Origin of the sequence: Acinetobacter sp. CIP 102529 (genome assembly GCF_000368325.1) — a bacterium.
GTDB classification, from domain to species: domain Bacteria; phylum Pseudomonadota; class Gammaproteobacteria; order Pseudomonadales; family Moraxellaceae; genus Acinetobacter; species Acinetobacter parvus.
In genome coordinates this window covers 115,344-173,014 of record NZ_KB849353.1, presented here as the reverse complement: position 1 = coordinate 173,014, position 57,671 = coordinate 115,344, and the positions used below count along the sequence as shown (strand labels likewise).

Here is a 57,671-nt window from a genome sequence, read left to right as displayed (position 1 = left end):
TGGACTGGTGGATAGTCATTAACTGCACCCCAGCTTCACTGGAAAGCTTATGTTCCAGCTCCCATTCACGGTCACTTGGTGAATTGAGCTGCTTTAAATACCAGTGATAGAGGTTTTGTGCCCCCTGCACATGCTCGCTGTGCTGACTCAGGATATCAGTGAGATGGCGCAGATTGACCACTGCCCGTTCATTGTCCTTGCTCTGGGTGGCAACCAGTTGCTGCCAAATTTCAAATTGATTTAAACAACGTTGCCATGCCGATAAAAAGCCCTGATTCAGCCACATCTCACGGATGTCATCGAATTGCTGGATATAATGGCTCAGACCCTCTGGACTTTGTTCTAAGGCCAATAATCGAGCCAGATCAAAGCCAAATAAACGGCTGAGTAAAGCCCGTTTGAGCTTGGCTTCATCATAAGGATCAAGCAACGCCGTGAGTAAAGCGCCTATATCCTGTGCAATCTTTGAGTCAAACACACTGCGCTTTGAGGGACGATTCACACGAATTCCCAAGTATTCCAGTGCATATTGAACCTCGTCCAGTTGTCGGTGGCTACGGGAAAGCACCGCAATATCATCTTCACAAATGGCTTTGCGTATCTCACCATCCAGGCATAGCTGCTGCAAATGCGCCTGATTCAATAAGCTTTGAATTTTCCAGGCCACTTGAGTCGCTTGCTCATTGCCCTCTTGCAGTTGCAGCCAGCGCAACGGTGCTAGATTGAACTGTTCCTTGTCAATCAGGGCAGGATGTGGACGTGAACCAGCCTGAATTGGGTCATAGATCACCTGCTCGCCAAAATCCATTTGCCGCTGAAACAGCACATCCACCACTTCAACCAGTTCTTTGACCGAACGGTGGTTGTGGATCAGCTTATATTCACGCCCCTGCTTCGCCATAATATCCTGATAGGCATTCAGGAATGTCAGCATGTCGCCGCCACGGAAGCCATAAATCGCCTGTTTACGGTCACCCACCATAATCATGCAGCCCTTTTGGTAACGCTGTGGATGCCGCCAGATGCTCGCCAGCATATCATCCTGATCCTGATTGGTATCCTGAAACTCATCGACCAGAATTAAGGGATAACGTGCCTGTACAAATACCGCAAAATGTTGTCCCTGTTCGCCCTTTAAGGCATCTGACAGGGTTTTGATCTGCTGGGCAAAAGTGGTTTCACCTTTTTGTTGCAACACTTGAGGCAAACGCTTTTTGACTTGCTGACAAAGATGAAACTGTAAATAGGTATTGAATTGATCTAAATCATTTTGAATTTTAAGTTTCATCTCCCAAATATCTTTTAATAACTGAATCAAAGGATGCTGGTAAAAACAGTCCTGAATACTTTGATCACATTTATTAAAAATACTGCTTCGAGCTCGTCCTTTAGAATCTAAAAATAAAACATCGACGTCTTTGAACGCGTTTTGATCAAAATAGATATTTATGCCCTGCTCTTGAATTTGCTGAGCCAGCCGAACTAAGCCTGTTTGAAAAATGAAATGAAAACGATCTTTTGCAAAAGCCTTTTTATTAATAAATTTATAATATGCGCCATTGAGTAGATAATAATCCTGTAATTCTTGTAAGTACTGCGAAGAAGTTACTGCGAACTGATGCAAGCATGATTCAAACGCAACGGTGCTAAACACAGGCAAATCTACTTGTTTCAAATGTGCTGAACTAAAATTCAAACTTTCTTCAACCACTTTAATATACTGATCTACGCTCTTTAGTTGCTGACTCATATATAAAAAATCAATCACCTGTTGTGGCTGCGACTGAATCCATTCGCGTAACACATCATGAATCAGTTGGCGGGTATAGCTCTTGGCATCCTCAGTGATTTGGGCACGTTCAATCTTGCCACTTTCAAAGGCAAACTCGCGCAACAGCTTCTGGCTAAAGCTGTCCAGTGTCCCGACAAACAGCTCGTCCAGTTGGTCAATCACAAGTTTTAGCCGTTCACAGGCATAGGCGATACGTGGCGCAAAGGTTTTTAACACATGCTGTTTCAGTGGATCAGTTTCCTGCTCCGCCTGCATGTGAATATCAGTTTCCAGTACGCTGCGTAACGGTTCCAGATACTGCTGAATCTCCACCAGACGCAAACGGATACGGCTTTTTAGCTCGGCGGCGGCAGCACGGGTAAACGTGGTGGCAATGACCTGATTCGGCAGGTATTTTTCCAGAAAAATCCGCACCATCAAACTGGATAAGGTATAGGTTTTGCCTGTTCCAGCCGAGGCCTCAATCAGGTGCAGCCCCTCAAACTGAATATCCCGAATCGGTTGATAAGACACTGGATATTTTGAGTTCATGTCTTACTCCACACGTAAAAATTCAAAAATAGGCTGGTATAAGGCATGGGAATAATGATCACAGGCATAGTGCAACAATGCACTTGCATCCTGTTCCTGCAAAAGGAACTGCCAGTCACGATGCAATTTACACGCTTCATTTTGAGCCATATCAAAACCAGAAAAATCACCTGTATCATTCCAATCTTTTAAAACCTGTTTTTGGCTGTCTTCAACCAGAACCCATCGAGACTCCTGCTCAACCCATTGGTGGGAATTGCCTTTTTCCATTGGCTTTAAGATCAAGGCTGCGGGTAACACCACAGGCTGTTGCTGCGCCTCTTGCCATAGTTGCAACCAGTGCTTTAAATAGTGTTTCGCCTGTTCGGAACCCAGCCCCTCACAAATCACGGTTTGGTCACTAAATACCACGATACGGCGTTTTTCTGTAGCGGAGTCATCGTTCAGCACGGCCAGCCACAACAAATACTCCAGCCAGACCTTAACAAAACGTTTAGCCCGCGCACTCGACGCTTCCAGACTAACCCAGTCCTGTACATTCTGTTTTGGCGTGACACAAACCATTTGTAGTTGTTTTGAGATACGCCAGACCCGTTGTGTGGTGAGTGTCGGGGCTGCCGCATACTGCTGTAAACGTTCAAGCAAGCGCTGTTGCTCTAAGCGGCTTTGCTGCCATGCACTGTGCTGTACCTTTCCAACAGGGAGTTGATCCTGCAAGATGCCAGCCGAGGTCTGCTCATCCTGCTGCTGTAGAAAATGGCGAATAGCATATTTCCCCAAACCATCCAGCAATAACGGTTCAGTTTGATCCACCAGTTCGGTTGCCGTTAAATTTTCCACCCCCAGGGTTTTTAAATACAAACGCGCGGGGAACGCCACATCCTGAATCCATTGCTGGCTATTTAGAATCAGCATCTCATCATGTTCAACAGGATAACGGGTATTCACCCATGCCTGCCGCTCTCCTTTGACCTGCTGAATCTGTGAAGCGACCTTAAACCATTGATCTTGGAAGCGCACAGGTCGATCCGAAACAAAGCCGAGTGGATCGAATGGTTGTAGACGATGTAAATGATACAGCGGATAAAGCTGTGGTGGGATTTGTAATGCCTCCAATCCAGCTAAATCCGCTTCTGATAAAGGAGGCCTATCTTCACTGCTAGTCGGTTTTACAATCAACGCCAAATGATCTCGAAAAGCCTGCAAAATAGTGGAGGGTTCACGCACCTCCCCATCATTGACATCAAAGCCATTATAAAACAGCCAGAGTTGCTCCTCCGCCAAAAGCACTGCATCCAGAAAGGCCCCCTGATCATCTTCCAGACGAGAACGGTCACCCAATTGCTGACGTAATGCATCCATTAAGTCAAAGGGAATATGCGCATCCCGATTGGGAAACTTGCCTGTATCCATATTAAGCAGCACAATCAGACGATAAGGAATCGGGCGAATCTGTCCAATCTGACTAAAGGTAATTTGCCCTGTTGGTTCAACCTGTGCTGACTGGCTTTGCAGCGTCCGTTGAATTTCCTCAATGATATACGGCAACGGCAGAGTAATCTGGCGCAAATGGGTTTCAGCATCATCATAATAACTCGCCAGAGTCAGCATACGCTCCTGCTTTTGCACAATCTCACGCACGGCCTTTAGGGCAACAATATCGGCTTGCTCAAACTCCTGAATATCATCCTTGAGCTTTTTCAGCCAGTCCTCAACAGGTGACTGCTGCCCCAACTCATGCGCAATCAGCCAATTGCGTCGGATAGATAAATCCTGATAAATCTGGATCAAGATTCCAATCAGCTCAAAATCATCTGGCTGCACCTGTGCATAGCTCAGTATATCCTGCACCAACACATGCGCTGGCACAGCAATTCCCAATGCCAGACGATCCAGCGCAAATTTAAAGCTATAACGATAGTCCTGATCGTTGGCACTCAGGCTCTGTTTTAAATGTTCAGCGTCCAGACCACGCTTAAAGCCTGCATCACTCAACAAGTCCAGCATCCGTTGTGCCTGGGTATAGTCCAGGCCATAACGCTGCTGTGTCGCAGACAGATTGAGCCAGTCGGCAAAATCATCATGGGCAAAGCGTCCCTGTGTAAGCTGCAAACGCCCCAGCACCGCACGCCATGCATTCAGGGCATCCAGTGAAGCCACGCCTGCAATCTTGACGGGCAGAAACACTTCATGCTCATTGGGAACAGCAGGGAATACACTACGAATCAAAGGCTCAAGCTCAGCCAGATTGGGTGCAAGCACCAGCACATCACTAGGACGGCGAGCAACGGAATCTGGCTGCGATAACCAATGGGTCAACTGCTCCTTGAGTACCTCAAGCTGACGCAAACTGGAATGGCAGACATGCAACTGAATCGACTCATCATTCGATGCAAGCTCATATTGCCCTGCCTGAGGTTCTGCCAGATAAAAAATATCGGACTGGACTTTACCCAGTAAGGTTTCTGGAAAATAATCAACAAAGAGATCTTCCCAAATTCCTTCTTCCCCTCCTGCAAGTTGTGACAATAAAGAGAAATGATCACGTGCCTGTTTGCCCAAACGTGTCAGTAAGGGATGTCGTGATTCACGACTTAAGGCATTAAATTCTAAATTAAATTGCTCAAAAAAGTTCTGGATTTCCGCATCACTCGCATTAGGATTTTTGGCAATAAAACGTTCCTTAACACCCAAATCATAACGCTGTTTCCACAGTGGATCGACACTGTCCGCCCAATATTCCTGCGAGGGGTTGTAGTGCAGGATCAACACATCCAGATACTGCCCCAGACGGCGCAGGAATTGCAGTTGGCTGGGTGGCAAGTCCAGCAGGGTAAACACAATCACCTGATCTGGCAGCTGTGCCAATGCACGCTGGCGGGTCTGTGGATTGTCCAGAACCCGCCAGAAATCGGCATCAATACTTTGCATCTCCACAAAGTCGGCATGAAAATAGTTTTGCCATAGCCAGCGCTGCCAAGCTTCTAGTTGCTGGGTCTGGTTGAGACTAAATGCAGACACCTGCTGGTCAGTTTGCGAGATTAGCCGTTCAATATCCAGCGGATGATCTTGCCCCCATGCCGACAGCCAGTTGCCCGAACAGCGGCAAACGCCCGTACATCCCCGTTGACAATCACCACGATACAGCATGTAGTTGTTAAAAAGTTGCGATACCTGTTCAGCCACCCAATACAACATGCCCTGTTTTTTAAGCTGTTTTTCTGTGCCCTGCTGCAACTGGTCGGCGCTGTCGTAAATCCGTTGCACAATTGAATACAGCGGATGTTCCAGCGCAAGGCTATTTTGCTCAGCCTGAATAAAGGGCTGGAGCGCCTGATAAATTCGCCATTTCAGGATCAGGCGTGGAATATTGGCCTTACGGACTTGTTCTTTATTCTCCAACACTTGTTGATAGGCATACCACTGGAAACCACGAATTCTTTGATGGAATTGATAGTTGGCCGTCATACCCTGCTGTTCAGCAATTTTCTGGGTCAGCCACTGCTCCTGGGCAGGACTCGGCACAATAAAATGCTGGGTTTTAAACACCTGAAACGGGGAGGCACTGGGTTGGGTAATGGATGCCATCACACCTTGCAATAACACATCAAGGCGTTGACTCTGAATAACATGAATACCCATCCGTTAATACAACCTCATCAATAAACGACTATTTTGATACATAAAAATAAGTAGATAATCATCACTATACAAGCTTGTGGAACTATGTCACGTTAAACACAGCATGAAATAAAAAATTTTTGAAATTCACCATTTAATGCGCTTGAATATACGACCAAGAGATAGACTTTAGGTATAACTTTATGAAAATTGAAAAAATTCCTGATTCAATTGACCCAGGCTTAAATCTGGAACAAATCCGTGATGAATGTCTGGCGCGTACCAAGAAGACCGCCTACTGCTCTGCTGGCGCGGCCATTGTCCCCATTCCATTTTTCGATGTGGTGGTTGATTTAGGCATGCTCACGCAGATCATTCCTGATATTAATGCACGTTTTGGCCTGGCACCTGAACATATTAGCGTTTATGACCCAGAGACCAAGAAAGTTCACTGGGATGAACTGCGTAAACGTGGCTTCGAGTTGTCAGGTTTTGTGGTGGCACGTACCGCAATGAAAAAAACATTTAATGGTTTTTTCACCAAGATTGCCACCAAACAGGTGACTAAATTCATTCCTCTGGGTGGGCAACTGGTGGCGGCCAGCCTTGGCTATTTTATGATGCGTAAAATCACCGAGGCACATATTCAGGACTGCTACACACTTGCAAAACGGATTCAGCAAAAAAGCCGTAGTACGATTGTAGCTTAAAACATGAACATGACTGATCAGCCGACTATCAGTGATTCAGTCATTTCATCGAGTGTGTTAAATCGGCACAATCTTCAGCCTGAGCTTGTGTCATCACTCTTTTGCCTTGAATAATGGTTATTCTTTCTGCTGTTAATTCTCCATTTTCCCATATACATGAAATACTTGTCTTGCCCTCATCAGAGGGATGAACACCATAAATCATATACAGATAAAAGCCGATAAAGAATATAAAGCTCAATAACAAAGCAAGTATTAAAATGAAAAATATCTTAAACAGGCTCTTCCACATCATTGCCTACCCATCAGCAGCATCTTATTCATCCGCTTTTAATTGTTTCAATATGGCTTTTAACACCTCAATCCGTGCCGTATTTTTATCATCCGTCGCAATCACATGCCATGGCGCATAGTCGGTGGAGGTACGCTCAAACATATCCGCAGCGGCTTCAAGGTAGTCATCCCATTTATCACTGTTACGCCAATCCTCCTCGGTAATCTTAAAGCGCTTATGTGGGGTTTGTTCACGCTCCTTGAAACGGACGGCCTGTTCGTCCTTGCTAATCGCCAGCCAGATTTTGACAATCACCGTCTGGCTATCCACAAGGTTCTGTTCAAAACGGTTAATCTCATCATAGGCACGTTGCCATTCAACCACTGTCGCAAAACCCTCAACACGTTCCACCAGCACACGCCCATACCAGGTCCGATCAAAAATCGTGATCTTGCCGCCATCATTCAATCGTGTCCAAAACCGCCATAAATAAGGACGGCGTAATTCATAACGTTCAGGTGCAGCAATACTATGGATTTCATATTCACGTGGATCTAATTTTTTAACAATTCTTTTTATCGCTCCCCCTTTACCTGCAGCATCCATACCTTCAAAAGCAACAATCACTTTTCGTTCGTTGTAACGTAATGCATCAGCTACTTTTTTGGTTAATTTGTTCAATTTTTCTTTGTAGTCATCTTTATCTAAGCTTTGTTTTGAAGGTTCTAATAGTGCTGTGGGAATCTGTGCTTGTTGCCATTTTTCCGTGACTTTAGTTTGATGGTCAGGAAGTTCCTGAAGCGTTTGCAAAACATATTGTGCAAAGCACTGGTCGCGGTACTTTTCATCCTCGCCATTAATGATAAACCAGTCATCGGTGAACCTGTGGCTGAGGTTCTGCAAGGTATCGTATTGTTTTTTATTGCGCCAATCTAAACCATGTAATTTATGCCAATGTTGTTCGGACGCATCAATTTGGTCTAAGCGTTTTTGTAAAGACTTCCATGACAGGTCGAACCAGACCTTAACCACATGCACATGGTTATGTTGCAAATCATGTTCAAACGCACGCATTTGCTCAACATAGCCATCAAACAACGCCTCATTTAATGGCTTGGACACATGCATTGCCGTTGCCAGCAAGTCACTGTACCAGTTGCCAAACATCACCACGATCTGACCTTCGGCAGGAATAAAACGCGTATAAGACTGCCAAAAAGTTTGATAGGTCGTTAATAACCGTGGTGCATCTGCTTTAACTCTTAAATAGCGTGGATCTAACCATTCACGTAATTGCTTAACCGCCTCACCTTTCCCTGCTAATTCAATCCCACTTACTAAAATCAGAACACTTTTTGCATTTTTTTTATCTTGGCTATCTTTTAAGGCATATTGTGCTTCAATCAAATCTAAAGACAACGCATCTTCATCACGTAATTCAAATTTTGGTTGTTGTATACTCATATTCGGCTCTAAATGGCTCATTATTAAGAATAAGTATAATGAAATCTATTTCACTGCATGCAAAACCCTTGTACAGTTTCTGTAGAACTCAATCCGTGTATCAACATAGTGACCGATTGTTGGACATTTAGGGTTTATGCTGTCATGGTTCTCAGTTATGATGCGCCCTATGATTTTCTGGTTTTATTTTATTTGAGTTCGAATATGTCAAAACTCGCTGCATTTGATCATCTTTTATTACAATACCAAACTCTGAATTACCACCAAAATACAGCACTTAAGCAACGTCTGCATGAAGTACAAGCGTGGATGAAAGCACGCATCGCAGAAACCCATAAAGAATTTTTTGCTCTGCCTGAAAATCAACTGATGGCACAGTATTTTCTCAATCGTTTGTATGGCGGTCCTGATTTTGAGGCAATTGCACAGCAAATCGAACGCCTGTTGAAATATGCACATAAAGCAGAGAGCTTACTCCCTGAAAATGCAATTAAAACAGGAACAAAATCGGTCAGTCTTGCTGTACTTGCCACTCAACTCGATGAACAAGTCGCAGAACAACTACTCAAAGATTATCCTTTGGAAACACCACTAACTGATGAAATCATGCGCCAGACCTTAGTCAAACTCGATCAAGGCGATGTACGTTATGAACAATTACAATTACTTGACGAGCTTGGTCTCACATTAGATAAGTATATGCGCTCTACGATGATGTATGCGGCTTTTAAAATGTGTAAAGGCATTGCAACCAAATATCAATTTGAACCTATGTACGATTTTATCCAAGAAGGTTTTGCTGCAATGAAGCCTATGAAGTCTGCTGCAACGTTTATCAAAACATTTACCGCAAAAGAACGCGAGATCATTGAGAAAGTCCATTCAGGGCATCCAGATCCTTTCCGCAGTTAAATGCTGGACTATTCCAATCCCTCTACCAAGAGGGATTTTTTTCATCTTCACATAAAAAATTAAAACACTTTTTGGAAAGTGACTTTCTGTATATTATTCATAACAATGATATGCTAGACCCTGTAAAAAAATACAAAATCTGTCATGATGCATGCTGATTCGTGCCGCTAGAGCGAAAGTTTAGGAGAAAACAATGTCTAACGAAAACCAACAGCCCACCCCAGAAGTTGAGCAAAACCCAGGTTCAGACAAAGTCAGTCCTTTCCTCAGCACACCGCTTCCGCAGGGAGCGCCACAGGGTCAACAGCAATCTTTACAACAGGATTTGACCTCAGCACCAACAGGTTCCGTACCGAAATACAACCTGCCGCGTGGTGCCAATACAGGTAATGTTGGCGCAACCACCCATTTTGGCTATCAAACTGTCAGCAGCGATGAAAAAGCACAGAAAGTGGCGGAAGTGTTCCATTCCGTCGCCAGCAAATACGACATCATGAATGACCTGATGTCATTCGGTATCCATCGTATTTGGAAACGTTTTGCGATTAATATGTCAGGTGTTCGCCGTGGACAGCATGTACTGGATATCGCGGGTGGTACAGGCGATCTGGCAAAAGTATTTAGCCGTGAAGTCGGTCCACAAGGTCATGTCGTACTCTCAGACATCAATGAATCCATGCTCAATGTTGGGCGTGACCGCCTGATTGATGCAGGCTGTACCAATGTGGATTTTGTGCTTGCCAATGCTGAAACATTAGAACCCTTTGCAGACAATAGTTTTGACCTCGTCACCATCAGTTTTGGTTTACGTAACGTGACCGATAAGGATGCAGCACTTGCAGCCATGTACCGTGTACTTAAGCCAGGTGGCCGCTTACTGATCCTCGAATTTTCCAAACCTGTGTTTGAGCCATTTTCAAAGCTCTACGATCTTTATTCATTCACTGCATTACCAATCATGGGCAAACTGGTTGCCAATGACTCTGAAAGTTATAAATATCTTGCAGAATCTATTCGTATGCATCCAGACCAACGTACCCTCAAAGGCATGATGGAAAATGCAGGCTTCCAAAGCTGTGACTACCACAACCTGACAGGTGGTATTGTTGCCGTTCACCGTGGATTCAAACTTTAAGGCTTAAGATATGTGGTCGATTCTAGCACTGGGTGCAGTCGAACGTATCATTCATCAGGTGATTGATCTGGATGCGATTACCCGTATTCAGCTCAATCAGTTACAAGGTCAATTGTTGCGGGTTGTGATTGATAGCCCACAACTCTCAGTTGATGTTTTTTTTGATGAAAATAAAGTTCGTCTAGAGCCCACCGTAACGGGACATAGTCAAAAGTCTTCTATTTTTGAACATGAGAAGCGATCAAGCTTCGCAAGGTTTGATCCTCAATACAAAATCACCGATGCAACCGCAACATTACAGGTTGAAAATGTTGTTGAGTTAATTAAATTATTGCTGAGTGATATGGATCAGATTGGTAATATTCCCCTACAAGGTGATTACCATCTATTACAAGATATTCAAAGAATTATGCAGCAAGCTGAGCCTGATCTCGCTGCGCATTTATCGCCCTGGATTGGCCCACAACTGGCACATGAGTTGGCTAAGATTCAACTTGCACCCAAACAACTCAAGCGTTCATTACAAAGTCATTTGTTCTTTATTGAAGATGCCCTAAAAGAAGATAGCGGCTTATTTGCCCCACGCTGGCAAATGGATGACCTGAATCGGGAGACCCGCCAGCTCAATCAGGAAGTAGACCGTCTGGAAGCCAGATTTCAGCAATTACAGGCCCAATTGAAACCCCTCCTAACCTCCCCTCAAAAAGGGGAGGAATTATTGAACCCCACACAAAACTAGGTAAGATTTTATATGATTCCGCATGTTAGACGGTTATTTGAACTTTGGCGTATTGCAGCACATTATCGCCTTGACACCTTGTTCCCTGCGGAAGAATTACCAGTTAAAGCCCGCCATGCCCTCAACATTATCAAAACCCATCCTGCGGCTTGGTCAAGCCGTGAAAAAAAGAATCCGCTTAAACTCAAGCAAGCACTGGAAGAGATGGGGCCTTTGGCAATTAAGCTGGGTCAACTCCTCTCTACCCGTCGCGACCTGATTCCACCAGAACTCTTATCGCAACTGGTGCTGTTACAAGACCGTGTAAAGCCCTATGACACCCAGTTGGCCAAACAGCGGATTCAAGAATCTCTCAAGGCCGATGTTGGCACCTTGTTTGCCCGTTTTGATGAACAGCCACTTGCCGCTGCCTCGATTGCACAGGTGCATACTGCCGCATTGCATGATGGTCGTGAGGTGGTGATAAAAGTCACCCGTCCTGATATTCACAACCAGATTCTTCGGGACTTTGAAATTCTGGCATGGCTGGGGAATTGGCTGGAAAACCGTCTGGAAGCTGCCCGTGCCCTGCACCTGTCCGAGATTATTCAGGACTACCGTCAGATCATTTTAAATGAGCTTGACCTGAGTCTAGAAGCGGACAATACCCGCCGAATGCGTCATTACTTTACAGGCTCCAGCATGATGTATGTACCTGAAGTCTATATGGACAGTAAAGACGTGATGGTGGCTGAACGCATCACGGGTGTGCCTATTTCAGATATCGCGACCTTTGATCGTTTGGGTATGGATCGTGCAGATTTGGCTGAAAAAGGTTTGACCATTTTCTTTACCCAAGTATTTCGAGACAACTTTTTCCATGCGGACATGCACCCTGGCAATGTCTTTGTTGAAACCATTAACCCAAGCAATCCACGCTTTATTGCGCTGGACTGTGCCATTATGGGTGAGCTGTCCAAGTCTGATCAAATGACCGTTGCACGAATGTTACTGGCCGTGATGAACAGCAACTTTATGCAGTTGATTCAGATTGTACATCAGGCAGGCTGGATTCCACCAGGAACCGATCAGGATGCACTGGCGCGTGAAATGCGCCGCACTGTTGGCCCGATGGTATCCAAGCCGATGGATCAACTGGATTTTGCAGGCATCCTGATTCAGGTGATGGATATTGCACGGCGTTTCCATCTGGAAATTCCACCACAACTCATGTTGCTTTTAAAAACGCTGGTTCATGTTGAGGGTCTGGGCACTGACCTTTACCCACAACTGGATATCTGGAAACTGGCAAAACCGATTCTCACTGAATGGGTCAAGGCCAATATGAATCCCGTGAAAAATTTCAAGGAAATTGGTCAGCAAATTCCTGATTTATTATTGGGCGCACAGGACTTACCGAGCCTGTTGATTGACAGTCTCAATGGCTTGAAGAATCAATCTGCCTGGCATGACAAACAGCTTAAAGAAATTCAGCAGATGCGTTTGCAAATGCAGCAGCAACAACGTCGTAGCTGGATATTTGGCAGCACCATGTTGATTTTGCTGACCATTGCCATTATTACCCCGTGGTTTGTCTCGATTGTCTTAATTGTATTGAGTAGCTTGTTGGCGCTGTGGCGTATTATGAAATAAGCTACACCTGCCTATAAACAAGGGACTTTTTAGCTTCAAGTGTGATGGGGTGTTATTGGCTTCTCATCATTGCCACTCAATCAATATAAAGATTCAATTAACAGCACTTTTATCGTTATGCTTTAAATGTTCATATCAAATCACCAATATTCTAATCTGTCTCAATTGAATAAATAATTTATACATCCCAATCCAGCTCATGACAACCAAATTTAGTATCTGATTTTATTAATAATATTATTTCTATCAACTCTAGTTTTAAACTGTTTCCAAGAAAACCCTATCCCCCGTTGTGTTGGATATCCAAACCACTTCTCCTGTTTCCAATGCCGCCTCATTTATTGGTAGGTTTTTGGTAGGTGGGAAAAAATTTTAAGCCTTGCATACTGAGCCTACAGTGATGAGATCACTGAATAACAAACAATGGAATATGGAAGAAGGAATCGCTCCATGGCTTTTAAAAATATTGCAGATCAAACTAACGGTTTTTACATCCCTTGTGTATCTCTCTTTGGACCAGGCTGTGCAAAAGAAATCGGTGCGAAAGCACAGAATCTTGGTGCAAAAAAAGCACTGATCGTAACTGATCAAGGCTTATTTAAATTTGGTGTCGCAGACACCATTGCACAATATTTAAAAGATGCAGGCGTAGACAGCCACATTTTTCCAGGCGCTGAACCAAATCCAACTGACATCAATGTGCATCATGGTGTAGAAGCCTATAACGACAATAGCTGTGATTTTATTGTCTCTTTAGGTGGTGGCTCATCACACGATTGTGCAAAAGGGATTGGACTCGTCACGGCTGGCGGTGGTCATATCCGTGACTATGAAGGTATTGATAAAAGTACAGTACCAATGACCCCACTTATTGCGATTAATACGACTGCGGGTACTGCATCAGAAATGACCCGTTTCTGTATTATTACCAATACCGATACCCACGTAAAAATGGCAATTGTTGACTGGCGCTGCACCCCACTGATTGCAATTGATGACCCTAAACTCATGGTTGCAAAGCCAGCAGGTTTAACCGCTGCAACGGGAATGGATGCACTTACACATGCAGTTGAAGCTTATGTATCGACTGCAGCAAACCCAATCACCGATGCCTGTGCAGAAAAAGCGATTACCATGATTAGTCAATGGTTACGTCCTGCTGTTGCCAATGGCGAAAATATTGAAGCACGTGATGCCATGAGTTATGCACAGTACTTGGCAGGTATGGCATTTAACAATGCATCTCTAGGTTATGTTCATGCGATGGCACATCAATTAGGTGGTTTCTATAATCTGCCGCATGGTGTATGTAATGCGGTACTGTTACCCCATGTCTGTGAATTCAACTTAATTGCCTGTCAGGATCGTTATGCAAAAATTGCAGAATTGATGGGTGTAAATACTGACGGATTTACTGAAACTGAAGCGGCTTTTGCAGCGATTGACGCCATTCGGGAATTATCATCCTCAATCGGTATCCCATCTGGTTTGAATGAACTCGGTGTGAAAACTGAAGACCTTGCAATTATGGCAGAGAATGCTCAAAAAGATGCATGTATGCTGACCAACCCACGTAAAGCGACCCATGCCCAGGTTGTGGAGATATTTAAAGCTGCACTCTAATCGTTCTGTTAAAAGTAAGTCACAGCCTCAGAGAACTGGCTTACTTTTTGTGGGAATAGCAAACTGGTGATATTCCCACTTTTTTATCCCTATAAAAACTGTGATCACAGTACACAACAATTGAATTAATACACTGATATATTTAATTTTTTAATAAAACTAAAATTAGAATTTCAAAGATAATTTTTCGCAGACTACTAAAAATGAGCTTTAAAACATATCTTTAAACTTATTCAAAGATAAATACGCAGGATGATCTGAAGGCAATAACTCCATCAGGCGTTCAACCGCATCTATTGCTTCGGGGAAATGAGCAACATGCTTCAATAACAAATCCGTTTCTGTGGTTTTAAAGATTGCATCACTTAAACGCGACTCCAGACAATCCCGCCATGCGCATAAAAAAGGGCTTTCCGTCTTAGCCAAAAATACCCCTTTGTATACCTGTAACGCAGAAGCCACATATCCAGAATCAAGCGCCTGTTCAGCTAAAAGAAAATCAGCCTCCACATCGGCCAATAAACGATAAGGCCGTGAACCTAGCATCCCACCCAGAATATCCCTGAGTTGTGACATTTCAGCTTTTAATGTGCCAATGCTGACTTTACGCTCACCATATAGGGCTTGATGTAATTTTTCTAAATTTAATCCATTTGGACAAAGCACCAAAATTGCCAAAATCTCAATTTGACGTGGTGTAAGAACCAATGACTTACCATTAAAGAAGATTTGTGGGGTTGAAAAAGCACGGATATATAAATGTTGTCTTTGCTGATCAATAAGTGCGGTTTGAATGATGGAGGCACAACGCTCTGCCGCCAAAACCCCTAAACTGTTGTGTTTTTTCCACGTGGTTGATAAATCGACCACACCCAATACCTGTTTGGAATAAGGGTCGATAATTGGAGCTGCATAACAGACCCAGTCATGGATGGACTCCATATAGTGTTCATTGGAAAATACACAACTGGATTGTTGGGTTTTTAGCGATAGAGCCAAAGCATTGGTTCCAACCACCTCCTCTGCCCATTGTCCACCTGCAATGAAATGTACCTTTTCAGCCGCACTTTGCATCTGCGTACTGCAAGCAGTCCAAATAATTGTACTCCCCACATCGCCAACCGCAATCACCATAGATGATTGTGCCGCAATATGACTGAGATCATTTGAACAAGCCTCTAATGCTAAATCTAAATTTGTTTTAACTTTCTGATGACGTGCCAATAAAGGTGCAGCCAAGCGCTCTTTTGGAATAGCACAAGATGCTGAGCGTTGCCAAGAACTGGCAATACTTTGTCCTAACATTTCAGCACTTTGCGGCGACAAACTATTGTGTCGCTTAAGTTGATCAATTGATGTTCGTTGTTGTAATAGGTCTCGTTTTGTAAACATTTGTACATCCCTCACGTCTGAGCATGGTTTCCAACCTTTCTCCAACCTTCCCAGTTATATCCTAATCAAATAGCGTACAAAAGTACCTTATACCAAAGCTATAGATGCTTAATAGATCAATTATAAGTAAAGGAATATATATATGCGTTATGTCGATCCTAATCAACCTGATTCAAAGGTTCAATTCAAAGCTCAATACGAGAACTTTATTGGCGGTCAATGGGTAGCACCTATTAAAGGAGAATATTTCGATAATGTCTCTCCTGTCGATGGCAAAGTATTTACAAAAATACCGCGTTCGTCAGCTGAAGATATCGAACTCGCATTAGATGCAGCACACAAAGCCAAAGCTGAGTGGAATAAAAGCTCTCCGACAGTGCGTTCAAATATCTTGCTCAAAATTGCTGATCGCATGGAAGCAAACCTTGAAATGCTTGCGGTTGCGGAAACTTGGGATAATGGCAAGCCAGTTCGTGAAACATTGGCAGCTGACATTCCACTGGCAATTGATCATTTCCGTTATTTTGCAGGTTGTATCCGTGCACAAGAAGGTGGCATTTCAGAAATCGATGAAGATACAATTGCTTACCATTTCCACGAACCTTTAGGTGTCGTTGGACAAATTATTCCATGGAACTTCCCAATTCTCATGGCTGCATGGAAACTTGCTCCTGCACTAGCAGCAGGTAACTGTGTCGTATTAAAACCAGCAGAACAAACACCTGTAAGCATTCTACTTGTTTTAGAATTAATCCAAGATATTCTACCTGCTGGTGTATTAAACGTTGTGAATGGCTATGGTGTCGAAGTAGGCCGTCCACTTGCCACTAATCCTCGTATTGCCAAAATTGCATTTACAGGTTCAACCCAAGTTGGACAGTTGATCATGCAATATGCAACTGAGAATATTATTCCAGTCACTTTAGAACTTGGTGGAAAATCTCCAAATATCTTCTTTGAAGATGTTATGGATCAAGAAGATGATTTTCTTGATAAAGCACTTGAAGGCTTTGCAATGTTCGCACTCAATCAAGGCGAGATTTGTACTTGTCCCTCTCGCGCATTAGTTCAAGAAAGTATTGCGGATAAGTTCTTAGAAAAAGCCATTGAGCGTGTGAAACGTATCAAAGTTGGACATCCACTTGATACTGAAACAATGGTTGGTGCACAAGCTTCGCAAGAACAACAGGAAAAAATCCTACGTTGTATTAACATGGGTCGAGAAGAAGGTGCTGAACTTCTTACGGGTGGTGGTGCTAGACAAGAAGTGGGGGAAGGTTTCTATATCGAACCAACTGTCTTCAAAGGACACAACGCGATGCAGATCTTCCAAGAAGAAATTTTTGGACCAGTTCTATCTGTAACAACGTTCAAAGATTTTGATGAAGCCATCAAAATCGCAAATGACACCATCTATGGTTTAGGTGCTGGGGTTTGGGCTCGTTCTGCACATACTTCATACCGCGCTGGTCGAGCAGTTGAAGCAGGCCGTGTTTGGACAAACTGTTATCACATCTATCCTGCCCATGCTGCATTTGGTGGCTATAAAAAATCAGGCGTTGGTCGTGAAAACCACAGAATGATGTTAGATCACTATCAACAAACCAAGAATTTATTGGTGAGTTATTCAACTAAACCTGCTGGATTCTTCTAAACACGGCATCCATGTCATTCTTTTTGAAAAGGGCGAATGTATATGACATTTGCCCTTTTTATTTATTCACTCGACCACGATCCACCTACGTTGCAATGATGTTTTCAAACTCATTGTAATTAGGCGGCACATACAATTTTAGCAAGGCATCCTTTCTGATTTAATAAAAAGACTAAATCAACCACTCATATCATCTGAGTGTCTTGCGTATGCCAAAATAAAAACAAACACACATAGCCAACCCTAGCCACAAACGCTAAACTAGCTGCTTTGCCCACAACGGATTTCACGCATGTCAAACTGGTTAGATGAAGTTAAATTTGATTCCAATGGTCTTGTTCCTGCCATTGCACAACATCATCAAACAGGTCGCGTGTTAATGGTTGCATGGATGAACCGTGAGGCATTACAACTGACTGCTGAAAAAAATCAGGCGGTGTATTACTCACGTTCACGCCAGAAACTCTGGCATAAGGGCGAAGAATCAGGACACTTTCAAACCGTGCATGAAATCCGTCTCGATTGCGATGCCGATGTCATCATCCTACAAATTGAACAACATGGTGGCATTGCCTGCCATACAGGTCGGGAGTCTTGTTTTTATCGTAAACTCACGCCACAAGGCTGGGAAATTGTTGATGCACAGTTGAAAGACCCAACTGCCATTTATGGCGCATCTGCCAAAGCAGAAACGCATGACCATACGCATAGCGAACAGGTGGATGTACTCAGTCATTTGGGTCGCCTGATGCAGGAACGCAAACAGGCTGAAGCAGACAGTTCCTATGTAGCCAGCCTGTATAAAAAAGGCATCAATAAAATTCTGGAAAAAGTCGGTGAGGAGAGCGTGGAAAGTATCATCGCGGCCAAAGATTATGCGGCGCATGCTTCACTGGAAAATAAACACGACCTGATCTATGAAGTTGCAGATTTATGGTTCCACAGTATCGTCATGCTCGGTTACTTTGATCTTGACCCACACGTTGTTCTGGATGAACTCGCGCGTCGCCAAGGTCTTTCTGGTTTGGTTGAAAAAGCCAACCGTAGTAAAGAGGCGTAACCCATTCCTGTGTCGAGTATCGAAAAACCCAAAGCCACCTATGAGCAAGCGGTTGCCATAGATAACGCCCGTTTAGGGCAATCCTTTAAAGTGATTGCGTATGCTGGCACAGGTAAAACCACGACGTTGCAAATGATCAGTGACGCCATGCCCGAACGGCGTGGTATGTATTTGGCTTTTAACAAGGCCATTGCATCGGAAGCACAAAGTAAATTTCACGGCAATGTAAATTGTCGTACCTTTCACTCGCTGGCTTTCCGCAGTGTACCGCGTGGTGTGACTGATAAATTACGACTACCTCGCTTAAGCCCAAGTTTTATCGCAAAAGAATATCGTCTGGAACCCATTACCCTGCGGCGATTAATGGGCGGACGTTATGAAAAATATGTGTTGATGCCAAGCCGCTTGGCGAGTTTAGTTGCTAATGCGGTCAGCTATTTCTGCTCGACCAGCTCACAATACCCTGCACCTCGTCATATTCAAGCACCAAGCTGGTTGCATCAAGATGATATTGAATCGTTACAACAGCACTTATATCCAGCAGTTGAACGCCGTTGGTTAGAGTCAATTGATCAAAACCATCAGGCAGGGATTGGTCACGATATTTACCTCAAACTTTGGGCATTGTCTGAACCCAACATTCCCGCCGATTATGTGCTGTTTGATGAGGCTCAGGATGCTGATCCGTTGATGCTCGGCATTTTACTGCGCCAGAAAAGCACACAAGTGATTTATGTGGGTGATGCACATCAGCAAATCTATGCTTGGCGTGGCGCAATCAACGCCATGCAGCAAATGCCGTTGCCCGAAAGTCGTCTCACCACCTCATTCCGTTTTGGTGACGCTATCGCCGATGTTGCCAATAGTCTGCTTGGTGCATTAAACGAAACTGTTCCGTTATTGGGCAATCCAAATGCTAAATCGAGTGTGGTGAATAAACCGCATACCAAAATGCGCGATGCAATTTTGTGTCGTACCAATGCGCGTGCAATGGAATTACTGCTTTCAGGCTTGCTGCATGGTGATAAGGTCAGCCTGCAAGCCGACCATCAAAAACTCAGTCGATTTGTCGATGCAGCGAGTTTGTTAAAACAGGGCAAACGCATTACCGATGTGCCTGAACTGGCGTGGTTTAATTCATGGCATGATGTGCATGAATACTGTGAAACCAATGATGGCAGTGACATCAAGCCTTTGGTCAAGCTGGTGGATGAACATGGCACTGAACCACTGAAAAAGGCATTGGCGAAAATTACCCCGATTGAACAGGCAGACTATGTGATCTCAACCGCGCATAAGGCCAAGGGCCTGGAATGGAATCGGGTGCATATTGAAGATGATTACCAGTTCAAGATTAACGGACTGGAACATAAAATTACAGATGAGGAATTAAGACTACTTTACGTCGCCTGTACGCGTGCTAAAGTAAGTTTAAATATCCATCATCTTTATGACCTGATACAACAATTAAAGCTAAAACAAAGCGCTCCCTCAAGTCTTCGCCAGTCCGTAGGTTAAAGCGCTCGTGACTGAGGTGAACTTATGCAACTTGAATCGGTTCTATTTAAGCATGTTGGCAGGTTTCGGGACTTAAACATTGAGTTTCAACCTGAACAATATCCGATTACCCTGATTCTGGGTGACCAGTCCACAGGTAAAACCACCATTCTAAAAAATATCTATCAGGCTCTGACCTGGTTTTCGGCACGCTATAAGGATATTCGTACTGCTGGTGTTGTGATTGCGGATCAGGACATTATGCTGACTCGGCTACAGGCCAAAATCCAGATTCAGGTACACATGAGTGAGGAACTCAATCATGGCTTGACTGAAAGTAGCGCTGCACAGGCAGCCGACACACAACGCTGTAGCTGGAAACTCTACAAAACCTTTAACAGTCAGGGGGTGGGAATTAGTCAGGTTGAAAGCCAGCAGCTTGACCAGATGGTGAGCCTGTACCAAAAGATGAATCAACAGGACCCCTTGCTGGGTTTGCCAATGATTGCCTACTATCCTGCGGAACGTTTTGTACACGAAGTGAATCTACAGAGTAAAAATGTGCCAGGCACCTTGCAGGACATTTCAGCCTATGATTTAACACCCATTCCCTACACCACCTTTGCACGTTTTTTTGAATGGTTGCGGGAAATCAGCGATGTCGAGAATGCGCACTCGGCCCATATTGTCAGACGCCTGATGGGTAACGATTTTAACCAGCAGAATCAGTCCGAAATATTACAAGAACTGCAACTGGAACTGGTCAAGCACCCCAAACAGCTCTCGGCACCCAACCTGCATGCCCTGAAAACCAGCCTGAATACCGTTTTTCCCAAGCTGCAAGACCTTTACATTCAGTATGTTCCCAAGCTGCAACTGATGGTGCGTTATGAAGATCGGGTGATGCCATTTCAGCAACTGTCTGCATCAGAAAAAACCTGGATTGCGCTGGTGGGTGATATTAGCCGCCGATTATGCCTGCTCAATCAACATAGCTTTGATCCATGCCTGGAGGGCGAGGGCATCCTGCTGATTGACCACGTGGATATGCAGTTGGACCAGAATGCATGTGCCGAAATTCTTGAGCGCTTGCATGAGGCATTTCCCCGCCTGCAAATCATTGTGACAGGCAACCGTGATGAATTGCTTGAACATGGGCTGCATTATCAGTGCCTAAAACTGGATCAGCACGGTATTTACCCAATTCAGCTGGAGGCATCACAACAGCAGCTTTCCACCTTATATCAGGATTTGGTGCAGTCTGGACCAGAGAATGAGACCCAACCCCCACCACTCCTGCCCTCTGAACCGACATTAACCAAAATGGATGCATTATTCCACCAGATACAGGCACTGAATCCACAGGAAAAGTCTGATTTATTGAATTTGCTCAAGATTGATGACACACCACAACAAAGCCCACTTTGAAATACGGTTCAATGCAGTATTGAAAATAATCCATCAACATGATATGTAACTTCATGTAATAACATCAGATTTTTATTGATATTTTATAGTAAAATAAATCTCATTTTTTATTTTCAAGTTGTGCAATACAACTTGTGATTGTCCCTGTTCACTTGATTGGGTTTCTGGATTTGAAGTTTTGGTATTCTCCTTGAGTGCCTGTGAATCCTGAAAGAAAGTTCATCCTTAGGTCTCCCGACCTAAATCATCAATATGGATACCAGTGTGCTACCGATTATTATCTTATTACCGCTCATACTCGGCACCACCCTTGTCTCACAACTGCAACGTATTTCACGGGGCGTGACGGCACTTGGGGCGATTGGCATCAGCCTGAGTTGTTTTATTTTACTTCTGACCCAGGCAGAAACGGTTCTTCAGGGCAATACTCTGCTGCAAAGCTGGGATTGGCTGCCACAACTGGGCATCAACCTGAGTTTTCGTCTGGATGCGCTCGGTTTATTGTTTGGCCTGCTGATTAGCGGTATCGGTACGCTCATTTATATTTATGCCTATTTCTACCTCAGTCCCAAAAACTCACTGAGTAAACTGTATTTGTTGCTGATGCTGTTTATGGCAGCCATGCTGGGCATCTCGCTTTCGAACAACCTGATCATCCTATTGGTGTTTTGGGAGCTGACCAGTATCTCCTCTTTCCTGCTGGTTGGTTATTGGAGCCAGTACGATGCCGCACAGCGTGGTGCGCGCATGGCCCTAACCCTTACAGGTATGGGCGGCCTTGCCATGCTGGGGGGCTTTGTACTGCTTGGGCAGATCACGGGAACCTATGAAATTGATCAACTGGTGCTGATGAAAGATACCATTCAACAGCATCACCTGTTTGTACCGACCCTATTACTGATTTTACTGGGTGCATTTACCAAAAGTGCACAGTTTCCATTCCACTTTTGGCTACCCAATGCAATGGCTGCACCCACCCCAGTTTCAGCCTATCTGCACTCTGCAACGATGGTAAAAGCGGGGATTTTCCTGCTGGCACGTTTAGCCCCAATTTTTATTGGTGCCGCGATGTACCACAACATTGTCACCTTTGTCGGTCTGTTTACGCTGTGTATGGCAGCAGGTTTTGCCATTTTTAAAGAAGATTTAAAAGGCTTATTGGCATACTCCACCATCAGCCATTTGGGCCTGATTGTGTGCCTGCTTGGGATGGGCTCCCCGCTTGCGGTTGCGGCGGCCATTTTCCACATTATCAACCATGCCACCTTTAAGGCGGCACTCTTTATGATTGCAGGGATTATCGACCACGAAACAGGTACACGGGATTTACGCAAGCTTAGTGGGATTTGGGCACTGCTTCCATTTACGGGAACCTTGACCATGATCACCGCCGCCTCCATGGCGGGCGTGCCATTGACCAATGGCTTTATTTCCAAAGAGATGTTCTTTACTGAGTTATTGGCAAACCTCTCTGGCCCAGTGATGGTGATCTCGGCCATTGTGGCAACCCTGGCGGGAATATTTGCGGTCAGCTATTCGATTCGTTTGGTACATGGCGTGTTTTTTGATGGTGTGGTAGGTAAAAACGTTCCAAACAAGAATGCCCATGAACCAGCACTTGGTATGCGACTGCCTGCAATTATCCTTGCGACTTTATGTATTCTGGTGGGTATTTTCCCTGCCCTGCTTGCGGGTGCAATGGTCAACAGTGTCACCCGTGCCAGCCTGATGCAGCCAAATTTTGAGGGGGTCCACCTCGCCATCTGGCATGGTTTTAATGCTCCTTTAGTCATGAGCCTGATTGCACTGGTTGGTGGAACGCTGTTCTATTTTGCCCTAGCCAAACAGGGGCGACTGCGTAAAATCGACCTTGATCCCTCGTTTGGACGCTTTCAGGGCCGAATTTTATTTGATTTATTCCTAAAACATTTGTTGCTCAACAGCCGTAAGATTAAGCAGGCGACTGAAAATGGCTCCTTGCAAAGCTACCTGCTCTGGATTGTGCTGTTTAGCATTGTCATGGTTGGCTTGCCACTGTTCAACCAAGGCTTAACCACAGGTACACGCGAACTGACCCATGCACCGTGGGTAGCAATTGTACTGTGGCTCACTCTGTTCTCTGGTTGCTGGATGATGCTCTGGTTCCACCATGAGCGCATCAAGGCCGTGCTGATTAGTGGGGCAGTGGGTCTGGTGGTCACCATGGTATTCATTACCCTGTCAGCGCCAGACCTTGCCCTGACCCAAATTACGGTTGATATCGTGACCACTGTGTTGCTGCTGATGAGTCTATCCTTGCTGCCACAGCTCACTCCTTATGAATCCAGTCGTTCACGGCGCTGGCGCGATGCCAGTCTGGCCATTGCAGGTGGTTTGGGAATTGGCTGGATTAGCTGGCTGATTTTAACCCGTGACCACAATTCAATTTCATGGTTCTTTATGCAACAGTCGATTCCTCTGGGTGGCGGCTCGAATGTGGTCAACGTCATCCTTGTCGATTTCCGTGGTTTCGATACTTTCGGTGAAATTATCGTTTTGGGCATTGCTGCCATTGGTGCACTCTGTTTGATGGATGGTATGCGTGCGCATGGCACCACCATGACCCAGGGACTCACCTATCGCTTTAATCCCTCACCCTTAATGTTACGTATTACGGCATCATGGATACTGCCGCTTGCACTGGTGGTCAGCACCTATATTTTCATGCGTGGACACAACTATCCAGGTGGTGGTTTTATCGCGGGACTGATTACCGCGATGGCACTGATCATTCAATATATTGTGTTGGGTCAGGAACAGGCTGAACGTATGATTGGAGCTCGGTCTGGTCGTCTCTATGAAATCTGGATTGGTTCAGGATTGACCATTGCAGGATTGACAGGTATTGCGGCATGGTTCTGGTCACGTCCATTCCTGACCAGCGCGCACATTTATGTGGAACCCCCCTTACTGGGCAAAATGCATCTTGCCTCAGCAGTCGGATTTGATACAGGCGTATATATCACGGTCGTCGGGGCGACCATGTTATTGATCTCGGTACTGGGAGACTCACGTCACTCCAGCATGTCTGGCCCTATTCCCAATGGAGACAAATAAATGATCAGCCTTGAATTTTTATTGGCTTCGGCAATTGGTCTACTCACCGCCACAGGGATTTACCTCATCCTGCGTGCCAGAACCTTTCCCGTGGTGCTTGGCCTTGCCATGATCGGCTATGCCGTGAACCTGTTCCTATTTGCGATGGGACGTTTACAGGTCAATGCTCCCGCCATTTTGACGGAAACCACCAAGGTCACCGACCCATTGCCACAGGCACTGGTTTTGACTGCAATCGTGATTGGGTTTGCCACCACGGCGTTTGTTGTGCAACTGGCACTGCGCAGCCGTTATGAATCGGGAAATGACCATGTCGACTCCAAGGAAGAGCCGACCCTGACCTATGACCCACGTGAGGATGAGCCATAATGTTTGATTTGAATACTTTCTGGCAGACTCACACTCCAATCATCAGTATCCTGATTCCAGCATTGACCAGCTTTATGCTATTGCTACTGGGTAACCCTGGGGCAGGTTCATTAAAACAGGACTGGCGACAACCCTGGCGGCGTAGCATCAGCCTGACTTCAGCAATTCTCGGTCTGCTGACCGCCATCAGTTACCTGATGATTGCCAGTACAGGACAGATTAGTGTTTACCAGCTCAGCGAATGGTCTGCCCCGTTTGGTATTGTACTGGTACTGGATCGCTTATCGGCATTTATGCTGGTGCTGACCTATGCACTGGCCATTCCCGTAATCTGGTATGCCAGCGACAACTGGGACACCCGCGGACGCTATTTCCATACCATGTTCCACTTCCTGCTCATGGGAGTCTGTGGCGCATTCCTGACAGGTGACCTGTTTAACCTGTTTGTATTCTTTGAAATCCTGTTAATGGCCTCCTATGTACTGTTACTACATGGTCAGGGTCGTCCAAGATTCCAGTTGGGTATCCATTACGTCACCATCAACCTACTGGCATCCGCCCTGTTCCTGATTGGTCTGGGCATGATTTATGGCAGTGTTGGCAGCCTAAATATGGTAGATGTGGGTCGTATCCTGCCTACACTGGACGATGACCAGCACAAGCTGGCAATTGCAGGTGGCCTACTGCTGTTTGTAGTGTTTGGCATCAAGGCCGCAATGCTGCCTGTCGGATTCTGGCTGCCAAAGACCTATGCGGTTGCCAGCACACCTGTTGCCGCCATATTTACCATTATGACCAAGGTTGGGATTTATGCGATTTTACGTGTTAATGGCACAGTGTTTGACGATGCCATGGCACAAAGCATTTTTAAAAACACACTATTGTTGATTGGCCTGATCACTTCGATTTATGGGGTGATTGGTGCAATTGGTGCGGAACGGCTACGTCGTTTTGTTGGCTTCATGGTGCTGTCATCTGTGGGTACATTGCTGATCGCTATTGCCATGTTCAACACACAGGCATGGTCAGCGGGTCTGTATTATCTGGTGCATAGTACCCTGATTGCCGCTGCATTCTATCTGTTCTGTGGCTGGATTACCGCCCAACGCGGCATGTTCAAGGATCATCTGAAAGTTGCACCCAAAATCAAGAATGAAAAGGCAGCGGCACTGACCTATTTCCTGATAGCAATGATGATCGCAGGTTTACCACCATTTAGTGGCTTTCTCGGTAAGGTCTTTATTTTACAGGCCACCGCTGAAACGGCGTATCAGGGCTGGATTATCGCCATTATCCTGATCGTTAGCCTACTGAGTATTCTTGGATTGACCCGTGTGGGTTTCATTCTGTTCTGGCGTGCCAGTCCACCTGAAATTGACCCGAATGAAGCAGCCTATCAAACTTATCAGGGATTGCCAGCCTATGCACCCAACCGTAATGACACAGCCATTTATATCATTTTGGCAGGGCTGATGGCTTATGTCGTGTTTGCATCACCAATCCAGACCTATACCGTATTGACTGCACAGCAAATCCAGAACCATGCGCTCTATAATCAGGCTATCTTAAAAACGGATGCACAGGGTCGCGTGATTAGCGTACAACCTTATGATCCAACCTACCTGCCTGAAACTAAATATGGCGGCGAAGTTGAAGACCACAATGCCGTGCTGATTCCCGATGTTATTTCCAAAGCAACCCTACAGGGTGAGCATATCTCGGAATACAAGCAGCGCCAGATTGCTCAACAAACACTGGATATGCCGACAGTTCCAAATTCAACCCAGTTAAAGCCAATGGAGGAACACTGACATGCAAAAAATAAGCTTGCTCGACCGTTGGTTCCCCCACCCCTTTGTGTCATTTCTGGTGTTTTTGAGTTGGCTGATGCTATCGCACAGTGTGGACCCGACTGACATTTTAATGGCGCTGTTACTGGCTATTGTCATTCCCCGTCTGGTACGTCCCTTTATTGCCAGAACCCCCCACATTCACTGGCTGCCTGCGATCAGATTGGCGTTTGTGGTGCTGTGGGATATCATCGTTTCAAATTTTCGTATTGCCAAACTGGTGCTGGGTCCACTGGATCATCTGCACCCGAAATGGTATCGCGTGCCACTGGAAACGGAACATGAACAGATCAACACCTTGCTGGCGATGATCATTACCACTACTCCTGGAACTGTTTCAGCAGGGATTGATCAGGAACGGGGGGATATCCTCGTTCACGCACTCAGCACAGATGATACCGAGCTGGATATTCAGGATATTAAAAAGCGCTATGAAATGCCTTTGATTGAAATCTTTGATGTAAAGCTGAACAAGGGAGCAAGTAAATGACGATTTTACCGTATGCACTGGGTATTGGTCTAATTGCCATTACCCTCTCCATGTTCCTTTGCCTCATCCGCCTGATTATTGGCCCGTCTGTGATTGACCGTCTGCTCGCATTGGATACACTGTTCCTCAATGCCACCTGTTTGGTTGTGGTGCTGGGTATTTACTGGGTCAGCAACAATATGTTTGAGGGCGCCCTATTGGTTGCAATGCTTGGCTTTGTATCCACAGCCGCACTTGCCCGTTACTTCACCACTGGACATGTGATTGATTAAGGAGAGTGGTTATGCAAATAATTTTTGAGATTATCATTTCGTTCTTTTTGATCTTTGGTGCATTTTTCATGCTCGTAGGTTCCATCGGAATGATTCGCTTACCCGACTTATTTATGCGTCTGCATGCACCGACTAAATCAAGTACGCTAGGCTTAGGAAGTTTTTTAATTGCAGCTATGATATTTGGAGCGACTCAAGGTCGTTTCGGTTTTGCTGAATTATTGATTACTTTATTTGCCTTTATTACTGCTCCAGTATCTGCAAATTTAATGGCACAAGCTGCAATTCATTTACGTTTGCGTTCAACCAGCGGTGATGTACCAGAGGCTTTAAATCGTCCGCTACCATGGCAACGTTACAGTCGTAATACAGAAAGGAAAGACCAACTTTAAGTTGGTCTTTTTTAATAACATTATTCATCCATAAAGAAAGCCACCCGAAGGTGGCTTTCTTTAAAACTTATTCTTTATCTTGTTCACGTTCAGGCAAGTCTTTCACAGCTTCCGCGATCAGACCAAACATATAGTTACCATAGGCATTGGTTTTATCGTAATGGAAACGCAATCTTGGCGTAATACGTGTCTTGATACGACGGCTCAACTCATGACGCAAAAAACCAGAAGCTTTATTCAATACATCCAAAGTTTCTTTATTTGCGACTTCACTTTGCTCATCACCAAGTTCACGTCCCATCACAGTGACATAAACTTCAGCATAACCCATGTCTGCACTGACTTTCACCGCAGAGATGGTCACCAGACCACCTAAGCGAGGATCTTTAAGCTCTTGACGGATCAGCTCAGACAACTCACGTTGTACTGAATCCGCCATGCGCTTTAAGCGTTGGCTACCCGCCATTAAAGACTCCGTTTGATCAATTGAACATCATAGACTTCGATCTTGTCTTTAACTTTGATGTCTTTATAGCCTTTGACTGCAAGTCCACATTCCATACCTGCACGAACTTCTTCAACCACTTCTTTATAACGACGAAGAGATTCAAGCTCACCCTGGAACACCACCACATCATCACGTAATACGCGAATTGGCTTGTTACGGTGTAACATACCTTCAAGCACCATACAGCCAGCTGCTGCACCAAACTTACTTGAATGGAACACTTCACGTACTTCTGCAACACCCAGAATTGTTTCACGGTGTTCAGGTGCAAGCTTACCACTCATTGCAGCTTTTACATCATCAATTAAATGATAGATCACGCTGTAATAACGAATATCAATGCCATCCTGATCAGATTTTTGACGCGCTGTGTTGTCCGCACGCACGTTGAAACCTAATAACACTGCTTCTGAAGATTCAGCTAGCGTTACATCTGACTCAGTGATTGCACCAACACCTGAACCAATGATACGGACTTTCACTTCATCAGTAGAAAGTTCATCAAGTGCAACATGTAATGCTTCTAAAGTACCGCGCACATCAGTTTTGAGTACAACATTCACATAAGGAACATCTTTTTTACCCATAGACGCCATGATGTTTTCAAGACGCATTGCACTTGCACGCTCTAAACGCTTATGACGTTCACGGTCTGAACGAGCATCAGCAACTTCACGCGCTTTCTTCTCGTCATTCACGACTAGTACTTCATCGCCCGCCATTGGTGCATCAGGTAAACCTAAGATTTCAACTGGAATCGAAGGGCCTGCTGACGTAATACGCTTACCGTTTTCATCCACCATCGCACGTACACGACCATAAGACGAACCAGCAAGAACCAGATCACCAATATTCAAGGTACCATTTTGTACAAGAATTGACGTTACTGCACCGCGACCTTTGTCAACACGCGCTTCAATCACCACACCTTGTGCTGCACCTTCTGCTGAAGCTTTAAGCTCCATCAGTTCAGACTGAATCAAGATCAAGTCAAGTAGTTCATCAATTCCCGCACCAGAGTGTGCCGAAACTTTTGCAATCGGAACATCACCGCCCCACTCCTCAGGCACAATACCTTTAGTGGTCAATTCATTTAATACACGATCTGGATCCGCTGATTCTTTATCCATCTTGTTGATGGCAACAATAATCGGGGTTCCAGCAGCACGCGCATGGTCAATCGCTTCGGCTGTTTGTGGCATCACACCATCATCAGCCGCAACCACGAGAACCACGATATCAGTCGCTTTTGCACCACGTGCACGCATTGATGTAAACGCCGCGTGTCCTGGTGTGTCGAGGAAAGTAATAATGCCTTTCTCAGTTTCAACGTGATATGCACCGATATGCTGGGTAATACCACCCGCTTCACCCGCTGCCACCTTAGAGCGACGGATACGGTCCAGTAACGATGTTTTACCATGGTCAACGTGACCCATGATCGTTACCACTGGTGGACGAGTAGTTTGCTCACCACGCGCCTCTTCAGCCGCAACCAGCAAGTTATCTTCTGCCTGCGTATCAGAAACAAGAACAGGGTTATGCCCTAGTTCCTCAACCACAAGAACTGCTGTATCCTGTTCAATGGCCTGGTTCTGAGTCACAAGCTCACCCATCTTCATCAGGGTCTTGATGACTTCACGAACCTTAACCGCCATTTTTTGTGCAAGATCGGCAACGATAATCTTCTCACCAATCTCAACATCATAAATCTGTTTCTTAACAGGCTTTTCAAAACCATGTTTGTTTGACTGGCTGGTTTTCAAGCCACGCTTATGATGGCTCTTGCTAAAGCTCTGCTCCGCCTGGGCATCGCCACCACGGCCACCTTTCTTGCTTGCACGTGGATTTGCAGTTGCACCGCCACGCTTGATTTCACGGTCTTCCTTATTGAAAGAATCTTCATACGCCTGACCAACAAGTCCAGCGGCTAAAGGCGAATCATCAATCACACGAATGGTTGTGGTTGCATCATCATTTGAATATTTCGAAGCCATCTGGCGCATTTGCTCCAGCGTACGCTTCTGCGCCTCTTCTGCAGCTTTACGACGTACAGCTTCTTCAGTCGCCTTTAACTTGGCTGCTTCTGCTTCACGGGCTTTTTTCTGTTCAGGTGTTTCTGTTGGCTTAACAACAGGTGCTTTAATCACCTTGTCACTACCGCGTTTTTTCACCACAACTGCGGTTTTTGAAGGAGCTTGTGAAGCACTTTCAGAAGTATGCGCTGCACGCATGGCTTCCAAAGTCGCATTGGTTTTTTGTTCACCATGAATACGGGCTTTGCTATCCGCTTCTTCACGCACTTTCTGCTCAGCACGGGCTTTCGCCTCAGCTTCGGCACGAGCTTTGGCTTCCGCAGCGATCTGCTCTGGATTTGGCTTGGCAAAAACCTGCTTTTTACGCACCTCAACATTGATACTTTTTGCTTTACCCGAAGTGCTGGTGACTTTGGCTGTGTGGGTAGTTGTACGTTTCAACGCAATTTTTCCTGTGTTACCACCGCCCTGACCATGTACTTTTTTCAGGTGATTAACCAAAGTATCCTGCTGTTCAGTGGTAATAATGTCATCTGCTTTACGCTGTGGTAGACCTGCATCGCGAACCTGTTCCAGGAGTTTCTCTACAGGACGTTCTACGCTGAGCGCTAACTCTTGAATCGACTTGTCCGTCATCTATTATCTCCTAGTTAAACCATGATTCACGTGCTTTCATGATTAATTGACCTGCTTTGTCATGGCCCAAGCCTTCGATATCTGAAATATCATCAGTCGCTTGGTCCGCCAAGTCATCAATCGTAACCACACCACGCGCCGCCAATGCATAGGCAATCTCGGTGGTCATACCATCCATACCGAGAAGTTCCACACTTGGCTCTTGAATATTTTCCTGCTGTTTTAACGCATCGGTTAAAGCAGCCTCTTTTGCACGGCTTTGCAGCAATTCGACCAAATCAGCCTCAAGCTCGATTTCATCAAATGTCTCAGCTGGCACATAGGCAATTTCTTCCAGAGCAGTGAAGCCCATTTCGACCAAAGCCATAGCCAAATCTTCTTCAATATCGAGACGGGACATAAACATATCCAGATATTGCTGTGCCTCATTTTGCTGACGAGCACGATACTCTTCTTCCAGCATCATGTCGAGTTTATAACCCGTTAATTCCGATGCCAAACGAACATTTTGCCCCTGCGAACCAATGGCACGCGCCAACTGGTCATTGGTGGCGAAAATGATATCCGCACTGTGTGCATCTTCATCAAGGACGATTCCAGATACATCAGCTGGTTCCAATGCGCTTGCGATATATTGCGCTGGGTCATCAGACCACACCACAACATCAATACGCTCACCATTCAACTCCTGCTGTACCGCCTGGATACGTGTACCACGCATCCCAATACAAGCACCCACAGGGTCAATACGATGGTCATTGGTTTTCACTGCAATTTTAGCACGAACACCTGGCTGACGCGCTGCCGCCTTAATTTCAATGATTTCTTCAGAAATTTCTGGAATTTCTTTCTTCATCAGGGCAATCAGCATTTCAGGACGTGCACGTGACAATAATAATTGCGCACCACGACCTTCACGGTTGACGCTATACAAAATGGCATTAATACGTTGCTTAGGACGTAAAATCTCTTTATGAATGGTTTCTTCACGTGCCAAATACGCTTCAGCATTGTCACCAAGGTCAATGATAAAGCCATCTTTGGTTTGCTTTTTCACTTCACCATAAATCAGCTCGCCCACTTTCGACTCATAAGCATCTGCAACCAATGCACGCTCTGCCTCACGAATCTTTTGCACAATTACCTGCTTGGCAATTTGCGCTGCAATACGACCGAATTCAATCGATTCAACTTCCAGCTCACGCACATCGCCAATTGACCACTTCGATGGGTCTACATCAGAGATGGCATCCTGACATGCAGGCATTTCATGATCTTCATCCGCAACGACAGTCCATTGACGGAACGTGCGGTAATCGCCTGTTTTACGATCAATCTCAACTCGAAGCTGAGCTTCTTCCGAGTGTGTGCCGTCGTAAAACTTTTTCTTCGTTGCCGCAACCAGCGCTTGCTCTAGGGCTTGGAAGATTGCTTCACGACTAACACCTTTTTCATTACTAACCGTTTCTACAACGGTAAGAATTTCACGGCCCATAAGTCACCTACCGATTTCTTATACAATTAAGTTAATATTAGTCTTGATAGATTAAGTTTGCTTTATCAATATTATTACTATCGATTTCAAGCATATGCCTAGCATCCACTTCAACCTGGATCATTTCATTTTCCAGATCAACGGAAAGCAGTTTTGCCTGAAATTTACGACGGTTCTCAACGGCAGCAATGAGTCGTAAAGCGACCTGGTGCCCAATATACCCAGACATTTGTGACAACTGAAAGAATGGACGGTCCCAACCTGGTGAGGATACTTCCAGGGCATACTCACCTGAAATTGGATCATGAACATCAAGCATTGCACCAACCTGTTGCGTCACGCGAACACAGTCTTCAACACCAATGCCACGCCCTTGTTCAACCTCACCCTCTTCATTCAGGACAGGTTCAGCACTCTCATCAATCGGTTTATCAATAAAAATGCGTAATAAAGAACGTTTACCTTGTGGTAGGAACTCAATCCCCCATAAATCTACACCACAGGCAGCCACAGCTGGTGCGATAAGATCATATAATGCTTGAGATTTATTTGATAATTTCATTTACTCTCGTTGCTCTCATGCGAGCCAATCAATCCCGTATAGTGAAGCATGATGTTCTTGATCACGCCATACGACTCATATCGACACTACACGACAGCCAAACAACCAATAAAAAAGGGCGTAAATCGCCCCTATTTTACACAGAAAAGCATTGCCCACTGTGCAAAAAGGCCCACCTTACTGTGAGCCTCCTTTAAGAAACTTGGTAGCGGGAGCTGGATTTGAACCAACGACCTTCGGGTTATGAGCCCGACGAGCTACCAGACTGCTCCATCCCGCATCAACGTGCAAAAAGTATATACAAATATAAAAAAAAGTCAATTGAAGTTTTTTACATTTGCCTGATTAAGTTGCACCTTAATCAAATGGTAGCGGGAGCTGGATTTGAACCAACGACCTTCGGGTTATGAGCCCGACGAGCTACCAGACTGCTCCATCCCGCATCAACAATCACTGCAACACCAAACTTACTGGTTATTAAGCTTGGTGCGGAAGGGGGGACTTGAACCCCCACGCCCGAAAGCACTACCACCTCAAGGTAGCGTGTCTACCAATTCCACCACCACCGCAGCTTTCTGGGACGCATTCTATTCCTTTAAATCCCAAAAGGAAAGGATTAATTCGACTTATTCTGTCGTTTTCGGTGCATTTGATGAAGTTTCAGGCGATGTTGTAGGAACAGACGTTGAACTTTGCACAGTTTTTAAACTATAAGCATCTATGGTCTGTTTTTTCGCAAAAACCGCCAGGGTTAAACTGGTGACGAAAAACAATGCGGTAAAGATAGTAGTTAAACGGGTCAGGAAATTTCCCGCCCCAGATGCACCAAATACTGTTGCCGCACCACCGCCACCGAATGACGCGCCTGCTTCCGCACCCTTACCTTGTTGTACCAAAACCAATGCAATAATCAAGATTGCTAAAATGATATGTACAACGAGTATAAAACTATACATTTCTATTCCCCGTTACTTATTTTGTGCAAATGCTTTTGCAATTTGGTAAAAAGATTGCGCGTTGAGTGATGCCCCACCCACTAAAGCGCCATTAATATCTGGACATGCCGCCAATTCAGCCGCATTTTCAGGCTTAACACTGCCACCATATAAGATCGCCATTTGCGCACCTACAGGTGTAATTTGCTTTAGCCCCTCACGGATTTTTGCATGCATGGTTTGGGCATCTGCTGGTGACGCAGTTTTTCCCGTACCAATCGCCCAGATCGGCTCATAAGCAACCACAATATTTTGCCACTGTTCAGGCTTCACCACTGAGGCGATATCACAGATTTGTTGCAATACCACTTGCTCAGCCAGTCCCTGCTCACGCTGCTCAAGGCTTTCACCCACACAGTAAATCACATTGAGACCAGCATTCAACGCATTATACAATTTTGACTGAAGTGTTTCGACACCATCACCAAATAATTCACGACGCTCGGAATGACCAACCAAAACAAAATCAATTTGGCTATCCTTGAGCAATTCTGCACTCACTTCACCTGTATACGCACCCGTTCCCGCTACACGCGATACATCCTGAGCCACCGTGTAAATTGTCCGAACCGCATCCTTGAGCTGTGCCTGAATACTTGTAAGCGCAATTGCAATCGGTGCCATACCAATATGGCATTGCTCAGGCAAAATATTGTCCTGTTGTAATAGCCGTTTAAATTCTTCTATTAATTGAAGAGCGTCAGCATGCATTGGATTCATTTTCCAATTGCCAACAACCCAAGGGGTAATGGTCGGACTCGACATACTTTGGTCTACTGCTAATTTCTAAAAAATGCTGCATATTTTACACGGATTTTTATAAAATTCAGTTTTTTTATCTGGTTTAACCTGATAACCACTGTACAGTTGTTTGTAAAAATTAATGTTATAAGGGAATAGCATTCTATTTATTTGAAAGTAGGTCATTTCCTGACGGATTTTATTATTTCCATTTTTAGGTAATTATCTTGGTTTTAGAAAATTAATTTGTAAAAAATTCGATCAGTTCAAAGTTTTACATATGAATCAAGTCAAAAACGACACTTTCTCCAGTAGTATTTTTACCCAACAAAAGTATAATTTTGTAAGATAGCTATTATAAACATTTATTGTCACAAGGCGGACAGATGTCAGGATTACATACGTCTCCAAAATTTTCAGGCTTCATTCGGCGTTTAGTCGAAGAGGGGCATTTGTCTGCATCAAACATGCAGAATGCCATTGATGCGGCAAAAAAGGCCCAACAGGATATTGTGGCTCACCTGATTGAGCATCAACGCCTCTCACCACTCACAGTTGCAGAAAGTATTTCCCATGAATTCGATGAGCCTCTTTTTGACCTTGCTGTATATGATACAGCCTTATTACCCAAAGATTTAACAGACAACAAGCTGATACAAAAACATCGTGTTGTTCCGTTAATACAACGTGGACAAATTTTGTATGTTGCTACGAGCAATCCAACCAATATTGATTCATTAGATGCCATTCGCTTTAACACCAAGCTTAATATTGAACCGATTATTGTTGAACATAACAAGCTTGAGAAACTGATTGAACAACAGTTTGGTGACAGTGGTAGCTTTGATTTCGGTGATAGTGAAGATTTTGACCTAGATGTGGATGTCGTGACAGACACACCTAAAGATGATGATGAACCTGCCCAAGGAGAGGAGTCTCCGATTGTAAAATATATCAATAAATTATTGATTGATGCGATTCGGATGGGTGCATCAGACTTACATTTTGAACCGTATGAAAAAATGTATCGAGTACGATACCGCGTGGATGGTGTATTACGCCAGATTGCTACCCCACCTTTACAAATGGCGAATCGACTTGCCTCTCGTTTAAAAGTGATGTCTCAAATGGATATCTCTGAAAAACGAATGCCTCAAGATGGTCGTATTAAACTTAAATTGTCAAAAACCAAAGCGATTGATTTCCGTGTCAACTCTTTACCCACCCTGTTTGGTGAAAAATTAGTACTTCGTATTTTGGATCCATCAAGTGCTATGCTCGGCATTGAAGCATTAGGCTATGAAGATAACCAGAAAGCGTTGTTCATGGAAGCACTTGAAAAGCCTCAAGGAATGCTACTGATTACAGGTCCAACAGGTTCTGGTAAAACTGTATCGCTATATACTGGTCTAAATATTCTAAACACTGAAGATACCAATATTTCAACAGCAGAAGACCCTGTGGAAATTAACTTGGAAGGCATTAATCAGGTCAACGTGAATCCAAAGACAGGATTGACTTTCTCTGCTGCATTAAAGGCATTCTTACGTCAAGACCCTGATGTAATTATGGTCGGTGAGATTCGTGATCTTGAAACTGCTGAAATCGCAATTAAAGCAGCGCAAACAGGTCATATGGTGATGTCAACACTGCATACCAACAGTGCGCCAGAAACTTTAACTCGATTACGCAACATGGGTGTACCTTCGTTTAATATCGCAACATCAGTTAATCTTGTTATCGCGCAACGCTTGGCACGTCGCTTATGTTCACAATGTAAAGCACCCGTAGATGTACCTAAACAAAGTCTTTTAGAGCTAGGTTTTACTGAACAAGACTTGGCCAATCCAGATTTACAGATATTTCAACCTGTAGGCTGTAGTGAATGCAGGGAAGGCTACAAGGGCCGTGTCGGTATTTATGAAGTCATGAAAGTGACGCCAGAAATATCCAGAATTATTATGGAAGATGGTAATGCCCTGGAAATTGCAGCAGCCTCGGAAAAAGCGGGATTCAACAATTTACGACGTTCGGGTTTGAAAAAAGTGATACAGGGGATTACTTCCCTACAGGAAGTCAACCGAGTCACCAGTGAATAAAATCAATAAAAAGGATTACAATCATGGCAGCGAAAAAAGCGCAAATGATGCCTACTTTTGCTTATGACGGAGTAGACCGTAAAGGAGCAAAAATTAAAGGGGAACTTCCAGCACGTAATATGGCTTTAGCAAAAGTCACCTTACGTAAACAAGGTGTGACCATCAAGAATATTCGGGAAAAACGTAAAAACATTCTCGAAGGATTAATGAAAAAGAAAGTCACCACACTAGATATCACCATCTTTACCCGCCAATTAGCGACTATGATGAAAGCTGGTGTGCCATTAGTGCAAGGTTTTGAAATCGTTGCCGAAGGCCTGGAAAATCCTGCCATGCGCGAAGTGGTGTTGGGGATTAAGGGTGAAGTAGAAGGGGGGAATACTTTTGCAGGCGCCCTGAAAAAATATCCTCAGTATTTTGACAACCTTTTTTGTTCCTTAGTTGAATCTGGTGAACAATCAGGTGCCCTTGAAACCATGCTGGATCGTGTAGCGATTTATAAGGAAAAAAGTGAATTACTCAAACAAAAAATTAAAAAGGCCATGAAATATCCAGCCACAGTCATTGTGGTTGCAGTGGTCGTAACCATTATTCTGATGGTCAAAGTGGTTCCTGTTTTCCAGGATCTGTTTAGTTCCTTTGGTGCAGACCTGCCCGCTTTTACTAAAATGGTCGTCAATATGTCCAAGTGGATGCAGGAATACTGGTTTATTCTTATCATCGTGATTGGCGCAATTATTACCGCTTTTCTTGAGGCAAAGAAACGTAGCAAGAAGTTTCGTGATCTTTTAGATAAAATGGCACTCAAGGCACCAATTTTTGGTGATTTAGTATATAAAGCCATTATTGCCCGCTATAGTCGTACCCTAGCCACCACCTTTGCAGCAGGTGTACCACTGATTGATGCTCTTGAATCTACAGCAGGTGCAACAAATAATGTGATTTACGAAGAAGCAGTGATGAAAATCCGTGAAGATGTCGCCACAGGCCAACAGTTGCACTTTGCGATGCGCGTTTCTAACCGTTTTCCATCCATGGCGATTCAAATGGTTGCAATTGGTGAAGAATCAGGTGCCTTGGATAGTATGCTAGACAAAGTGGCGACCCACTATGAAAATGAAGTGGATAATGCGGTCGATGGCTTAACCTCAATGATGGAACCATTGATTATGGCTATTTTAGGCGTACTTGTTGGTGGTCTTGTCATTGCCATGTATCTGCCAATCTTCCAAATGGGTTCTGTGGTCTAATGCAACAATCACTCTCTTATTTTATCGAGAACCCAACTGCACTGTACCTAGCAGTTGGGCTTTTGAGTCTATGTATTGGTAGTTTTCTCAACGTTGTCATTTTTCGTACGCCAAAAATGATGGAGCAAGAATGGCATCAGGAATGCCAAATGCTGCTTCATCCAGAGCAACCACTTATTGATCAAAGTAAGTTAACATTAAGCCAACCTGCCTCAACCTGTCCTCAATGTAAATCCCCTATTCGCTGGTATCAGAATATACCTATCATCAGTTGGATCATTCTTCGTGGCAAATGTGGTTCTTGCCAGAATCCAATTAGTATTCGCTATCCATTAATTGAACTTCTCACCATGGTTTGTTCATTAATCGTTGTAGCAGTATTTGGTGCAACCATTCAGATGCTCTTTGGCCTGATTCTCACCTGGGTACTCATTACACTCACTTTTATTGACTTTGATACACAACTCCTTCCTGACCGCTTCACACTGCCATTGGCAGCACTAGGCTTGGGAATTAACAGTTTTGCACTCTACACAACTGCCAGTTCAGCAATTTGGGGTTATTTGATTGGTTTCCTCTGTCTATGGGTGGTTTACTATCTTTTTAAATTAGTCACTGGTAAAGAAGGCATGGGATATGGTGACTTTAAGTTGCTTGCCGCTCTAGGTGCCTGGATGGGACCTATGATGCTGCCGCTTATTGTCCTGCTTTCCTCAGTCGTGGGTGCCATTATCGGTATTATTCTCATGAAAATACGTGGTGAAAATCAGCCCTTTGCCTTTGGTCCCTATATCGCCATTGCAGGCTGGATCGCATTTTTATGGGGTGATCAAATTATGAAAGTCTATTTAGGTGGTTAATATGCGCTTTATCTTGGGCATTACAGGCGGGATTGGCAGTGGTAAGTCAGCCGCCACGCAATGGTTTGAATCCCAAGGTATTCGCGTCATTGATGCTGATGTTGTTGCGAGGGAAATTGTTGAACCAGGCCAGCCAACGTTACAGAAAATTCAACAGCTATTTGGCGACTGGGTGTTACTGGAAGATGGTCATCTAGACCGCCGCGCATTACGTGAACATATTTTTCAGTTCCCAGAGGCTCGTCACAGTTTAGAACAAATCACCCACCCTGCGATTCGCCAATCCATCATCCAGCAGCTATACCAAGCAGAAAGCCCCTACGTGATTCTAGTTTCCCCCCTGCTCTTTGAAACTAACCAGCATGAACTGGTTCAACACACTCTGTTGATTGATGCAGATGAACAAACCCAGTTACAACGTGCCAGCCAGCGTGATGGGCAAACTGAAGAGCAAATACGAAAGATTATTGCAGCCCAAATGCCCCGTACTCAAAAACAACAGCTCGCCAATGATATTGTGCTGAACGATGGACTACTTGAACATCTGCACAAGCAGCTCAAACCATTACACCTTAATTATTTACAGCGGGCTGAGCAGATCGGCTAATCCTGTTTCTGTTGAGACAACTGGGCCGTTAATGCATCTTTACGGAACCAGCGCCATGGTTGTAAAGCGCCAATACCCATACCCACTAATCCACACATAATCGCTGGACTCAAAGGTTCATTTAACAGAGGTACAGCAATGACAGCAGCAATAAATGGCGCCAAGGTCACAATGCTTCCCGTTTTAAATGCACCCAAACGTTCAATTGCGGCAACATAGGTCAGGGTTGCAATAATCACCACCAAAACACCATGAAATACACCCTGTACCAGCAAATGGACAGGCTCTGCTTCCTGAAAATGTTTAGGAATAAATAGGATATAGATCGGTAAATAAATCAGTGCTGACCAAATGGCCACACTTGCCATCGAATGCCAGGCCGATAGCTTCCACTGTTTTAACAGTACAGTGAAGATGCCCCACCAAACAGCGCTTAGGAAGTAAAGCACATCGCCAAGACCAAAGGCAGAGGCCTGCTCATGCAACATCAGATAACTCATCAATGCCAGAGCACTCAACATAATGATGAGACTGAGCCAGGTATGTTTATCAAAAGGCTGTTTAAACAATAAATAAGCAGCAACAGCCGTACATAAAGGAATACAGCCATTTAAGAAGATTGCAGCATGGGCTGCTGGTGCTTGTAAAAAAGCAGTATAAACCGTTAGACAGTAAGCCAGCCCGCCAGTTAAAGCCAAAATAATTGGGCGGGGATGCCACAAGAATGCCAAATCTTTTTTATACAGCAGCACAGGCATGAGAATGATAAAAGCAATCGCAAAACGCATTGCCACCAAGTCCCAGGCACTGACATGCCAGTGCAGATTTAAACGGGAGAGAATGGTAAAACCACCCCAGATGCACATGGTGATACAAACGAACAGATAGCCTTGCGTGCGAGCGGTCATTTTTAATTACATTGACGATAATTGTGTGAATTATACAGCATTACGCTGTCGGCATGCCTCATAAAGTGCCATCCCTGTCGCCACACTGACGTTTAAACTTTGTAAATCACCAGACATCGGGATATAAACGGTTTGGTCACATTGCGACTGGGTTATAGGCCTTAATCCTGTATCTTCCGCCCCCATCACAATCACCACTGGACCGTTAAAATCACATTGCTGAATTGGCAATGCTTTTTCATCTAGCATTGTGCCAATAACACGCATATGTGTTGTTTCTTTGAGATGCGCCAATGTTCGAGCTAAGTTAGTCACTTGAATAAACTTAACTTTTTCCGCCCCACCTGCGGCAACCTTACGTGCTGTCGGGGTTAAGCTTGCTGAACGGTCACGCGGTACAATCACGGCTTGCACCCCCATTGCAGCAGCAGTACGAATACAAGCCCCTAGATTATGCGGATCAGTGACTTGATCCAATGCCAACAATAAAGCATCAGGTGATTGCTGCATTAACTGATCCAAATCTTTTTCATTTAAAGTTGGATGTGGTCGAACTGCAGCAACTACACCTTGGTGAAATGGCAGACCTGCCAGTTTTTCGAGACTGTCTCGGCTGGCTTTCTGTACACTAATCCCAAAAGGTTCAGCCAACTGCAAAATCTTTTGTAGACGCTGATCATCACGCCCTTTCAGGGTGAATAAGGTCAAAACTCGTTCAGGCTCCAGCTCCAGCAATGACTCCACTGAATGAACGCCATAATAATATTCAGGTTTTGCCATGAACGACCTCTTTAAGAAAGCGGAATATAAAAGGAGATTTCATAAAAATAAAAATCCTGCAAAATGACTTTTACAGGATTTCCATTAAATCTAGTGTACCCAATTTAGACGCGAATAGGTTAGCCTTCTAAATGGCAAACGTAATCAAGGACTTCATCCGTCTCAATGTCAAACTTGCTATTGCCTGGCACATAGAAAGACTGCCCCGCACGGAACAATTCACTTTCAGTGCTGTCGGCGATTTTAACCCGACATTCACCCGAAATGATCTCCATACGCTCTGGCACATGGGTCGCAAAGGTTAAAGGCTGCTCAGTGGGTAGAATCACACCTAAAGTCTTTTTTGTACCGTCTTCAAACTGTACTGTATGACTGATACATGCCCCACCAAAATACACATTCGATTTTTTGATGACCGTTACATGATCAAACTGCACTGAACTCATGCGTACTCTCCAAATAATGCCGCATTTATATTAGATTATGCTGGACGTAGTTTAATTGTGCCATCGCAACTAATCAATCCATTTCCTTATGCAAAACTAGCAATTTTTATTCCCATATTTAGTCCCTGTTGATTTTATTTTTTTAATATTGCCAAGCGTAATTCACTCTTGTCGCTAGGATAAAACTTCTTTATCTTTAAGCAAAATATTCTGTGCATTGGATGCATTTATGCTCACCCATTTAACTTTAATTAATTTTGCACTTGCCGACCATCTGGCACTGGACATTGAACAGGGTTTCAATGTGCTGACTGGTGAAACTGGCGCCGGCAAATCATTATTGTTAGATGCACTCTCCGCATGTCTGGGGGAACGTACCGACACCAATTATGTACGCTATGGGGCGGATAAGGCCGATGTGACCGCTGTCTTTAGCTATAAACCCGATAGTGTAGAGGCTAAATGGCTGGCTGAGCATGAACTGGATGATGATTCAGGTGAGATTCATTTAAGACGTGTGATTTTTGCCACTGGACGCAGCAAGGCGTGGATTAATGGTCGTCCAGGTAGCTTGGCTGAACTGAAAGAAATTGGGCGTTTGTTGGTCCAGCTCTATAGCCAGCATAGCCAGCAGCAGTTACTTGAACCGCCCTATCCAAAACACTGGCTCGACCGTTATAGCAACTTTGCCGCTCCTGCTGATGCAGTACGTGAAGCCTATGCGACATGGCAAACAAATATCCGACAACATCAAGCCGCCTTAGATGCACAGACCACCCGAATTCAAAGAATACAAACTCTGGAATCACAAATAGAAGAACTGGAAGATGTGATTCAAACCGATTATCGAGAGATTGAACAGGAATTTGACCGTCTTAGTCACCATGAACACATTATGCAGGACTGTGCTTATAGCCTGAATGTGCTGGATGAAGCTGAGCAAAACATCACGCAGGAAATCGCTTCCATTATTCGTCGTTTAGAGTCGCATGCGGGTCGCAGTGAACAGCTTTCCAGTATCTACAATTCACTGTTAAATGCACAAAGTGAGATTGATGACGCCACCTCCAGCCTACGTCAGTTTATTGACCGTCAAAGCTTTGATCCTGAGCGCATGGAACAGCTCAATGCAACACTGGAAGTTTTTCACCGCCTTGCACGTAAATACCGTACCCAGCCTGAACTGCTGAAACAGGAATATGAAATCTGGCAACAAGAGCTAGAGCAACTGCATCAACTGGAAGATCCTGAAACTCTGGCGGAACAGGTTGAAGTTTCCTATCAGGAGTTTATGCAACAGGCACAGCATCTGGATGAAATCCGTCGTAAAGCTGCCATTCCATTGGCAAAACAGTTGACTGAGCAAGTCAAACCACTAGCATTACCAGAAGCATATTTTGAGTTTAAGTTTGAACCTCTGGAAGCAGCCAATGCCGAGGGTCTAAGTTTTATTCAACTCTTATTCACGGCCAACAAGGGTATTCCACCGCAACCGCTGGCCCGTGTTGCATCAGGCGGTGAACTGTCACGTATCGCCCTGGTGATGCAGGTCATGAATGCTGAAAAAACCGAATCTGAGGTGTTGGTATTTGACGAAATCGATGTGGGGATCAGTGGCGGCACAGCTGAAGTGGTGGGGCGTTTGTTGGCTGACTTGGCGCAGCATGTACAGTTGCTTTGTATCACCCATCAGGCTCAGGTTGCAGCACAGTCTGACCAGCATTTGCTGGTGAAGAAACAACAGACCGACCCCGCCAGTAGCACCATCATTGAACTGGATGAAGAACAGCGTATTCTGGAGCTTGCCCGCATGTCTGGTGGTGTTGAAATTAGCGAAACCACCTTGCAGCACGCCAGACAGTTGCGTCAGCTCAAATTCCAGTCAGCCTAGTTTATGCAACAAAATATCAGAAAATGATTGGCGAAATCCAATCAACTCTTGTATGTTGATAAAAACAACCTATTATTTAATCCCCCTAAATCCCCTTTTTAAAGTGGGACTTGTTTTGATGGAGAACCGCCAAGGTGACGAAACAATATTTAACTCACCGTTGTCTTATCGCTCCACCAGACATGGCAGATGACTTCTTTGCAAACACAGTCATTTATGTTGCTCGTCATGATGAGGATGGTGCTCAGGGCATCGTGATTAATCGCCCATCAAACCTACAGATCAGGGAACTCCTCAACGATTTGGAGATCGATGCAGACAACGTACAGCCACATGCGGTTTTGCAGGGTGGCCCTTTACGTCCTGAAGCTGGCTTTGTGCTGCATACGGGCCAACCAACCTGGCACTCGTCGATTGCGGTTGGCGAGAATGTCTGTATCACCACCAGCAAGGATATTCTGGATGCGATTGCGCATAACGAGGGTGTTGGGCGTTACCAGATTGCATTAGGCTATGCGAGCTGGGGCAAACACCAGCTTGAGGAAGAAATTGCACGGGGTGACTGGCTGATCTGTGAATCTGACATGGACCTGATTTTCAACCTGCCTTATAACGATCGCTGGGATGCTGCCTATAAAAAAATTGGGGTAGACCGTACCTGGTTTGCGTCTGAAATTGGTCATGCCTGATATGCAAGCGTCCCAATCCATCATGGCTTTTGATTTTGGCACCCAGAAAATGGGGATGGCAATTGGTCAATCCACTATTGAAAGTGCCACTCCCCTGCCATTATTTGCCATGAAAGATGGTATTCCTGACTGGAATCAGTTGTTAAAACTGGTCAGGGAATGGCAACCCAACCTGTTTCTGGTTGGCTTACCATTGAATATGGATGATAGTGAATCTGAACTGTCAGCACGTGCGCGTAAGTTTGCACGGCGTTTACGCCATCAGACCAATATTGAAACATGGATGGTAGATGAACGCCTGACCACCCGTGAAGCAAGGGAAGAACTTGAGTTTTACCAGAACAAGGGTCAGGCTAAGCGTTTGTCGGCTGATAGTTTTGCTGCTGCACTGCTGATTCAAAGCTGGTATCGTGATCCTGCTGGGATTACACCTTGATCATTGCTCAATAATTCTAACCGTTGCTGTTCGCCCTGAAACAAAGGCCAACGGATTCTGTGGTTGCTCATCCAGCACAATTTTCACTGGCACACGCTGGGCCAAACGTACCCAGCTAAAGGTTGGATTGACATTCGCCAATAAATTGGAGCTACCTGAACGTTCACGGTCTTCAATTCCCATTGCAATGCCTTGCACATGCCCACGAATTTTCTGGCGATCTCCCATGAGCTGTACTGTGGCTTGATCGCCCACGTGGATACGATTGAGCTTGGTTTCCTCAAAATAACCCACCACATACAGTTGATGACGATCAAGCAAGGCCGCAAACCTTGCAAATCCACAGCAGTTAATGTTCGTTCCTGCTTTAAAAAAGCCAGAGTATCCTGACGGATGACATTTAAATGCGGTGCAAGACGATCATTTGCATGTGCTCAAGCTGCGTGACTCGCTGGGACAGGGCCACAAGGTTGGCAACCACCAATGAAACCTGATGCAGCATTTCCTGTAATGGTTTGGTCATGCCTTTAAGTTCACCTTTTTCATAAGCCAGATGCACCGCCAAGGCATGAATATCTAAGGCATCACGAGTAGTCTACCGCCCCGATCATTTACCTCACATAGAAATGTGGCGACAGAATCAGCCAACCTGGAAACAACCAGATTGCTTTGACAAGGTGAGAACTGATGATTTGGAGTGATGCACAATGATTGGAGCTTTTGCAGCATGAGCCTAAAAATAATTATCCAATAAAGACATTGCACTGACAATTTTTTCAAAACCCAGCGCATTAGTCAAGATAAATTATCGCCATTTGATAATTTACATATTTAATTTAGAATAATACTTTTAAAACACCATTATTTTCTCAGCAGCGGCATTAATTTAATCTTGCCTGCCGATCAAGTCCAAAAGTCCATATCCGACCTTAAATTTTTCTGTTATAAAGCAATAAAAGTTCGGTTTTAAGGTTATTTTAAGGAGTAGATTTCTCATCATGGCAATTTCGAGTTTTGGTAAAATTCTCACCGTGCTGGACTTGTTTTCAGTTTCACGCCCGATTATCAATGTCGATATCATTTGTGATGAGCTCGGTCTTTCCAAACCAACCGCCTACCGTTACCTCAAGGAACTGGTGTCAACTGATATGCTAAAGCGGATCAGTGGTACATCAGGTGACTACACTTTAGGTTCTAAAATTGCGGTTCTGGATTATATTTCACACAGTACCGACCCATTGGTGCAAATCAGCATCCCCTTTATGCGGGATATCGTGGAACGTACCGAACTATGCTGCCTGCTGACCTACCTGAACCATGACTATTGCATCGACCTGCATCATGAAACTTTTAAAGAAGCAGAACTCATCTCATACGGCAGGGGTTGTCCACGCCCTGTTTATGTAGGTGCTTCACCCAAAATTGTGATTGCTCATCTCTCCAAGCAACAGATTCAAGCTTATTATCACCAGTTTACTCAGGAACTTGCTCAGGTAGGCTTTGCCCATAGTCTCGATGAATTCATGCAGCAAATGCGAAAAATCAAGAAACAGGGCTTCTATTTATCACAGGGTGAGATTGACCCAATGATTTGTGGCCTTTCAGTGCCAATTCGTTTCTCAAACAAAGAAGCACCCATTGCATTGACTTTGCTTGCCTCAAAGAACCGTTTTCACTTTCTAAATATTCAAAAACTGATTGAAATCTTGCAAGGCAATGCCGCACAGATTGAGCATAAATTTGCCACCCTTTCTGAAAGTCAGGGAAATTAAACCTGAGAATATTAAAAAACATTTACATTTTTATGCGTTGTAAATAACAAAAAATTCTCATATGATGATTCTGTTCTTCAGCATACTCTCCCCAAAAGAGCATGACTTTTCCTTAGAGTTAGAGAACTAAGCTCATTGTTGTTATGGGCTTTTTTCTTGCCTGTTTTTTTATGAGCAGATATAAAAAAGCCTTTCAAAAGAAAGGCCTTAATTTATATGGCAATACAGAAAAATAGTTAGGGCTGTTTCAGATAAGGCCATGCTGCTTTCATATAAATAAACATCGACCACAACGTCAAAATCACTGCCGCATAAAGCAAGGCATAGGCCCACATTTCCAGTGGTTTCCAGTTGAGCAGAAACACACTAATCGCAATCATTTGAAATGCTGTTTTGTACTTTCCTACCGTAGAAACTGCCACACTGGTACGTGCACCCAATTCAGCCATCCATTCACGCAATGCTGAAACAGTAATTTCACGGGAAATAATCACAATCGCCGCAAAAGCCATTGAAATGGTCGGTTGCCATTGCACCAGTACGATCAATGCCGCCGCAACCATCAGCTTATCAGCAACAGGATCAAGGAAACGCCCGAAAGCAGAAGTCTGATTCAAAGTCCGAGCTAAATACCCATCGAACCAATCTGTCACTGCTGCAAGAACAAAGATTGCAGTCAATATCAGATGTCGCATCATTCCCCCATGATGCTCAGCAATCCCAATGGCAGGCGGCCAATAGGCAATTGCCAGAAACACGGGAATAAGGGCAATACGCGCCAAAGTTAAAATATTAGGAATGTTCAGGATTCGCCCTGTGCTCATAAACACCGCCATGTTGTTCGCATCAAATATGCATGTCGCACAAAGGATGTGCCGAGATTGTATCCATGTGTAAGCAACTTTATACGAAATGCACGGCAGTGTCGACTAGGCAAAAACGGCAACTGTTTGTCGAAGTACCGCAATCAGTCGATTTTCATCATCCCAAAGATAAGCATACTCGGTTGAATAACCATGTTCAGCATATTCAGTCACTACTTTGTATTTGAACCAATCCTGTACTTGATGAGCAATCGGCTGCAAATAGGTAATTTGCCAAGTTAATGAGCTTGCAGGTGCAGGGGTTTTAAACATGGGCAACACACCAGGTGGCCACACATCCATCAATCCAAATAGATCGGCTAGTTTCATTTCGCGATTTGGATGCAACTGAGGTATAAAACGACACCATCCACCAAAGTCAGGCACTTTGCTGCCAGCCATTGGATAATATCCTTCAGCCCAACATAGTTCAAACTGTTGCAAACATTGTGGCATTAAGCCTTCAATATAAGCTGTTTTTTCCAACTGCGCAGGCAACTGATAATCAGGAATTTGCGGTAGATTTTGCACATGAATCCGAGATTCACGCTGCGAACCAAAACTCGCAATTAATATACTTTGTACCGTATCTGCTTGCCATAACCGCACTTCTAAGGTTGTAACCGATTTACCCTCTCGCAACACCTCCGCCGTGAGTTTAGCCTGCCCTTCTTGCACAGGACCAATAAAGGTCACATTACAACTCAATAACTGCTTTGTTGTATCATGAACCACGCTCTGCGCCTTTTGGATTAATAATCCTGCAACTAAACCGCCAAATACGGTGCGACCTTGTAACCATCCTGAGGGAATATCAATCCACTCTTGATGTTCAACCTGTTGATACAGCGGAAGCAATGACATTATCTTTCCTTAATTGTCAAACCATCTTATCTTTAAATGTTTTTCCCTGTTTGTGAATGATTATTGACGCATCAGTCATTGAGAGATTGAGCCAATCGGTCAAATTATTCATGCAGAATTTTATAAATTGTCCCTGCCATCACTTCTCCTAGGCCTGGCACCAGCATCAACTCTTTTTCTGAAGCTTTTAAAACACCCTGAATCCCACCAAAATGAGTGAGTAGATCACGACGGCGTTTTGGCCCTAGCCCAGGAATAGCTTCCAAAACTGAACTACTACGGCGTTTATCACGCTTAGCTCGATGTTTGGTAATGGCGAAACGATGCGCTTCATCTCGCACTTGTTGGATGAGGTGTAAAGCTTTATGGTCTTCGGGTAATTGAATTTTTGTCCCATCGGTAAAATGCAGCGTTTCTAATCCCGGTTTACGTCCCTCACCTTTAGAAACACCAATCATAAAAGCATCGAGCTGGAGTTCCTGCATCACCTCCATGGCCATATGCAGTTGCCCCTTACCGCCATCAATCAGGAGCAGATCAGGCAACATATTCTTTTTATAGCGACGGATCAGTGCCTGACGCATCGCCGCATAATCATCCCCGCCCGTAATATCCTGAATCGCAAACTGGCGATAATCGCGCTTTCTCGCACCGCCCTGATCAAACACCACACAAGAAGCAATCGGTGCTTCACCCATAGTATGACTGATATCAAAGCATTCAATTCGGTCAATGGGACGACCAACCACTTGTTCAAGTTGATGAAAACGCTCGTTCAATTCCAAATGGTTGCTGAGTTTACCTTTAATGGCATGCTGCACATTCATTTGTGCCAGCTCTTGCCATTCTGCCCGCGTTTCACGCACTTTATGTTTGATTTGAACTTTCTTATTGAAGGTTTGTTGTAATGCTTCTTCTAATTGTTTTTGGTCGGGAATATCTACATTTACAATCAACTCAGTTGGCACCTCATCCGCCACCTGAAAATAGAAGTTGGCCATAAAATCAGTAAGCATCTGGCCCAGGTCATCTCCCAACATATCAGGAAAATAACTTTTTCCGCCCAGCATACGCCCATTCCGCACATACATGATCTGGACGCAGGTTACGCCTGCCTGATGGGCAATCGCCAAAATATCGGCCTCACCCTTGATCTTAAATACCGCCTGCTGTGCCTGAACCTCACGTAGCAAGGCCAAACGGTCCCGATAGAACACCGCTTTTTCAAATTCCAGTGCTTCGGCGGCCTGTTCCATTTTTCCAATCAGCTCTTGATTGAGTTCTTTGGTATCACCCTGTAAAAAACGAATTGAATTATCGACATCTTCCTTATAGTCCTGAGGGCTAATCAGACCGACACAAGGCGCTGTACAACGTTTAATCTGATACTGTAAACAAGGACGTTTACGTTGTGAAAAATAACTATTTTCACATTGGCGCACATTAAATAATTTTTGTAATACAAGTAGCGTATCTCTAGCGCTATAAGCACTGGGATAAGGCCCAAAAAACTTGCCGACCTGATGCTTGCCCTTGCCACGCCCACTGGCAATGCGGGGATAGGGCTTGTCTGCCGAGACGAAGATATAGACATAGGATTTATCATCGCGCAGCATAATATTGTATGGCGGACGATGTAATTTAATCAGATTTTGTTCAAGCAGTAGCGCTTCAGTTTCAGAACGGACAACCAATGTCTCAATATCATAGATACGGGCAACCAATGCCTGTGTTTTGGGATGTTCAATGGTTTTAACAAAATAGCTGGATACACGATTCTTTAAGTTTTTGGCTTTTCCGACATACAGTAATTCTCCATCTTTGCCGAGCATTTTATAAACACCAGGCAATTGAGTCATATGAGTCAGGATTTTTTCAATATGTTCACGCGCGTTTGGATTCACAGCAGACTTTCATCATCAGTAATGCTTTCGATGATGTAGTCTGCATACATCAATTTCAAGTCAATTGAGCTAAAATCCATCAATTCAATAACTCAAATAACACCTATCATTTAAAGACTCGACTCAATGCTTGTTCAGCGCTATTAAATGCAGACCCATTAAAGAAATCACAGGCTAGTTCATTTACATGTGACAGATTTTGGGTTGGATAAGATTCAATATAATCTTGAGTACTCAACTGAATTTGTTTTTGCCAACATTTATAAACAAATAAATAACTAAATCATCGTTATAAAAAAACGCCCTTTCGGGCGTTGATCTCATTCAGACTTAAAATACATAAGGTCGAATAAAAATTAAGAAAAATAGCCCTAACATGATGAACCATTTCAGGAAATAGTAAAGCTGACGATTTTTAGCCTTTAACGCTTTGGCCTTGATACGAATTTGATAAACATAACCAAAGACTTTATTTAAGCCACCTGTTTGATCGCCTGCCTCATTAGGTGAACTAGCTGCGGTCATGACACTTTTTCCAAACCAGTGGTTAAACTTTTGCATAAAACGGGTTTTTAATGGACGTTCCACATCAGCGAAAAAGATAATACGATTCTGGTCAGTGGTATTTTCCGCATAGTGAATATAAGTTTCATCAAACACGACACTTTCACCGTCACGCCATGAATAACGCTGACCATCGACATCAATAAAACAGCGATCATCATTTGGTGTAATCAAACCTAAATGGTAACGCAATGAACCCGCATAAGGATCACGATGGCGAACTAAACGGCTATCTGGTGCAAGCTCGGTAAACATTGCCGCCTTAATGCTAGGTAATGTCTTTAATAAAGCCGTTGTTTTCGGGCAGAGTTCAGCCGCAGATGGATGTGCCGAGTCATACCATTTCAGATAAAAACGTTTCCAGCCTGTTTTAAAGAAAGAATTAAAACCCAAGTCATCATAGCTGCTGGATGCCTTAATGCCACCCTTGTCATATAGGGCCTTGGCCTCATCCCGAATCATTTCCCAGTTTTCATCAAGAATCTTTAAATCCTTAAAATACTGGGTATCGATATACGGCTGGTTTGGCACTCTGGAAAAGAGGTACATTAAAAAATTAATGGGTGCCAGAATGGTTGAATGGTCAAAAAACTGACGATAAAACGAATGTTTCACTTTACCACGGCGCTGAATATACAACGCAGAAATGATAAATATCGCTAATATGATCCACTTAATCATAACTTACTCTATCTGCCCAGATGAAAACCCAATGCCAATTTGATCGCAAATTTTCCAAATCGCACACAAAAAATAAGCCGACTATTTTACCAAATTTAAGTACTTAAACACCAATTTTCCTTACTTAAATCGAACAAAAACGATATTTATCCTCTATCCAAACCCATCTTTGAAGAAAGTGGAATACACTGTTATCCCATTTTTATGGCCTAGCTGATTCACACAATCGATGAGTTACAACAAATTGATGACCCTCGCGTCACGGCTTGATACAACTTGTTATGTTCTTTTTGGATATAGTTATCGTAAGATTAGCGAAGCATTTTTGCGCCTTTCCAGGCGCATAAGCTTTATGACATCAACTTAGAATCCTCCACAACAAGGAGATCAGGCATGATCCACGCTGGCAATGCCATTACCGTCCAAATGCTTGCGGACGGAATTGCAGAATTCCGCTTTGACCTACAAGGTGAGTCGGTTAATAAATTTAACCGTGCAACCATCGAAGACTTCCAGGCAGCGATTGCTGCAGTTAAAGCCAATAACGACATTAAAGGCTTAGTTGTTACCTCTGGTAAATCAACATTTATCGTGGGTGCAGACATCACTGAATTTGGCGACAATTTCGCTGCTGGTGAACAAGCAATCATTGATTGGCTTATTCCTGTACACGAAATCTTCAATAGCTTTGAAGATTTAGAAATGCCTAAAGTTGCTGCGATCAATGGCATGGCGCTTGGTGGCGGTTTTGAAATGTGCTTAGTGTGTGACTACCGTGTCATGTCTGAACAAGCACAAGTTGGCTTACCAGAAATCAAACTTGGTATCTATCCTGGTTTTGGTGGTAGCGTTCGTTTAAGCCGTTTGATCGGTATCGACAATGCTGTTGAATGGATGGCAATGGCGAATCCTAAGAAGCCAGCTGCTGCGCTTAAAGATGGTGCTGTAGATGCAGTTGTTGCTGCTGACAAACTTCAAGAAGCTGCTGTTGACTTAGTTAAACAAGCACTTGCTGGTCGTTTGAACTGGAAAGCAAAGCATCAAGAAAAATTAGACGCAATTAAATTGAACCCACTTGAACAAATGATGGCGTTCAATACAGCGAAAGGTGCGGTTCTTGCTAAAGCAAACCCTGCGCAATACCCTGCTCCTAAATTATTGCTTGACTCATTACAAGCAGGTGCAAGCTCAACTCGTGACGACGCATTAAAAGCAGAAGCTCAAGGTTTCGCTAAAGCTGCGATCACACCACAAGCTGGCGCACTTATCGGTTTATTCATCAACGATCAAGTTGTGAAGAAAACTGCGAAAAAATATGAAAAAGGTGCTCATCCTGTAAACCAAGCAGCTGTATTAGGTGCTGGTATTATGGGTGGTGGTATTGCTTACCAAGCGGCAAGCAAAGGCACTCCAATCATCATGAAAGATATTGGTAACCCACAACTTGCATTAGGTATGAAAGAAGCGAATGGCTTGCTAACAAAGCAAGTTGAACGCAAGAAAATGAAACCTGCGCAAATGGGTGAAACGCTTGCTCGCATCCGTCCAACTTTAAGCTATGACGAGTTTAAAGAAGTGGATATCGTGATCGAAGCGGTAACTGAAAACCCTAAAGTTAAAGAAATCGTACTTGCAGATACAGAAAAGCATGTTCGTGAAAACACGATCATCGCATCTAACACATCTACAATCTCGATTACACGCCTTGCGAAAGCATTACAACGTCCTGAAAACTTCGTTGGTATGCACTTCTTCAACCCAGTACACATGATGCCATTGGTTGAAGTGATTCGTGGTGAAAAAACTTCTGATGAAGCAATCGCAACAACTGTTGTTCTTGCTCAGAAAATGGGTAAAACACCTATCGTTGTAAACGACTGTCCAGGTTTCTTGGTAAACCGCGTATTGTTCCCTTACTTCGGTGCATTCGACCTACTCGTTAAAGACGGTGCTGACTTCCAGCAAGTTGATAATGTAATGGCGAAATTCGGTTGGCCTATGGGTCCTGCATACTTGATCGACGTTGTTGGTATCGATACAGGTGTACATGGCGCAGAAGTGATGGCTGAAGGTTTCCCTGACCGTATGAAGCCAGATTACAAAGGTTCTATCCAAGCGATGTACGAAGCAAAACGTCTTGGTCAAAAGAACGATGTTGGTTTCTACAAATATGTGTTAGACAAGAAAGGTAAGAAAGCGAAAACTGTTGACCCAACAGCTTACGAAATCATTGCGCCTTTCGTGACTGGCGAAAAACGTGAATTTGATCCACAAGAAATCATTGACCGTATGATGCTTGCTTTCTGTAACGAAACAGTTCGTTGCTTAGAAGACAACATCGTTGCAACTGCTTCTGAAGCAGATATGGCGATGATCATGGGTGTAGGTTTCCCTCCATTCCGTGGTGGTCCATGCCGTTATATCGACCAAACTGGTGTTGCTGAATACGTTGCGCTTTGCGATAAATATGCACACTTAGGTAAAGCTTATGAAGCGCCACAAATGTTGCGTGACATGGCTGCTAACAACAAAAAATTCTACGGTTAAGGAGCGACGTGAATGGCTACTTTAAATCCACGTGACGTTGTGATTGTTGATGGCGTTCGTTCTGCCATGGGCAAATCACGTAACGGTATGTTCCGCAATGTACGTGCCGACAGTTTATCTGCTGAATTAGTACGTGCACTTGTTGCTCGTAACCAGTTTGATACCAACGAAGTTGAAGACATCATTTGGGGTTGTGTAAACCAAACTTTAGAGCAAGGTATGAACATTGCTCGTAACATTGGTTTATTAGCTGATATTCCAAAGACTGCTGGCGGTCAAACCGTTAACCGTCTTTGTGGTTCTTCTATGCAAGCACTTCATACTGCTGCTGCACAAATTGCGACCAACCAAGGTGACATCTTCATCATCGGTGGTGTAGAGCATATGGGTCACGTAGGTATGATGCACGGCATCGACCTTAACCCTGAAGCATCTAAACACTATGCAAAAGCATCTAACATGATGGGCTTAACTGCTGAAATGTTAGGTCGTATGAACGGTATCTCTCGTGAAGAACAAGATGCGTTCGGTGTTGAATCTCACCGTCGTGCATGGGCTGCAACACAAGAAGGTCGTTTCAAAAACGAAATCGTGGGTGTTGAAGGTCATGATGCAAATGGTTTCAAAATCCTTTGCGACATCGACGAAGTGATTCGTGCTGACGCAAACCTTGAAGCATTCAAAGCGTTGAAACCAGTTTTCGATCCTAAAGGTGGTTCAGTAACAGCAGCAACCTCTTCTGCTCTTTCTGACGGTGCTTCTGCAATGTTAGTTATGTCTGCTGAACGTGCTCAAGCGCTTGGTTTAAAACCACGTGCTGTGATTCGTTCTATGGCTATTGCAGGATGTGATGCTGCGATCATGGGTTACGGTCCAGTACCAGCAACTCAAAAAGCGCTTAAACGTGCTGGTTTAACGATGGCGGATATCCAAACGATCGAATTAAACGAAGCATTTGCTGCTCAAGGCTTATCAGTCATGAAAGGCTTAGGCGTCTATGACAAACAAGACATCATCAACTTGAATGGTGGTGCGATTGCATTGGGTCACCCATTGGGCTGTTCAGGTGCACGTATCACAACAACATTGTTAAACGTGATGGAACAACAAGATACTCAAATCGGTCTTGCGACGATGTGTATCGGTCTTGGTCAAGGTATCGCGACTATTATCGAACGTGTGTAATACACTCTTTTGATAAGCAAAAATCCTCGCTTCGGCGAGGATTTTTTATGGCATTAAAAACCATTGCGCCAGATAAATGATAGATATTAAAACCAAAATCAAAAAATCTTTGATTGTCGCGTTATTTTCATTTTCTTCTTTAACTAATCTATACCAAGAATTTAAAAGGAATACTCCTACAATAATCATCAAACCAAAGGTAAATAACCCAGCTAAAATTGCTGTATAAGCACAACTTTCCGAACTACATTTCGATGGTAATGTTAACCAAGCCAGTCCCATAAGAAAAAGAAGCAAAACTCCTCTCTCTTTTATTAAAATATTAAATTTATTCAAGATTCTCTCAAAATGTAATTTCTTTAGTTTATTAAATTTTAATATTCAGCACGATTTTAATGCCTATTCAACTTATTAAGACTACAGCAAAATTTTGCTTGATTCAGTAGAGCTCTGATAAACGGTAAATATCACCTAATGAAAAACTCAATCTAGACAGAACAATACTTCGCCAATTATGATCCTAACTCCAATAAACGATAAGGCTCTAACAATGTTTAAAAATATGGCAGCAGATTTAATGGGAACCAGTGATATCGGTAAGATTATTGAACCGCAAGATTATGATAAAACTGATATTGATGACTATATTTTCCATGAAGACAATGAAAAGATTTTCTTCTTGATCAAGGCAAAAACGGATGAGTATTGCTTTACCAATACTGCCTTTATACATTTAGATGGAACCAGTGCTGTCAGTAAAAAACGTACCCTTTATCGTTATCCCTATAAACACAATCAAATCAGTCGGGTACTTCTAGAAACAGCAGGTACAATTGATCGGGACGTCGAAATCAAATTCCAACTCGGTGGTGCAAGTTATTCAATTGATATTGAAAAATCACAAATTGAAAAAGTCCGTGATCTATATAAAGCCCTATTTAGTATTGGCGAAGCATGCAAAGAAATTGAAAGACAAATGAATTCTTTGGTGATCACTCAGCAAGCTGTAAATAATATGTTTTCCTTACGTGAAATATCAGAACAGGTTTTGCTAAACTTGCCAGATATTATTTCACAAACCACAATCCAGGTTGAAAACAAGTTTACAGAGCGCAGAAAACAAATAGAAAATTATGATTTCTCTAGGATTTTTGAACGTTATCTAAAACAATAAAAGGCTACCCCCGCATTATATATGTGGGGGTTTTCCCAACAACAATTCAAAATCTTTAGCGCATAAGAAATTGATTTTGACTTTTTAACTCATCCCGAATCTGCTGCTGTAATCTCAAAACCGCATCAAAATTAATTTTTATTGTTCCATCACGAATGCCATCGACATTATCACGAGTAATATTAAAAGGTTGCAACATTTTAAAAAGCCCATTGGTTGGGTCTGATGACTGAAAACCCGCCGCCACAGCAAAAATATTATAGGGTTGCAATGTCAATGGAATCTGCGATGGATCAGGATCGTCTACTTTCGGCTGATAATCGACTGTAACTGTGCTTTCTTTTATTGGCTCATTCTGCATATCACTATGGGTCTTATATATGCGGTGTTGCAAAGCCTGACGCACTTTCATGTCTTCCTGAAATGGAACAGGTCCCACTTCTTCACGCAACTCAGATTCAGCCATCACGCGAATCGTTGGCAATGTAGTCACCTCTTCTGCCTGCACGGTTGGTAATGCCATAAAAGCAAATAGGGAAAGAAAGACAGATCGTTTTAGAAAGTTCATCGCTTGCTCCAAATATCTCTCATCCATAAGAAAACAGTGAGTTAAATAAAAGCATCTATGAATAGGCTACAACAAAGTGCTGTTCAATTCAGTATGGCTCAGATAAACGGTCACCATGATTCAAAATTTGAACCAAAGATAAAATCCATGTTTGAGACTGATTATGTTTAATCTTTGTAAATATGGTCATATTTGGTTGATAAAACCCTCGCTTATACAAAGATTTTTTATTATCGTTCTTTCAGGATTATATCAATATCAATCATTATTTTAATTTAGAATTCAAAATATTAGGAGTAAATGGATGTTTTCACCCCTGGTCAAGGCAACACTTGGTACAGCAATCATTGCCACATTTTTAACTGGCTGTGCTACCAAAACCCTCATCACCAAAGATGGTAAAACCTATAATCGAACCACCAGAGTCACTTTGGTTGAAGACAATGTGGTTGCTTTCGGACAGCCTGCACAGGCAGCCGCAAATTTACCCAGAGACAGCATCGTCATTGCAGGACAAAAGAATAGCTATATCCTCACACAGGGTGGCTCCCAGTTTGTGAGCTTGATTGGCAAGCTTGACCCTAAAAATATTCAGATCACACGCGACCTAACTTTCTATTCTGAAAAGAACGATGGAAATTTTTCGGGCACCTTGCCACTTTCCTATGTAAAGCTTA

48 protein-coding genes, 3 tRNA genes and 2 pseudogenes (2 of these 53 cut by a window edge) are annotated in these 57,671 nt (G+C 43.9%); 28 read left to right on the top strand and 25 right to left on the bottom strand.

What is annotated here, in order from left to right:
• Both F972_RS01720 and F972_RS01715 read right to left on the bottom strand, forming a co-directional pair.
• Window positions 1–2,323, bottom strand: partial view of a UvrD-helicase domain-containing protein gene (locus tag F972_RS01720; RefSeq protein ID WP_004756256.1) — the 5' portion only. It extends 1,406 nt beyond the left edge of the window; only the first 2,323 of its 3,729 coding nucleotides appear in the window; the start codon lies at window positions 2,321–2,323; the stop codon falls past the left edge of the window.
• A gap of 3 nt (window positions 2,324–2,326) precedes the next feature.
• Entirely contained in the window at window positions 2,327–5,965 is a 3,639-nt protein-coding gene (locus tag F972_RS01715) for an exodeoxyribonuclease V subunit gamma (protein WP_004756258.1), read from the bottom strand.
• Between the two features lie 182 nt (window positions 5,966–6,147).
• Between F972_RS01715 and F972_RS01710 the strand changes: the two genes are divergently transcribed.
• A complete protein-coding gene (locus tag F972_RS01710) occupies window positions 6,148–6,654 on the top strand; it encodes a hypothetical protein (protein ID WP_004680678.1) in 507 nt (168 codons plus the stop codon).
• Between the two features lie 40 nt (window positions 6,655–6,694).
• Here the strand turns inward: F972_RS01710 and F972_RS01705 are convergent, their stop codons facing one another.
• Together F972_RS01705 and F972_RS01700 are read right to left on the bottom strand one after the other, a co-directional pair.
• Window positions 6,695–6,949 carry a hypothetical protein gene (locus F972_RS01705; RefSeq protein WP_228127117.1) on the bottom strand — a complete coding sequence of 85 codons (255 nt, stop codon included), beginning with the start codon at window positions 6,947–6,949 and terminating at the stop codon, window positions 6,695–6,697.
• 21 nt (window positions 6,950–6,970) lie between these two features.
• Complete coding sequence (locus F972_RS01700; RefSeq protein WP_004763714.1) at window positions 6,971–8,392, bottom strand: polyphosphate:AMP phosphotransferase; 1,422 nt, start codon at window positions 8,390–8,392, stop codon at window positions 6,971–6,973.
• Between the two features lie 204 nt (window positions 8,393–8,596).
• Between F972_RS01700 and F972_RS01695 the strand changes: the two genes are divergently transcribed.
• From F972_RS01695 to mdh, 5 genes are all read left to right on the top strand, one after another.
• Window positions 8,597–9,304 carry a DUF8198 family protein gene (locus tag F972_RS01695; protein ID WP_010589489.1) on the top strand — a complete coding sequence of 236 codons (708 nt, stop codon included), beginning with the start codon at window positions 8,597–8,599 and terminating at the stop codon, window positions 9,302–9,304.
• 193 nt (window positions 9,305–9,497) lie between these two features.
• Window positions 9,498–10,439, top strand: coding sequence for a bifunctional demethylmenaquinone methyltransferase/2-methoxy-6-polyprenyl-1,4-benzoquinol methylase UbiE (gene ubiE, locus F972_RS01690; protein WP_004756264.1), 942 nt, complete (start codon window positions 9,498–9,500; stop codon window positions 10,437–10,439).
• Window positions 10,440–10,449: 10 nt separating this feature from the next.
• Window positions 10,450–11,178 (top strand): ubiquinone biosynthesis accessory factor UbiJ, encoded by a 729-nt coding sequence (locus F972_RS01685; protein ID WP_004756267.1) that lies wholly within the window; start codon window positions 10,450–10,452, stop codon window positions 11,176–11,178.
• A gap of 12 nt (window positions 11,179–11,190) precedes the next feature.
• Window positions 11,191–12,810 (top strand): ABC1 kinase family protein, encoded by a 1,620-nt coding sequence (locus tag F972_RS01680; protein WP_004756270.1) that lies wholly within the window; start codon window positions 11,191–11,193, stop codon window positions 12,808–12,810.
• A 450-nt stretch (window positions 12,811–13,260) separates the two neighbouring features.
• The gene (mdh, locus tag F972_RS01675; RefSeq protein WP_004756272.1) at window positions 13,261–14,433 is read left to right on the top strand and encodes an iron-dependent methanol dehydrogenase; all 1,173 of its coding nucleotides are present in this window, start codon (window positions 13,261–13,263) and stop codon (window positions 14,431–14,433) included.
• A 210-nt stretch (window positions 14,434–14,643) separates the two neighbouring features.
• Here the strand turns inward: mdh and F972_RS01670 are convergent, their stop codons facing one another.
• On the bottom strand, window positions 14,644–15,825 hold the full coding sequence (locus F972_RS01670) for a helix-turn-helix domain-containing protein (RefSeq protein ID WP_004756274.1): 1,182 nt from the start codon (window positions 15,823–15,825) through the stop codon (window positions 14,644–14,646).
• 142 nt (window positions 15,826–15,967) lie between these two features.
• Between F972_RS01670 and F972_RS01665 the strand changes: the two genes are divergently transcribed.
• The 10 genes from F972_RS01665 (at window position 15,968) to F972_RS01620 (ending at window position 27,933) form a co-directional block, all read left to right on the top strand.
• On the top strand, window positions 15,968–17,479 hold the full coding sequence (locus F972_RS01665; RefSeq protein ID WP_004756276.1) for an acetaldehyde dehydrogenase ExaC: 1,512 nt from the start codon (window positions 15,968–15,970) through the stop codon (window positions 17,477–17,479).
• 292 nt (window positions 17,480–17,771) lie between these two features.
• Complete coding sequence (gene hisIE / locus F972_RS01660) at window positions 17,772–18,539, top strand: bifunctional phosphoribosyl-AMP cyclohydrolase/phosphoribosyl-ATP diphosphatase HisIE (RefSeq protein WP_004756279.1); 768 nt, start codon at window positions 17,772–17,774, stop codon at window positions 18,537–18,539.
• 9 nt (window positions 18,540–18,548) lie between these two features.
• Window positions 18,549–20,057 carry an AAA family ATPase gene (locus F972_RS01655; RefSeq protein ID WP_004680689.1) on the top strand — a complete coding sequence of 503 codons (1,509 nt, stop codon included), beginning with the start codon at window positions 18,549–18,551 and terminating at the stop codon, window positions 20,055–20,057.
• Between the two features lie 24 nt (window positions 20,058–20,081).
• Window positions 20,082–21,464 (top strand): AAA family ATPase, encoded by a 1,383-nt coding sequence (locus F972_RS01650; protein WP_004680690.1) that lies wholly within the window; start codon window positions 20,082–20,084, stop codon window positions 21,462–21,464.
• Between the two features lie 252 nt (window positions 21,465–21,716).
• Window positions 21,717–24,560 (top strand): monovalent cation/H+ antiporter subunit A, encoded by a 2,844-nt coding sequence (locus tag F972_RS01645; RefSeq protein WP_004680691.1) that lies wholly within the window; start codon window positions 21,717–21,719, stop codon window positions 24,558–24,560.
• Window positions 24,561–24,929 (top strand): Na+/H+ antiporter subunit C, encoded by a 369-nt coding sequence (locus F972_RS01640; RefSeq protein ID WP_004674421.1) that lies wholly within the window; start codon window positions 24,561–24,563, stop codon window positions 24,927–24,929.
• Window positions 24,929–26,740, top strand: a complete 1,812-nt coding sequence (locus tag F972_RS01635; RefSeq protein ID WP_004680692.1) for a monovalent cation/H+ antiporter subunit D — start codon at window positions 24,929–24,931, stop codon at window positions 26,738–26,740. The genes F972_RS01640 and F972_RS01635 overlap by 1 nt, the downstream gene beginning before the upstream one ends.
• Window position 26,741: 1 nt before the next feature.
• Complete coding sequence (locus F972_RS01630; RefSeq protein WP_004756282.1) at window positions 26,742–27,269, top strand: Na+/H+ antiporter subunit E; 528 nt, start codon at window positions 26,742–26,744, stop codon at window positions 27,267–27,269.
• Window positions 27,266–27,541, top strand: a complete 276-nt coding sequence (locus F972_RS01625) for a monovalent cation/H+ antiporter subunit F (RefSeq protein ID WP_004680695.1) — start codon at window positions 27,266–27,268, stop codon at window positions 27,539–27,541. The genes F972_RS01630 and F972_RS01625 overlap by 4 nt, the downstream gene beginning before the upstream one ends.
• An 11-nt stretch (window positions 27,542–27,552) precedes the next feature.
• Window positions 27,553–27,933, top strand: coding sequence for a Na+/H+ antiporter subunit G (locus F972_RS01620; RefSeq protein ID WP_004756284.1), 381 nt, complete (start codon window positions 27,553–27,555; stop codon window positions 27,931–27,933).
• A gap of 67 nt (window positions 27,934–28,000) precedes the next feature.
• On the opposite strand, the gene F972_RS01615 is transcribed toward F972_RS01620, so the two are convergent.
• The 9 genes from F972_RS01615 to tpiA form a co-directional block, all read right to left on the bottom strand.
• Window positions 28,001–28,399, bottom strand: coding sequence for a ribosome-binding factor A (locus F972_RS01615; RefSeq protein ID WP_004756286.1), 399 nt, complete (start codon window positions 28,397–28,399; stop codon window positions 28,001–28,003).
• Window positions 28,399–31,113 carry a translation initiation factor IF-2 gene (gene infB / locus F972_RS01610; protein ID WP_004756288.1) on the bottom strand — a complete coding sequence of 905 codons (2,715 nt, stop codon included), beginning with the start codon at window positions 31,111–31,113 and terminating at the stop codon, window positions 28,399–28,401. Before infB ends, F972_RS01615 begins: the two co-directional genes overlap by 1 nt.
• 10 nt (window positions 31,114–31,123) lie before the next feature.
• Window positions 31,124–32,608, bottom strand: a complete 1,485-nt coding sequence (gene nusA, locus F972_RS01605; protein WP_004680699.1) for a transcription termination factor NusA — start codon at window positions 32,606–32,608, stop codon at window positions 31,124–31,126.
• Between the two features lie 37 nt (window positions 32,609–32,645).
• Window positions 32,646–33,170 (bottom strand): ribosome maturation factor RimP, encoded by a 525-nt coding sequence (gene rimP / locus F972_RS01600; RefSeq protein ID WP_004756290.1) that lies wholly within the window; start codon window positions 33,168–33,170, stop codon window positions 32,646–32,648.
• A gap of 203 nt (window positions 33,171–33,373) precedes the next feature.
• Window positions 33,374–33,450: transfer RNA gene (locus tag F972_RS01595), tRNA-Met, on the bottom strand.
• Window positions 33,451–33,536: 86 nt separating this feature from the next.
• A tRNA-Met gene (locus tag F972_RS01590) sits at window positions 33,537–33,613 on the bottom strand.
• Between the two features lie 41 nt (window positions 33,614–33,654).
• Window positions 33,655–33,739 (bottom strand) — tRNA-Leu (locus F972_RS01585).
• 57 nt (window positions 33,740–33,796) lie between these two features.
• Window positions 33,797–34,126 (bottom strand): preprotein translocase subunit SecG, encoded by a 330-nt coding sequence (gene secG, locus F972_RS01580; protein WP_004680701.1) that lies wholly within the window; start codon window positions 34,124–34,126, stop codon window positions 33,797–33,799.
• Between the two features lie 12 nt (window positions 34,127–34,138).
• Window positions 34,139–34,930 (bottom strand): triose-phosphate isomerase, encoded by a 792-nt coding sequence (tpiA, locus tag F972_RS01575; protein ID WP_004756291.1) that lies wholly within the window; start codon window positions 34,928–34,930, stop codon window positions 34,139–34,141.
• Between the two features lie 362 nt (window positions 34,931–35,292).
• Between tpiA and pilB the strand changes: the two genes are divergently transcribed.
• The 4 genes from pilB to coaE are packed head-to-tail and all read left to right on the top strand — an operon-like array spanning window position 35,293 to window position 39,722.
• On the top strand, window positions 35,293–37,005 hold the full coding sequence (gene pilB, locus F972_RS01570) for a type IV-A pilus assembly ATPase PilB (RefSeq protein ID WP_004756293.1): 1,713 nt from the start codon (window positions 35,293–35,295) through the stop codon (window positions 37,003–37,005).
• Between the two features lie 23 nt (window positions 37,006–37,028).
• Complete coding sequence (locus F972_RS01565; protein ID WP_004756295.1) at window positions 37,029–38,255, top strand: type II secretion system F family protein; 1,227 nt, start codon at window positions 37,029–37,031, stop codon at window positions 38,253–38,255.
• Window positions 38,255–39,115: a prepilin peptidase gene (locus F972_RS16410; RefSeq protein WP_004756297.1), complete on the top strand. Its 861-nt coding sequence runs from the start codon at window positions 38,255–38,257 to the stop codon at window positions 39,113–39,115. Before F972_RS01565 ends, F972_RS16410 begins: the two co-directional genes overlap by 1 nt.
• A gap of 1 nt (window position 39,116) precedes the next feature.
• Window positions 39,117–39,722 (top strand): dephospho-CoA kinase, encoded by a 606-nt coding sequence (gene coaE, locus F972_RS01555; RefSeq protein WP_004680706.1) that lies wholly within the window; start codon window positions 39,117–39,119, stop codon window positions 39,720–39,722.
• Here the strand turns inward: coaE and F972_RS01550 are convergent.
• The 3 genes from F972_RS01550 to F972_RS01540 all read right to left on the bottom strand — a co-directional run bounded on the left by F972_RS01550 (window position 39,719) and on the right by F972_RS01540 (window position 41,856).
• The gene (locus F972_RS01550) at window positions 39,719–40,630 is read right to left on the bottom strand and encodes a DMT family transporter (protein WP_004756300.1); all 912 of its coding nucleotides are present in this window, start codon (window positions 40,628–40,630) and stop codon (window positions 39,719–39,721) included. The genes coaE and F972_RS01550 overlap by 4 nt on opposite strands.
• 30 nt (window positions 40,631–40,660) lie before the next feature.
• Complete coding sequence (gene rlmB / locus F972_RS01545) at window positions 40,661–41,410, bottom strand: 23S rRNA (guanosine(2251)-2'-O)-methyltransferase RlmB (protein WP_004674395.1); 750 nt, start codon at window positions 41,408–41,410, stop codon at window positions 40,661–40,663.
• Window positions 41,411–41,529: 119 nt separating this feature from the next.
• On the bottom strand, window positions 41,530–41,856 hold the full coding sequence (locus F972_RS01540) for a pyrimidine/purine nucleoside phosphorylase (RefSeq protein WP_004680708.1): 327 nt from the start codon (window positions 41,854–41,856) through the stop codon (window positions 41,530–41,532).
• 229 nt (window positions 41,857–42,085) lie between these two features.
• Between F972_RS01540 and recN the strand changes: the two genes are divergently transcribed.
• The 3 genes from recN (at window position 42,086) to ruvX (ending at window position 44,872) form a co-directional block, all read left to right on the top strand.
• Entirely contained in the window at window positions 42,086–43,747 is a 1,662-nt protein-coding gene (recN, locus tag F972_RS01535) for a DNA repair protein RecN (RefSeq protein ID WP_004680709.1), read from the top strand.
• A 134-nt stretch (window positions 43,748–43,881) separates the two neighbouring features.
• Entirely contained in the window at window positions 43,882–44,436 is a 555-nt protein-coding gene (locus F972_RS01530) for a YqgE/AlgH family protein (protein WP_004674393.1), read from the top strand.
• On the top strand, window positions 44,429–44,872 hold the full coding sequence (ruvX, locus tag F972_RS01525; RefSeq protein WP_004674392.1) for a Holliday junction resolvase RuvX: 444 nt from the start codon (window positions 44,429–44,431) through the stop codon (window positions 44,870–44,872). The genes F972_RS01530 and ruvX overlap by 8 nt, the downstream gene beginning before the upstream one ends.
• Here ruvX and F972_RS01520 read toward each other — a convergent pair.
• Both F972_RS01520 and F972_RS14920 read right to left on the bottom strand, forming a co-directional pair.
• A pseudogene (locus F972_RS01520) lies at window positions 44,873–45,199 on the bottom strand (HlyD family secretion protein); the annotation flags it as partial. It abuts the gene before it with no gap.
• A pseudogene (locus F972_RS14920) lies at window positions 45,199–45,464 on the bottom strand (FUSC family protein); the annotation flags it as partial. The pseudogenes F972_RS01520 and F972_RS14920, both read right to left, overlap by 1 nt.
• A gap of 406 nt (window positions 45,465–45,870) precedes the next feature.
• Between F972_RS14920 and F972_RS01515 the strand changes: the two are divergent.
• A complete protein-coding gene (locus F972_RS01515) occupies window positions 45,871–46,644 on the top strand; it encodes an IclR family transcriptional regulator (protein WP_004680712.1) in 774 nt (257 codons plus the stop codon).
• Between the two features lie 236 nt (window positions 46,645–46,880).
• Here F972_RS01515 and pgsA read toward each other — a convergent pair whose 3' ends face one another.
• From pgsA to lpxO, 4 genes are all read right to left on the bottom strand, one after another.
• The gene (pgsA, locus tag F972_RS01510) at window positions 46,881–47,468 is read right to left on the bottom strand and encodes a CDP-diacylglycerol--glycerol-3-phosphate 3-phosphatidyltransferase (protein ID WP_004674390.1); all 588 of its coding nucleotides are present in this window, start codon (window positions 47,466–47,468) and stop codon (window positions 46,881–46,883) included.
• Window positions 47,469–47,573: 105 nt separating this feature from the next.
• A complete protein-coding gene (locus F972_RS01505; protein WP_004756305.1) occupies window positions 47,574–48,371 on the bottom strand; it encodes a thioesterase family protein in 798 nt (265 codons plus the stop codon).
• A 104-nt stretch (window positions 48,372–48,475) separates the two neighbouring features.
• The gene (gene uvrC / locus F972_RS01500; protein WP_004680714.1) at window positions 48,476–50,275 is read right to left on the bottom strand and encodes an excinuclease ABC subunit UvrC; all 1,800 of its coding nucleotides are present in this window, start codon (window positions 50,273–50,275) and stop codon (window positions 48,476–48,478) included.
• Window positions 50,276–50,605: 330 nt separating this feature from the next.
• Window positions 50,606–51,520: a lipid A hydroxylase LpxO gene (gene lpxO / locus F972_RS01495; RefSeq protein WP_004763708.1), complete on the bottom strand. Its 915-nt coding sequence runs from the start codon at window positions 51,518–51,520 to the stop codon at window positions 50,606–50,608.
• Window positions 51,521–51,913: 393 nt separating this feature from the next.
• Here lpxO and fadB point away from each other — a divergent pair, with 393 nt between their 5' ends.
• Both fadB and fadA read left to right on the top strand, forming a co-directional pair.
• On the top strand, window positions 51,914–54,067 hold the full coding sequence (fadB, locus tag F972_RS01490) for a fatty acid oxidation complex subunit alpha FadB (protein WP_004763706.1): 2,154 nt from the start codon (window positions 51,914–51,916) through the stop codon (window positions 54,065–54,067).
• A 12-nt stretch (window positions 54,068–54,079) separates the two neighbouring features.
• Entirely contained in the window at window positions 54,080–55,252 is a 1,173-nt protein-coding gene (fadA, locus tag F972_RS01485; RefSeq protein WP_004756315.1) for an acetyl-CoA C-acyltransferase FadA, read from the top strand.
• 45 nt (window positions 55,253–55,297) lie between these two features.
• Here fadA and F972_RS01480 read toward each other — a convergent pair whose 3' ends face one another.
• Window positions 55,298–55,588 (bottom strand): hypothetical protein, encoded by a 291-nt coding sequence (locus F972_RS01480; RefSeq protein ID WP_228127118.1) that lies wholly within the window; start codon window positions 55,586–55,588, stop codon window positions 55,298–55,300.
• A 214-nt stretch (window positions 55,589–55,802) separates the two neighbouring features.
• Here F972_RS01480 and F972_RS01475 point away from each other — a divergent pair, with 214 nt between their 5' ends.
• Complete coding sequence (locus tag F972_RS01475; RefSeq protein WP_004763704.1) at window positions 55,803–56,426, top strand: PH domain-containing protein; 624 nt, start codon at window positions 55,803–55,805, stop codon at window positions 56,424–56,426.
• 55 nt (window positions 56,427–56,481) lie between these two features.
• Here the strand turns inward: F972_RS01475 and F972_RS01470 are convergent, their stop codons facing one another.
• A complete protein-coding gene (locus tag F972_RS01470; protein WP_004674372.1) occupies window positions 56,482–56,994 on the bottom strand; it encodes a hypothetical protein in 513 nt (170 codons plus the stop codon).
• A gap of 304 nt (window positions 56,995–57,298) precedes the next feature.
• Here F972_RS01470 and F972_RS01465 point away from each other — a divergent pair, with 304 nt between their 5' ends.
• Window positions 57,299–57,671, top strand: the 5' portion of a protein-coding gene (locus F972_RS01465) for a YidX family protein (RefSeq protein WP_004763702.1). Its footprint extends 326 nt past the window's final position; the window shows 373 of its 699 coding nt (coding positions 1–373); it begins with the start codon at window positions 57,299–57,301; the stop codon falls past the right edge of the window.

Coding starts and splice junctions, on each gene's coding strand:
- F972_RS01715 (WP_004756258.1), bottom strand. CDS start 5,965: ATGGGTATTCATGTTATTCAGAGTCAACGCCTTGATGTGTTATTGCAA.
- F972_RS01710 (WP_004680678.1), top strand. CDS start 6,148: ATGAAAATTGAAAAAATTCCTGATTCAATTGACCCAGGCTTAAATCTG.
- F972_RS01705 (WP_228127117.1), bottom strand. CDS start 6,949: ATGATGTGGAAGAGCCTGTTTAAGATATTTTTCATTTTAATACTTGCT.
- F972_RS01700 (WP_004763714.1), bottom strand. CDS start 8,392: ATGAGTATACAACAACCAAAATTTGAATTACGTGATGAAGATGCGTTG.
- F972_RS01695 (WP_010589489.1), top strand. CDS start 8,597: ATGTCAAAACTCGCTGCATTTGATCATCTTTTATTACAATACCAAACT.
- ubiE (WP_004756264.1), top strand. CDS start 9,498: ATGTCTAACGAAAACCAACAGCCCACCCCAGAAGTTGAGCAAAACCCA.
- F972_RS01685 (WP_004756267.1), top strand. CDS start 10,450: ATGTGGTCGATTCTAGCACTGGGTGCAGTCGAACGTATCATTCATCAG.
- F972_RS01680 (WP_004756270.1), top strand. CDS start 11,191: ATGATTCCGCATGTTAGACGGTTATTTGAACTTTGGCGTATTGCAGCA.
- mdh (WP_004756272.1), top strand. CDS start 13,261: ATGGCTTTTAAAAATATTGCAGATCAAACTAACGGTTTTTACATCCCT.
- F972_RS01670 (WP_004756274.1), bottom strand. CDS start 15,825: ATGTTTACAAAACGAGACCTATTACAACAACGAACATCAATTGATCAA.
- F972_RS01665 (WP_004756276.1), top strand. CDS start 15,968: ATGCGTTATGTCGATCCTAATCAACCTGATTCAAAGGTTCAATTCAAA.
- hisIE (WP_004756279.1), top strand. CDS start 17,772: ATGTCAAACTGGTTAGATGAAGTTAAATTTGATTCCAATGGTCTTGTT.
- F972_RS01650 (WP_004680690.1), top strand. CDS start 20,082: ATGCAACTTGAATCGGTTCTATTTAAGCATGTTGGCAGGTTTCGGGAC.
- F972_RS01645 (WP_004680691.1), top strand. CDS start 21,717: ATGGATACCAGTGTGCTACCGATTATTATCTTATTACCGCTCATACTC.
- F972_RS01640 (WP_004674421.1), top strand. CDS start 24,561: ATGATCAGCCTTGAATTTTTATTGGCTTCGGCAATTGGTCTACTCACC.
- F972_RS01635 (WP_004680692.1), top strand. CDS start 24,929: ATGTTTGATTTGAATACTTTCTGGCAGACTCACACTCCAATCATCAGT.
- F972_RS01630 (WP_004756282.1), top strand. CDS start 26,742: ATGCAAAAAATAAGCTTGCTCGACCGTTGGTTCCCCCACCCCTTTGTG.
- F972_RS01625 (WP_004680695.1), top strand. CDS start 27,266: ATGACGATTTTACCGTATGCACTGGGTATTGGTCTAATTGCCATTACC.
- F972_RS01620 (WP_004756284.1), top strand. CDS start 27,553: ATGCAAATAATTTTTGAGATTATCATTTCGTTCTTTTTGATCTTTGGT.
- F972_RS01615 (WP_004756286.1), bottom strand. CDS start 28,399: ATGGCGGGTAGCCAACGCTTAAAGCGCATGGCGGATTCAGTACAACGT.
- infB (WP_004756288.1), bottom strand. CDS start 31,113: ATGACGGACAAGTCGATTCAAGAGTTAGCGCTCAGCGTAGAACGTCCT.
- nusA (WP_004680699.1), bottom strand. CDS start 32,608: ATGGGCCGTGAAATTCTTACCGTTGTAGAAACGGTTAGTAATGAAAAA.
- rimP (WP_004756290.1), bottom strand. CDS start 33,170: ATGAAATTATCAAATAAATCTCAAGCATTATATGATCTTATCGCACCA.
- secG (WP_004680701.1), bottom strand. CDS start 34,126: ATGTATAGTTTTATACTCGTTGTACATATCATTTTAGCAATCTTGATT.
- tpiA (WP_004756291.1), bottom strand. CDS start 34,930: ATGTCGAGTCCGACCATTACCCCTTGGGTTGTTGGCAATTGGAAAATG.
- pilB (WP_004756293.1), top strand. CDS start 35,293: ATGTCAGGATTACATACGTCTCCAAAATTTTCAGGCTTCATTCGGCGT.
- F972_RS01565 (WP_004756295.1), top strand. CDS start 37,029: ATGGCAGCGAAAAAAGCGCAAATGATGCCTACTTTTGCTTATGACGGA.
- F972_RS16410 (WP_004756297.1), top strand. CDS start 38,255: ATGCAACAATCACTCTCTTATTTTATCGAGAACCCAACTGCACTGTAC.
- coaE (WP_004680706.1), top strand. CDS start 39,117: ATGCGCTTTATCTTGGGCATTACAGGCGGGATTGGCAGTGGTAAGTCA.
- F972_RS01550 (WP_004756300.1), bottom strand. CDS start 40,630: ATGACCGCTCGCACGCAAGGCTATCTGTTCGTTTGTATCACCATGTGC.
- rlmB (WP_004674395.1), bottom strand. CDS start 41,410: ATGGCAAAACCTGAATATTATTATGGCGTTCATTCAGTGGAGTCATTG.
- F972_RS01540 (WP_004680708.1), bottom strand. CDS start 41,856: ATGAGTTCAGTGCAGTTTGATCATGTAACGGTCATCAAAAAATCGAAT.
- recN (WP_004680709.1), top strand. CDS start 42,086: ATGCTCACCCATTTAACTTTAATTAATTTTGCACTTGCCGACCATCTG.
- ruvX (WP_004674392.1), top strand. CDS start 44,429: ATGCCTGATATGCAAGCGTCCCAATCCATCATGGCTTTTGATTTTGGC.
- F972_RS01515 (WP_004680712.1), top strand. CDS start 45,871: ATGGCAATTTCGAGTTTTGGTAAAATTCTCACCGTGCTGGACTTGTTT.
- pgsA (WP_004674390.1), bottom strand. CDS start 47,468: ATGAGCACAGGGCGAATCCTGAACATTCCTAATATTTTAACTTTGGCG.
- F972_RS01505 (WP_004756305.1), bottom strand. CDS start 48,371: ATGTCATTGCTTCCGCTGTATCAACAGGTTGAACATCAAGAGTGGATT.
- lpxO (WP_004763708.1), bottom strand. CDS start 51,520: ATGATTAAGTGGATCATATTAGCGATATTTATCATTTCTGCGTTGTAT.
- fadB (WP_004763706.1), top strand. CDS start 51,914: ATGATCCACGCTGGCAATGCCATTACCGTCCAAATGCTTGCGGACGGA.
- fadA (WP_004756315.1), top strand. CDS start 54,080: ATGGCTACTTTAAATCCACGTGACGTTGTGATTGTTGATGGCGTTCGT.
- F972_RS01475 (WP_004763704.1), top strand. CDS start 55,803: ATGTTTAAAAATATGGCAGCAGATTTAATGGGAACCAGTGATATCGGT.
- F972_RS01470 (WP_004674372.1), bottom strand. CDS start 56,994: ATGAACTTTCTAAAACGATCTGTCTTTCTTTCCCTATTTGCTTTTATG.